Annotated in this window: 55 protein-coding genes, 2 tRNA genes and 4 pseudogenes (2 of these 61 only partly in view); 29 read left to right on the top strand and 32 right to left on the bottom strand. The window is 74.9% G+C overall.

Annotation, left to right across the window (positions count from 1 at the left end):
- The 3 genes and pseudogenes from glp to JKP75_RS02415 all read right to left on the bottom strand — a co-directional run.
- On the bottom strand, positions 1-392 hold the 5' portion of the coding sequence (gene glp / locus JKP75_RS20200) for a gephyrin-like molybdotransferase Glp (RefSeq protein ID WP_309229448.1). It extends 352 nt beyond the left edge of the window; the window shows 392 of its 744 coding nt (coding positions 1-392); the start codon lies at positions 390-392; the stop codon falls past the left edge of the window.
- 61 nt (positions 393-453) lie between these two features.
- A pseudogene (locus JKP75_RS20195) lies at positions 454-1,056 on the bottom strand (molybdopterin molybdenumtransferase); the annotation flags it as partial.
- Between the two features lie 130 nt (positions 1,057-1,186).
- Complete coding sequence (locus JKP75_RS02415) at positions 1,187-2,119, bottom strand: UTP--glucose-1-phosphate uridylyltransferase (protein ID WP_200492735.1); 933 nt, start codon at positions 2,117-2,119, stop codon at positions 1,187-1,189.
- Between the two features lie 27 nt (positions 2,120-2,146).
- Here JKP75_RS02415 and JKP75_RS02410 point away from each other — a divergent pair, with 27 nt between their 5' ends.
- Positions 2,147-2,758 carry a 5-formyltetrahydrofolate cyclo-ligase gene (locus JKP75_RS02410; protein WP_200489337.1) on the top strand — a complete coding sequence of 204 codons (612 nt, stop codon included), beginning with the start codon at positions 2,147-2,149 and terminating at the stop codon, positions 2,756-2,758.
- Complete coding sequence (locus tag JKP75_RS02405) at positions 2,755-4,293, top strand: carboxyl transferase domain-containing protein (RefSeq protein WP_200489338.1); 1,539 nt, start codon at positions 2,755-2,757, stop codon at positions 4,291-4,293. Before JKP75_RS02410 ends, JKP75_RS02405 begins: the two co-directional genes overlap by 4 nt.
- Positions 4,294-4,452: 159 nt before the next feature.
- Here JKP75_RS02405 and JKP75_RS02400 read toward each other — a convergent pair whose 3' ends face one another.
- Together JKP75_RS02400 and JKP75_RS02395 are read right to left on the bottom strand one after the other, a co-directional pair.
- Entirely contained in the window at positions 4,453-4,737 is a 285-nt protein-coding gene (locus tag JKP75_RS02400; protein ID WP_200489339.1) for a hypothetical protein, read from the bottom strand.
- 121 nt (positions 4,738-4,858) lie between these two features.
- Positions 4,859-5,548 (bottom strand): TIGR04222 domain-containing membrane protein, encoded by a 690-nt coding sequence (locus JKP75_RS02395; RefSeq protein ID WP_200492734.1) that lies wholly within the window; start codon positions 5,546-5,548, stop codon positions 4,859-4,861.
- A 275-nt stretch (positions 5,549-5,823) separates the two neighbouring features.
- On the opposite strand from JKP75_RS02395, the gene JKP75_RS02390 reads away from it, so the two are divergent.
- From JKP75_RS02390 to mscL, 4 genes are all read left to right on the top strand, one after another.
- Entirely contained in the window at positions 5,824-6,486 is a 663-nt protein-coding gene (locus tag JKP75_RS02390; RefSeq protein ID WP_200489341.1) for a TIGR04222 domain-containing membrane protein, read from the top strand.
- Positions 6,487-6,970: 484 nt separating this feature from the next.
- On the top strand, positions 6,971-7,273 hold the full coding sequence (locus JKP75_RS02385) for an FmdB family zinc ribbon protein (protein WP_200489342.1): 303 nt from the start codon (positions 6,971-6,973) through the stop codon (positions 7,271-7,273).
- Between the two features lie 85 nt (positions 7,274-7,358).
- A complete protein-coding gene (gene cpaB, locus JKP75_RS02380) occupies positions 7,359-7,976 on the top strand; it encodes a Flp pilus assembly protein CpaB (RefSeq protein WP_200489343.1) in 618 nt (205 codons plus the stop codon).
- A 42-nt stretch (positions 7,977-8,018) separates the two neighbouring features.
- On the top strand, positions 8,019-8,456 hold the full coding sequence (gene mscL, locus JKP75_RS02375) for a large conductance mechanosensitive channel protein MscL (protein ID WP_242472747.1): 438 nt from the start codon (positions 8,019-8,021) through the stop codon (positions 8,454-8,456).
- Positions 8,457-8,458: 2 nt separating this feature from the next.
- Here the strand turns inward: mscL and JKP75_RS20190 are convergent, their stop codons facing one another.
- Positions 8,459-8,860, bottom strand: a complete 402-nt coding sequence (locus JKP75_RS20190) for a YbaK/EbsC family protein (protein WP_242472956.1) — start codon at positions 8,858-8,860, stop codon at positions 8,459-8,461.
- A gap of 35 nt (positions 8,861-8,895) precedes the next feature.
- Between JKP75_RS20190 and JKP75_RS20185 the strand changes: the two genes are divergently transcribed.
- From JKP75_RS20185 to JKP75_RS02360, 3 genes are read left to right on the top strand one after another with little or no spacing between them, the layout of a single operon-like run.
- Positions 8,896-9,168 (top strand): hypothetical protein, encoded by a 273-nt coding sequence (locus JKP75_RS20185; RefSeq protein WP_242472746.1) that lies wholly within the window; start codon positions 8,896-8,898, stop codon positions 9,166-9,168.
- Between the two features lie 59 nt (positions 9,169-9,227).
- The gene (locus tag JKP75_RS02365; protein ID WP_200491225.1) at positions 9,228-9,584 is read left to right on the top strand and encodes a VOC family protein; all 357 of its coding nucleotides are present in this window, start codon (positions 9,228-9,230) and stop codon (positions 9,582-9,584) included.
- Positions 9,581-9,982: a PaaI family thioesterase gene (locus JKP75_RS02360; protein WP_309229447.1), complete on the top strand. Its 402-nt coding sequence runs from the start codon at positions 9,581-9,583 to the stop codon at positions 9,980-9,982. The genes JKP75_RS02365 and JKP75_RS02360 overlap by 4 nt, the downstream gene beginning before the upstream one ends.
- Here JKP75_RS02360 and JKP75_RS02355 read toward each other — a convergent pair.
- From JKP75_RS02355 to JKP75_RS02325, 7 genes are all read right to left on the bottom strand, one after another.
- The gene (locus tag JKP75_RS02355) at positions 9,979-10,929 is read right to left on the bottom strand and encodes an MSMEG_6728 family protein (protein WP_242472744.1); all 951 of its coding nucleotides are present in this window, start codon (positions 10,927-10,929) and stop codon (positions 9,979-9,981) included. The two genes, JKP75_RS02360 and JKP75_RS02355, sit on opposite strands and share 4 nt — an antisense overlap.
- A complete protein-coding gene (locus JKP75_RS02350) occupies positions 10,926-11,231 on the bottom strand; it encodes a biopolymer transporter Tol (protein WP_200489345.1) in 306 nt (101 codons plus the stop codon). Before JKP75_RS02350 ends, JKP75_RS02355 begins: the two co-directional genes overlap by 4 nt.
- Complete coding sequence (locus tag JKP75_RS02345; protein ID WP_200489346.1) at positions 11,228-12,076, bottom strand: NAD-dependent protein deacetylase; 849 nt, start codon at positions 12,074-12,076, stop codon at positions 11,228-11,230. The genes JKP75_RS02350 and JKP75_RS02345 overlap by 4 nt, the downstream gene beginning before the upstream one ends.
- 38 nt (positions 12,077-12,114) lie before the next feature.
- Positions 12,115-12,540 carry an SRPBCC family protein gene (locus JKP75_RS02340; protein WP_242472952.1) on the bottom strand — a complete coding sequence of 142 codons (426 nt, stop codon included), beginning with the start codon at positions 12,538-12,540 and terminating at the stop codon, positions 12,115-12,117.
- Between the two features lie 55 nt (positions 12,541-12,595).
- Positions 12,596-13,615, bottom strand: coding sequence for a hemolysin family protein (locus tag JKP75_RS02335; RefSeq protein WP_200489348.1), 1,020 nt, complete (start codon positions 13,613-13,615; stop codon positions 12,596-12,598).
- Positions 13,612-15,015 carry a hemolysin family protein gene (locus JKP75_RS02330; protein WP_200489349.1) on the bottom strand — a complete coding sequence of 468 codons (1,404 nt, stop codon included), beginning with the start codon at positions 15,013-15,015 and terminating at the stop codon, positions 13,612-13,614. The genes JKP75_RS02335 and JKP75_RS02330 overlap by 4 nt, the downstream gene beginning before the upstream one ends.
- A 348-nt stretch (positions 15,016-15,363) precedes the next feature.
- The gene (locus JKP75_RS02325; RefSeq protein ID WP_200489350.1) at positions 15,364-15,639 is read right to left on the bottom strand and encodes a hypothetical protein; all 276 of its coding nucleotides are present in this window, start codon (positions 15,637-15,639) and stop codon (positions 15,364-15,366) included.
- 188 nt (positions 15,640-15,827) lie between these two features.
- Here JKP75_RS02325 and JKP75_RS02320 point away from each other — a divergent pair, with 188 nt between their 5' ends.
- Positions 15,828-16,799 carry a helix-turn-helix transcriptional regulator gene (locus tag JKP75_RS02320; protein ID WP_200489351.1) on the top strand — a complete coding sequence of 324 codons (972 nt, stop codon included), beginning with the start codon at positions 15,828-15,830 and terminating at the stop codon, positions 16,797-16,799.
- Between the two features lie 14 nt (positions 16,800-16,813).
- Here the strand turns inward: JKP75_RS02320 and JKP75_RS02315 are convergent, their stop codons facing one another.
- Both JKP75_RS02315 and JKP75_RS02310 read right to left on the bottom strand, forming a co-directional pair.
- Positions 16,814-17,989 carry a serine hydrolase gene (locus JKP75_RS02315; RefSeq protein WP_200489352.1) on the bottom strand — a complete coding sequence of 392 codons (1,176 nt, stop codon included), beginning with the start codon at positions 17,987-17,989 and terminating at the stop codon, positions 16,814-16,816.
- A gap of 28 nt (positions 17,990-18,017) precedes the next feature.
- Positions 18,018-18,079: transfer RNA gene (locus tag JKP75_RS02310), tRNA-Arg, on the bottom strand.
- Between the two features lie 156 nt (positions 18,080-18,235).
- Between JKP75_RS02310 and JKP75_RS02305 the strand changes: the two genes are divergently transcribed.
- Both JKP75_RS02305 and JKP75_RS02300 read left to right on the top strand, forming a co-directional pair.
- Positions 18,236-18,634, top strand: a complete 399-nt coding sequence (locus JKP75_RS02305; RefSeq protein ID WP_200489353.1) for a hypothetical protein — start codon at positions 18,236-18,238, stop codon at positions 18,632-18,634.
- 1,576 nt (positions 18,635-20,210) lie between these two features.
- Positions 20,211-21,379, top strand: a protein-coding gene (locus JKP75_RS02300; protein ID WP_200492732.1) for an IS3 family transposase whose coding sequence is annotated in 2 segments (ribosomal slippage) — positions 20,211-20,508 and positions 20,508-21,379 — 1,170 coding nt in all. Because the reading frame shifts where the segments join, the coding sequence is not laid out codon by codon here.
- Between the two features lie 708 nt (positions 21,380-22,087).
- On the opposite strand, the gene JKP75_RS02295 is transcribed toward JKP75_RS02300, so the two are convergent.
- Positions 22,088-22,163, bottom strand: a tRNA-Arg gene (locus tag JKP75_RS02295).
- Positions 22,164-22,342: 179 nt separating this feature from the next.
- On the opposite strand from JKP75_RS02295, the gene JKP75_RS02290 reads away from it, so the two are divergent.
- Genes JKP75_RS02290 through JKP75_RS02280 form a run of 3 tightly spaced genes read left to right on the top strand, consistent with a single transcriptional unit; the run spans position 22,343 to position 24,415 of the window.
- Positions 22,343-22,663 carry a GNAT family N-acetyltransferase gene (locus JKP75_RS02290; RefSeq protein ID WP_200489354.1) on the top strand — a complete coding sequence of 107 codons (321 nt, stop codon included), beginning with the start codon at positions 22,343-22,345 and terminating at the stop codon, positions 22,661-22,663.
- 34 nt (positions 22,664-22,697) lie between these two features.
- Complete coding sequence (locus tag JKP75_RS02285) at positions 22,698-23,507, top strand: Fpg/Nei family DNA glycosylase (protein ID WP_200489355.1); 810 nt, start codon at positions 22,698-22,700, stop codon at positions 23,505-23,507.
- Between the two features lie 53 nt (positions 23,508-23,560).
- Positions 23,561-24,415: a hypothetical protein gene (locus JKP75_RS02280; RefSeq protein WP_200489356.1), complete on the top strand. Its 855-nt coding sequence runs from the start codon at positions 23,561-23,563 to the stop codon at positions 24,413-24,415.
- Positions 24,416-24,439: 24 nt separating this feature from the next.
- On the opposite strand, the gene JKP75_RS02275 is transcribed toward JKP75_RS02280, so the two are convergent.
- The gene (locus JKP75_RS02275; protein ID WP_200489357.1) at positions 24,440-24,748 is read right to left on the bottom strand and encodes a putative quinol monooxygenase; all 309 of its coding nucleotides are present in this window, start codon (positions 24,746-24,748) and stop codon (positions 24,440-24,442) included.
- A gap of 85 nt (positions 24,749-24,833) precedes the next feature.
- Between JKP75_RS02275 and JKP75_RS02270 the strand changes: the two genes are divergently transcribed.
- Complete coding sequence (locus JKP75_RS02270) at positions 24,834-26,234, top strand: FAD-dependent oxidoreductase (RefSeq protein WP_200489358.1); 1,401 nt, start codon at positions 24,834-24,836, stop codon at positions 26,232-26,234.
- Between the two features lie 15 nt (positions 26,235-26,249).
- Here JKP75_RS02270 and JKP75_RS02265 read toward each other — a convergent pair whose 3' ends face one another.
- The 5 genes from JKP75_RS02265 to JKP75_RS02245 form a co-directional block, all read right to left on the bottom strand.
- Positions 26,250-27,290, bottom strand: a complete 1,041-nt coding sequence (locus tag JKP75_RS02265) for an inositol monophosphatase family protein (protein WP_200489359.1) — start codon at positions 27,288-27,290, stop codon at positions 26,250-26,252.
- A 61-nt stretch (positions 27,291-27,351) separates the two neighbouring features.
- Positions 27,352-28,212 carry a tetratricopeptide repeat protein gene (locus JKP75_RS02260; RefSeq protein ID WP_200489360.1) on the bottom strand — a complete coding sequence of 287 codons (861 nt, stop codon included), beginning with the start codon at positions 28,210-28,212 and terminating at the stop codon, positions 27,352-27,354.
- An 84-nt stretch (positions 28,213-28,296) separates the two neighbouring features.
- Positions 28,297-29,277 (bottom strand): TIGR03557 family F420-dependent LLM class oxidoreductase, encoded by a 981-nt coding sequence (locus JKP75_RS02255; protein ID WP_200489361.1) that lies wholly within the window; start codon positions 29,275-29,277, stop codon positions 28,297-28,299.
- A gap of 38 nt (positions 29,278-29,315) precedes the next feature.
- Positions 29,316-30,500, bottom strand: a complete 1,185-nt coding sequence (locus JKP75_RS02250; RefSeq protein ID WP_200489362.1) for an ABC transporter permease — start codon at positions 30,498-30,500, stop codon at positions 29,316-29,318.
- Entirely contained in the window at positions 30,497-31,411 is a 915-nt protein-coding gene (locus tag JKP75_RS02245; protein ID WP_200489363.1) for an ABC transporter ATP-binding protein, read from the bottom strand. Before JKP75_RS02245 ends, JKP75_RS02250 begins: the two co-directional genes overlap by 4 nt.
- Positions 31,412-31,535: 124 nt before the next feature.
- On the opposite strand from JKP75_RS02245, the gene JKP75_RS02240 reads away from it, so the two are divergent.
- Positions 31,536-32,225: a UdgX family uracil-DNA binding protein gene (locus tag JKP75_RS02240; RefSeq protein WP_200492731.1), complete on the top strand. Its 690-nt coding sequence runs from the start codon at positions 31,536-31,538 to the stop codon at positions 32,223-32,225.
- Positions 32,226-32,406: 181 nt separating this feature from the next.
- Here JKP75_RS02240 and JKP75_RS02235 read toward each other — a convergent pair whose 3' ends face one another.
- The 3 genes and pseudogenes from JKP75_RS02235 to pdxH form a co-directional block, all read right to left on the bottom strand.
- A complete protein-coding gene (locus tag JKP75_RS02235; RefSeq protein WP_309229446.1) occupies positions 32,407-33,381 on the bottom strand; it encodes an MFS transporter in 975 nt (324 codons plus the stop codon).
- Between the two features lie 76 nt (positions 33,382-33,457).
- Positions 33,458-33,574: pseudogene (locus JKP75_RS22380) on the bottom strand (hypothetical protein); the annotation flags it as partial.
- 139 nt (positions 33,575-33,713) lie between these two features.
- Complete coding sequence (gene pdxH, locus JKP75_RS02230) at positions 33,714-34,361, bottom strand: pyridoxamine 5'-phosphate oxidase (protein ID WP_200489365.1); 648 nt, start codon at positions 34,359-34,361, stop codon at positions 33,714-33,716.
- Positions 34,362-34,529: 168 nt separating this feature from the next.
- Between pdxH and JKP75_RS20180 the strand changes: the two are divergent.
- The 4 genes and pseudogenes from JKP75_RS20180 to JKP75_RS02215 all read left to right on the top strand — a co-directional run.
- Positions 34,530-34,640: pseudogene (locus JKP75_RS20180) on the top strand (hypothetical protein); the annotation flags it as partial.
- 280 nt (positions 34,641-34,920) lie between these two features.
- Positions 34,921-35,661 carry a citrate synthase 2 gene (locus tag JKP75_RS02225; RefSeq protein WP_309229445.1) on the top strand — a complete coding sequence of 247 codons (741 nt, stop codon included), beginning with the start codon at positions 34,921-34,923 and terminating at the stop codon, positions 35,659-35,661.
- A gap of 97 nt (positions 35,662-35,758) precedes the next feature.
- Positions 35,759-36,871: a phosphoserine transaminase gene (gene serC / locus JKP75_RS02220; RefSeq protein WP_200489367.1), complete on the top strand. Its 1,113-nt coding sequence runs from the start codon at positions 35,759-35,761 to the stop codon at positions 36,869-36,871.
- A gap of 3 nt (positions 36,872-36,874) precedes the next feature.
- A complete protein-coding gene (locus JKP75_RS02215) occupies positions 36,875-39,535 on the top strand; it encodes an ATP-binding protein (protein ID WP_309229444.1) in 2,661 nt (886 codons plus the stop codon).
- Positions 39,536-39,541: 6 nt separating this feature from the next.
- Here JKP75_RS02215 and JKP75_RS02210 read toward each other — a convergent pair whose 3' ends face one another.
- Together JKP75_RS02210 and JKP75_RS02205 are read right to left on the bottom strand one after the other, a co-directional pair.
- Complete coding sequence (locus JKP75_RS02210) at positions 39,542-40,993, bottom strand: circularly permuted type 2 ATP-grasp protein (RefSeq protein ID WP_200492730.1); 1,452 nt, start codon at positions 40,991-40,993, stop codon at positions 39,542-39,544.
- The gene (locus JKP75_RS02205) at positions 40,990-42,855 is read right to left on the bottom strand and encodes a prolyl oligopeptidase family serine peptidase (RefSeq protein ID WP_200492729.1); all 1,866 of its coding nucleotides are present in this window, start codon (positions 42,853-42,855) and stop codon (positions 40,990-40,992) included. Before JKP75_RS02205 ends, JKP75_RS02210 begins: the two co-directional genes overlap by 4 nt.
- A gap of 252 nt (positions 42,856-43,107) precedes the next feature.
- On the opposite strand from JKP75_RS02205, the gene sepH reads away from it, so the two are divergent.
- The 4 genes from sepH to JKP75_RS02185 are packed head-to-tail and all read left to right on the top strand — an operon-like array spanning position 43,108 to position 48,152.
- Positions 43,108-43,995, top strand: a complete 888-nt coding sequence (gene sepH / locus JKP75_RS02200) for a septation protein SepH (protein ID WP_200489369.1) — start codon at positions 43,108-43,110, stop codon at positions 43,993-43,995.
- A 60-nt stretch (positions 43,996-44,055) separates the two neighbouring features.
- On the top strand, positions 44,056-45,831 hold the full coding sequence (locus tag JKP75_RS02195) for an ABC transporter ATP-binding protein (RefSeq protein WP_200489370.1): 1,776 nt from the start codon (positions 44,056-44,058) through the stop codon (positions 45,829-45,831).
- Positions 45,828-47,639 carry an ABC transporter ATP-binding protein gene (locus JKP75_RS02190; RefSeq protein WP_200492728.1) on the top strand — a complete coding sequence of 604 codons (1,812 nt, stop codon included), beginning with the start codon at positions 45,828-45,830 and terminating at the stop codon, positions 47,637-47,639. Before JKP75_RS02195 ends, JKP75_RS02190 begins: the two co-directional genes overlap by 4 nt.
- A gap of 36 nt (positions 47,640-47,675) precedes the next feature.
- Complete coding sequence (locus tag JKP75_RS02185; RefSeq protein ID WP_200492727.1) at positions 47,676-48,152, top strand: general stress protein; 477 nt, start codon at positions 47,676-47,678, stop codon at positions 48,150-48,152.
- Here JKP75_RS02185 and JKP75_RS02180 read toward each other — a convergent pair.
- Positions 48,136-48,951: an RNA methyltransferase gene (locus JKP75_RS02180; RefSeq protein ID WP_200489372.1), complete on the bottom strand. Its 816-nt coding sequence runs from the start codon at positions 48,949-48,951 to the stop codon at positions 48,136-48,138. The genes JKP75_RS02185 and JKP75_RS02180 overlap by 17 nt on opposite strands.
- An 82-nt stretch (positions 48,952-49,033) precedes the next feature.
- Between JKP75_RS02180 and JKP75_RS02175 the strand changes: the two genes are divergently transcribed.
- The 3 genes from JKP75_RS02175 (at position 49,034) to JKP75_RS02165 (ending at position 51,126) form a co-directional block, all read left to right on the top strand.
- Positions 49,034-49,753 carry an ABC transporter ATP-binding protein gene (locus JKP75_RS02175; protein ID WP_200489373.1) on the top strand — a complete coding sequence of 240 codons (720 nt, stop codon included), beginning with the start codon at positions 49,034-49,036 and terminating at the stop codon, positions 49,751-49,753.
- Between the two features lie 168 nt (positions 49,754-49,921).
- Positions 49,922-50,494, top strand: coding sequence for an ABC transporter permease (locus JKP75_RS02170; protein WP_242472742.1), 573 nt, complete (start codon positions 49,922-49,924; stop codon positions 50,492-50,494).
- 80 nt (positions 50,495-50,574) lie between these two features.
- Complete coding sequence (locus tag JKP75_RS02165; RefSeq protein ID WP_200489374.1) at positions 50,575-51,126, top strand: TetR family transcriptional regulator; 552 nt, start codon at positions 50,575-50,577, stop codon at positions 51,124-51,126.
- Position 51,127: 1 nt separating this feature from the next.
- On the opposite strand, the gene JKP75_RS02160 is transcribed toward JKP75_RS02165, so the two are convergent.
- Entirely contained in the window at positions 51,128-51,964 is an 837-nt protein-coding gene (locus tag JKP75_RS02160; RefSeq protein ID WP_200492726.1) for a thioesterase family protein, read from the bottom strand.
- Between the two features lie 27 nt (positions 51,965-51,991).
- Between JKP75_RS02160 and JKP75_RS24285 the strand changes: the two are divergent.
- Positions 51,992-52,961 (top strand): annotated as a pseudogene (locus tag JKP75_RS24285) (aldo/keto reductase).
- Here the strand turns inward: JKP75_RS24285 and thpR are convergent.
- The 3 genes in view from thpR to JKP75_RS02140 are tightly spaced (at most 49 nt apart) and all read right to left on the bottom strand, a layout consistent with a single transcriptional unit that may run on beyond the window.
- Positions 52,928-53,479: an RNA 2',3'-cyclic phosphodiesterase gene (thpR, locus tag JKP75_RS02150; protein WP_309229443.1), complete on the bottom strand. Its 552-nt coding sequence runs from the start codon at positions 53,477-53,479 to the stop codon at positions 52,928-52,930. The pseudogene JKP75_RS24285 and the gene thpR overlap by 34 nt on opposite strands.
- A 20-nt stretch (positions 53,480-53,499) precedes the next feature.
- Positions 53,500-53,886 (bottom strand): hypothetical protein, encoded by a 387-nt coding sequence (locus tag JKP75_RS02145; protein ID WP_200491433.1) that lies wholly within the window; start codon positions 53,884-53,886, stop codon positions 53,500-53,502.
- A gap of 49 nt (positions 53,887-53,935) precedes the next feature.
- Positions 53,936-54,778, bottom strand: the 3' portion of a protein-coding gene (locus tag JKP75_RS02140) for an MFS transporter (protein WP_242472740.1). The gene runs 504 nt beyond the window's last position; the window shows 843 of its 1,347 coding nt (coding positions 505-1,347); its start codon lies beyond the right edge, outside the window — the gene reads right to left on this strand; it ends in the stop codon at positions 53,936-53,938.

The raw sequence follows: 54,778 nt of genomic DNA, 5'->3' as shown, positions 1-54,778 counted from the left end.
CGGTCGCGGCCCAGCCGGCCGAAGCCCTGCACCGGGCCGGGGTGCATCGTCACCTGGCGGAACTGCATCTCGCCCAGCTCGGCGAGCACCTCCTGGACGACGTCGAACGCGCCCGGTCCGAACGTCCCGGCGATGAGCACCAGGTCGCTGCGCAGCAGCTGGCTCTCCAGCACCTCGGTCAGCCGGCGCCGGTCGGCGGGCAGGATCCCGGAGCGGTAGGCCTCGGCGCCGGCGTCGCGGGCGGCCGCGGCGAGGGCGTAGCTGTTGACGTCGACGACCTGGCCCGGGGCCGGCGCCGTCCCGATGTCCACGAGCTCCGGCCCGGCGCACAGGACGGCGATGCGCGGCCGCGGCCGGACGAGCACGCGCTCGCGGCCGACGGCGGCGAGCACGGCTGATCTGGGCGGGGCCGATCGGCGTCCCGACCTGGACGGCGGGGTCGCCCGGGGCGACGTCGTCCCCCGTGCGGCGCACGTAGCCCCCCACCGGCGGGCCCGCGAGCACCTCGACGCGCACCGCGCCCTGGTCGGTCCACACCGCGGGGACGACGACGTCGGCACCGGTGGGCAGCATCGCGCCGGCGGTGACCCGGTAGGCCAGGCCCGGCCCGATGGTGGCGGGGACGCCCGCGCCGGCGACGCTCTCCCCCACGACCGCGAGCGGGACCGGCGCCGACAGGCGGGCGCCGGCGACGTCCTCGGCCCGGACGGCGTAGCCGTCGAGCGCGGCCTGGTCGAAGGCCGGGAGCGCCCGCTGGCTGATGACCTCCTCCGCGCAGAGCAGGCCCTGCGCGTCGAGCACCGCGAGCTCGATGGGGTCGGGTTGGGGGACGCTGGCCAGGATCTCGTCGAGGTGCCGCTCGACGGTGCAGATCACCGACAGCGGGACGGACTCGGCCGGCGGCAGCGGGATCGGGCCCTCGACGACGGCGCGCGGCGTCGGCAGCGGGGGCAGGTCGCCCGCCGGCGGGCGCACGGGACCGTCGACGAACTGGGTGTCCCGGTAGCCCTGGGACGCGTCGCCCGTGCCCTCGGCGCCGTCGATCCTGCCGGTCATCCCCACCCTCACCACCCGTTCCGCCGTGCCGTCCGCCGTTCGGCGGCACCGGCTCCGCGCGGCACCGCGGGCCCCGATCGGGGGCCGGCGCGGAACCCCGCCGTCCGATGGTGCCCCCTGGGAGCCCCGGTCAGGCCGGCGACGCGCCCTCGGCGGGCAGCTCGCCGACGAACTCGCGCAGCCAGGAGCGCAGCGCGGGGCCCAGGTCGTCGCGCTCGGCGGCGAGGCGGACGACCGCCTTGAGGTAGTCCAGCTTGTCGCCGGTGTCGTACCGGCGGCCGCTGAACACGACGCCGTGGACCGGCTCGCCGCGGGCCACGAGGGTGGCCAGCGCGTCGGTCAGCTGGATCTCCCCGCCGCGGCCGGGCTCGGTCTCGCGGAGCACGGCGAAGACCTCGGGGGCCAGCACGTAGCGGCCGATGATCGCCAGGCTGCTCGGCGCCTCCTCGACCGGCGGCTTCTCGACCAGCCCGGTGACGGCGACGACCTCGTCCCCGTCGAGGGCCGGCTGCGAGCCGGGCTCGACGGCGACCGCGCCGTACTTGTCGATGTTCTCCATGCCGACGTCGAGCAGCGCGATGACCGAGCCGCCGTGCTCGGCCTGCACCGCGAGCATCTGCTCGAGCAGGTGGTCGCGCTCGTCGATGAGGTCGTCGCCGAGCAGGACCGCGAACGGCTCGTCGCCGACGAACGCCGCCGCCTGCAGGACGGCGTGCCCGAGGCCGCGGGCCTCGCCCTGCCGCACGAAGTGCACCTGCGCGACGTCGGTGGAGGAGCGGACGGCGTCCAGCCGGGCCGCGTCGCCCTTCTTCTCCAGCGCCGTCTCCAGCTCGGGGGTGCTGTCGAAGAAGTCCTCGATGGCGCCCTTGTTGCGGCCGGTCACCATGAGCACCTCGGGCAGGCCCGCGCGGGCGGCCTCCTCGACGATGTACTGCAGCGCCGGGCGGTCGACGACCGGCAGGAGCTCCTTTGGCACCGCCTTGGTGGCGGGGAGGAAGCGCGTGCCCATCCCCGCGACGGGGATGACGGCCTTGCGTGCAGGTCGGGCGCCCGGGCTGGTCATGGCGGGCAGCCTAGCTAGCCTGCCGGGATGCCTCCTGCCGACGACGTGGTGCCGGCCAAGGCCGCGCTGCGGGCCCGGCTGCTCGCCGCGCGCCGGGCCCGGCCTGCGGCCGAGCGCGAGCGGGCGGCGACCGCCGTGGCGGCCGCGCTGCGGACGGGGCTCGCGACGGCGCGCACGGTCGCGGCGCACGTGCCGGAGGCGGTCGAGCCCGGGCACGGGCGGCTGCCGGGCGAGCTCGCCGGAGCCGGCACCCGGGTGCTGCTGCCCGTGGTCCGGGGCCGCGAGCTGGCGTGGGCCGAGCACGACGGCCGGCTGGCCCCGGGCCGGTTCGGGCTGCTCGAGCCGGTCGGCCCGCGGCTGGGTCCGGAGGCGATCGGGTCCGCGGACGCCGTCGTCGTCCCCGCGCTGGCGGTGTCCCGCAGCGGGGTGCGGCTGGGCCGCGGCGGCGGCTACTACGACCGCGCGCTGGCGCACGCCCGGCCGGACGCCGTCCTCGTCGCCGTCGTGTTCGACGGCGAACTCCTCGACGACCTGCCCGCCGAGCCGCACGACCGCAGGGTCACCGCCGTGGTCACCCCCACGGGCGGGTGGGAGATCATCAGCCGCCCGCACCTCCCCCGTCGAACGGAGCCCACGTGACCACGCCCGACGGGAAGCCCGTGCGGCTGGACGCCCGCGCCCTGCGCGACCTGGTGCTCGACCCGGGGTCGTGGGAGTCCTGGGACTCCCCCATCCCGGTGCGCGAGGTCGACGAGGGCTACGCCCGCGACCTGCGCCGCGCCGCGGAGAAGACGCGGCAGGACGAGTCGATCATCACCGGCGAGGGGCGGCTGCGCGGACGGCGGGTCGCCGTCGTCGCCGGGGAGTTCGGCTTCCTGGCGGGCTCGATCGGGGTGGCCGCCGCCGACCGGCTGATCGCCGCGGTGGAGCGGGCGACCGCCGAGGGGCTGCCGCTGCTGGCCGCGCCGGTGTCCGGGGGCACCCGGATGCAGGAGGGCACGGTCGCCTTCCTGCAGATGATCGGCATCACCGCGGCCATCGCGCGGCACAAGCAGGCCGGGCTCCCCTACCTGGTCTACCTGCGCAACCCCACCTTCGGCGGCGTGCTGGCGTCGTGGGGCTCGCTGGGGCACGTGACGATCGCCGAGCCGGGCGCCTCGATCGGCTTCCTGGGCCCGCGCGTGTACGAGTCGCTCTACGGCGAGCGCTTCCCCGAGGGCGTGCAGACGGCGGAGAACATGGCCGAGCACGGGCTCATCGACGCCGTCGTCCCGCACGACGAGATCGCCGAGGTCGCCGACCGGGCGCTGCGGGTGCTCGCCGCGCGGCAGACCTGGCACGTCGACGTCGCCTCGGCCGACCGGCCGGGTCCGGACGACGGCGCGGACGGCGACGACCCCGAGGACGGCCGCACCGCGTGGGACGTGGTGACGGCGTCCCGCCGCACCGACCGGCCGGGTGTGCGCCGGCTGCTGCGCACCGCGGCCACCGACATCGTGGGGCTCTCGGGCACCGGGGCCGGCGAGAAGGACCCCGGCCTGCTGCTCGCGCTGGCCCGTTTCGGCGGGGCGCCGTGCGTCGTCCTCGGCCAGGACCGGCGGGGCCAGTCGACGGCGGCGCCGCTGGGGCCGGCGGCGCTGCGCGAAGCGCGCCGCGGCATGCACCTGGCGCAGGAGCTGCGACTGCCGCTGGTGACGCTCATCGACACCCCCGGCGCCGCGCTGTCGCGCGAGGCCGAGGAGGGCGGGCTGGCCGGCGAGATCGCGCGCTGCCTGCAGGACCTGGTGATGCTCCAGGCGCCGACGCTGGCGGTGCTGCTGGGCCAGGGCACCGGCGGTGGCGCGCTGGCGCTGGTGCCGGCCGACCGGGTGCTCGCGGCCGCCAACGGCTGGCTGGGCCCGCTGCCGCCGGAAGGCGCCTCGGCGATCGTGCACCGCGACACCGACCACGCCGGCGAGATGGCGCAGGCGCAGGGGGTCCGGGCCACCGACCTGTGGCGCGCGGGGATCGTGGACCGCGTCGTCCCGGAGCGGCCGGACGCCGCCGACGAGCCGACCGAGTTCTGCCTGCGCCTGGGCCGCGTGCTCGGCGAGGAGCTGGCCGGCCTGCTCGGCCGGGACGACACCGAGCGCTTCCGCACCCGGCTGCACCGCTACCGCCACCTCGGCAGCTGAAGCCGCGCCACGATCAGGTGACCTGATCATCGCGCTTCCTCCCTCACGGTCGGCGGTGAGGGAGGACGCTGCGCGGTGAGGGAGGATGCCGCTGCACCCACCCGCGGCCGCCCACGGCGGCGTGCTCCCGGCGCACCCACCCGGCGATAGGCCGAACGGTCAGGGCCGGGGGTTCACCCGCGTCCAGCCGCGGTCGTCGCGGCGGCCGCCGAGCCCGGCGCGGCACCGGCGGCACACCACCTGGACCTCCTCGGCGTGCCGACCGCTCTCCGGCTGGACGTCGGCCCAGCTGACGTGGGAGAACCGCCGGAGACCCGACCGGTGCAGCGACAGGCCGCAGACGGTCTCGTTGCGGCCGCGCTCCCAGCCGTGCACCTCGCCGGCCGGATACCGGATGCCGTCGTCCGGATCGACCCACGTACCCGTCGCCGCCACCGCTGCCATGCCAGGCCCTTACCCGTCCCGTGGCCGGGCGACCACCCTCGGCAGGAGGCGCTCGGACACCGGGCTGCGCCGGGTGGTGCTCACCCGCAGTCGTCGTGGGCGCGGCGGACCATCCCGTGGGTCAGCCCCGGCCGTCGACGTCGCCTCTGGAACCCGCGCCGCCGCCCGACGGGCCAGCGCCACGGTCCACCGCGAGACCGCCGGCGGCTGCGGGGTCGCCGTCCATGTAGAGCTCCCCGGTCATCACGGAACTCAGCCGGTGGGGCTGGCTGGGGTGGACCGACCGAGGGTTCCGGCGCTCGCTACGGGGCGGGAGGACCACCGGGGCGCGGTCGAAGATCTCGGCGCGCAGGCGGTCGTCGGACATCGCATCCCGCCCGTGCAAGGCCACCTGGACGGCGCTGCCTCCGTCGCTCTCCGGCCGCTCCGCGAACTGCCGCAGGGCACGCCGGCCGGCCGCAGTCGTGTGCGCGTGCGTCTTTCCCACGAGCCGGGCCGGGATGGCGCGGCGCACCAGCCCGTCCCGGGTGAGGTGGCGGAACTCCTCATCCATCCGACGGTCGTGCAGGAACCGGGAGGTGATCACGTCCACCGACCGGTGCCCCCGGCTGCCGATCGCGTCCAGCACCGCCGCCTCGACGGGATGCCCGGACGACGTCGCCTCGGCGTGGAACTCGCCGGACGGGTCGACGCGGACCAGACCGGACTCGACCAACGCAACGACCGCGGTGTCCACCAGCCTCGGCAGGCCACCGGCCAGTACCGCCACGTCGTACACGTCGAGGGGGCGTGTGCTCTCGGGAGTCGTCATGGTCGCCGCCCTTCAGGGTCGCGGAGAACCGGTCGTCGCACGTGCATCGTCCCGCTGCACTCCCGGAGTGCACAGGGACCTAGGGAACCCCCCTCCCCGGGCTCGCGGTCACCCTCACGAAGGGTGCGGACGTGACCCTCGCCGGCGGGGTGTTGCGGCCTCCACAACACCCTGGGCGGTCCCTTCGGCCCTGTGCTCCGGTCATCTCCGGAGGAACCCTGGACCACCCGCGCAGGACCCGCGGTTCCCACGGCCCCGAGAGGTGGCGGGTGATCATGGCGCTCCCCGGCGACGGCCAACCACTCGACGTGTACGACGCGGCGGTTCTCGCCGGCGGGGTTCCTCGGCTGGTGGACACCGCGCTCGTGGCCCTGGTGGAGGCCGGACACGTCCGCGTCGAACCCTCCGGGGAGTTCCGCGCCGAGGCGACGTCGTCCGGGCACCCCGTCGAGGCCGCCGTGCTGGACGCGGTCGCCGGCCGGGGACACAGCTCGGTGGACCAGATCCACGGGCGGCTCGTTCGCGAGCAGAAGCTGGCGCCGGAGTTGCAGCGGCTCACCGCGGCCGGGCTCGTCCGCCGCGCCACCCTGTCCCGGCTCGTCCGGCACACGAGCGCGTACACCCCCACGGCGGCGGGACGACGCGCCCTGCGATCGTTCGCCGAACACACGCAGGACGCCGGCAGCAACGCCGCCCAGGTCGCGCTCCACGGGAGGGAGACGATGCCCGACCGCCGGCTGCACGACGAGATCTTCGTCCGCGCTGCGGCGGTCCCCGTGCCGCGCCGTGACCGCCAGAATTCGCGAGCGGTCGACCCCGGCAGCCTGGGTCAGGAGGACTACCGCACCCGGATGAGCTCACCTCGCGGCGGGCGCGAGCACTACGGCTATGGCGGCGCAGGAGGCCCCCAGGGTGGCTTCTCCGGCGGCGACGGGTGATGCCCGGTCAGCAGCGCACCTGCAACCCCCTCGCGGAGGGCCGGCGACTCGTCGATCGGCGGAGGGCCCCCGTACCCGCGCACGGGTTCGCGCCAGGACACGCGGGCCGACTGCGCTGTGGCGCCGGTGTCTCCACTCCCGTGACGTCGTGGCCGCACCGCACCGGCAGGTGAAGACAGGAGCCTGAGCTGCGACTTCTGCCGCGACGAAGATGCCGCGACAGCTCCCGACGGCCTGCTCGGCGGCCGCGTCACCGAGCGCCGCGCTGTTCCGCCAGCCGTACCACGCCGGTCGTGGCGGCTGGGCGTCTCGATTCCACGGCGACGTCGTGGGTGGCGAGTCGGGAGTGGGCGGCCGCGTGGCGCAAGGCCCACGCTCGCCGACCGTCGTGGACGGGTGGCCGCGTCATGGCGCATCATTGGCAGTCGCCGGGTAGGAGTGCCAGCCCGGTCCCCACCTCCGCTCGACCAGGGAGCCCACGCACGTGCCCACCTACCAGTACGCCTGCACCAACCCCGAGGGAAAGCACGAGTTCGAGGTCGTCCAGTCGTTCACCGACGCCGCGGTCGCCGAGTGCCCGCAGTGCGGTGCCCCGGTGCGCAAGGTCTACGGCTCGGTCGGCGTCGTGTTCAAGGGCTCCGGCTTCTACCGGACCGATAGCCGCAGCTCGTCGTCGGCCACGGAGACCGCCTCGACGTCGAGCAGCTCGTCCTCGGACAGCAAGCCGGCCGCCGCGGCGAGCGGGCCCGCCGCGACCTCGGGCAGCGCGGCCAAGGCCGCCGACTGACCCCGGCCCGTCCACAGCGGGCGGGCCCGTCCACAACTGCTCCGACCCGGGCCCACCGCGCCCCGGGCGGCGGCAGGCTCGGCGCATGCCGCGCTTCCGCCGTCCCCGCTCCCCCGCCGCACTCGCCCGCCGGGTCGCCGCCCTCCTGCTGACCGCGACCGCGCTGGTCCTCGCGCTGCGCCCGGGCCCACCGGCCGGCGCGGCCGCCCCGGAGCCGGTGCCCGTCGTCGTGGCCGCCCGGTCGCTCGACGCCGGGCGCGCGCTGGGCCCCGGCGACCTGGCCCTGAGCCGCTATGCCGTCGGCACCGCGCCGGGTGGTGTGGTCGCCGACCCCGCCCTGCTGGTCGGCCGCGTGCTCGCCGGCCCCGTGCGGGCGGGTGAACCGCTGACCGATACCCGCCTGGTCGGCCCCGGCCTCACCGCGCTGCTGACGAGCGGTCAGGTGGCCGCGCCGGTCCGGCTCGCCGACCTCTCCGTGGCCGCGCTGGTGCGCACCGGGGACCGGGTCGACGTGCTGGCCACCGCGCCGGGTGCAGCCGAGGCCGAGGTGCTGGCGGCCGGCGTGCGCGTGCTGGCCGCCGGGGGCTCCGGCGAGGACCGGGCTACCGGCCTGCTGCTGGTGGCGGTCGACCCGCCCACCGCGGCGCGACTCGCCGCGGCGTCGACCAGCGACACGCTGACGGTCAGCCTGCCTCCCCCGTGAGTCCGCTCGCCAGCAGCCCCCTCGCGCGGTTGTATGTCGCCCATGATCAAGGGATTCAAGGACTTCCTGCTGCGCGGCAACGTCGTCGACCTCGCCGTCGCGGTCGTGATCGGCGCCGCCTTCACCGCCGTCGTCGGCCAGTTCACCGCCTCGTTCCTCGAGCCGCTGATCGCCCTCGTCGGCGGCGGCGGGCTCGACGGTGGCACGTTCACGGTCAACGGGCAGGTCTTCGACTGGGCGGCCTTCGTCAACGCGGTCATCACGTTCGTGCTGACCGCGGCGGTCGTCTACTTCGTCGTCGTGGTGCCGATGAAGAAGATCATCGAGCGGCGCAAGCGCGGCGAGGAGGCCGGTCCTGCCGAGCCGACGCAGGTCGAGCTGCTGGTGGAGATCCGCGACCTGCTCCGCGCGCAGCAGGGCCAGGGCCCGGGCCGCGACCCGTCCGGCCCCGGGACAACGGTGCTGCCCGGGCAGCTCTGACGTCAGTCGCTGCCCCAGTGCGGCGGCCGGTCCTCCAGGTAGCGGCGGTCGCTCTCGGAGAGCTCGGCCGGCCGCTCCCCCCACCCCACGTCGCTGTCGTCCGGTGCCCGCCGCACCGGCGCGGCGGGCACCGGGGCGGGAGCGGCCGGCTCCTCCGGCAACGGCTGGCCGAGCCCCTCGAGCACCTCCGCCGAGGCCAGCGCGGCGAGCACCGCTCCCGGCACGGCGAGCTTGCTGCCCCGGGTGCCGGACCCGATGACGACGAGGTCGGCCGCGGCCACGGCGGCATCCACCAGCACCGGCCACGACGACGGCAGCCCGACCGGGGTGATGCCCCCGTAGGCCATGCCGCTCTCCGCGACCGCGACGTCCTGCGGGGCGAACGACGCCTTGCGTGCGCCCAGGTGCCGGCGGACCAGCCCGTTGACGTCGGCTCCGCGTGGTCGCCAGCACCAGGCAGGCGGCCAGCGAGGTCTGCCCGGCGCGGCGGGCGGCCACCACCACGCAGTTGGCCGAGGCCTCCGCCGGCACCGCGTACGCCTCGGTGAAGGCGGCGGTGTCGGCGAGCTCGTCGTCGATCTCGGCCACCCAGGCCGGCCCGGTGAGCTGCGCGAGCGCGTCGGCCACCGGCGCGCCCAGCAGCTCGGGGTGCTCGGCGGCGGGCAGCCAGGTCAGGGAGCCCAGGACGGGCGGGGTGGGAGCCACCCCCTGATCCTGCGCCCGGGACGCCCGGCGCTGCCCGCGGGGGTGATCCGGGCCAGGATGGCTCCCATGATCGGCCAGCTGCACTCCGTCGTGATCGACGCGCCCGACGCGCACGCCCTCGCCGGCTTCTACGCCGAGCTGCTCGGGATGGAGGTGAAGGGAGCCCCCGGGGACGACTGGGTCGTGGTCACCGGCGCCGGCTACCGCATCGCCTTCCAGCAGGCCCCCGACCTCCGGCCGCCGGACTGGCCGGACCCCGAGCGGCCCCAGCAGTTCCACCTCGACATCCGCGTCGCCGACATCGGCGAGGCCGAGCCTGCGGTGCTGGCGCTCGGCGCGCGCCGGCTGCCCGGCGAGGGCGGCGACTTCCGCGTCTACGCCGACCCGGTCGGCCACCCCTTCTGCCTGGTGTGGGACGCGTGACCGGGGACCGCCCGGCGCCCGCCTTCGTCGGCGCCATGGGCTTCACCACCGCCGAGGTCACCGGTACACGGGTCACCGGCAGCGCCGACCTCGGGCCCGAGCACCACACCCCGTGGGGCGTCGTCCACGGCGGCGTCTACTGCGCGATCGTCGAGACCGCCGCCAGCGTGGGCGCCAGCCGGGCGGTGCAGGAGCACGGCCAGTTCTCGGTGGGCGTCAACAACAGCACCGACTTCATCCGGTCCATGACCGCCGGCCGGGTCGACGTCGTCGCCGAGCCGGTCCAGCAGGGCCGCACCCAGCAGCTGTGGCAGGTCGCGCTCACCCGCGCCGAGGACGGCAAGCTCGTCGCCCAGGGCCGGGTACGCCTGCAGAACGTGCCCCTGCCGGGCAGCTAGGCGAGCGCAGCAGGGTCCAGCACGACGGAGAACAGCGCGCGCGGGTCCTGCAACGTCGCCGGCGGCCGGGCGGCCGACCGCGGGACCACCCGGTCCCAGCGGGCCGCCCGGCGGTGCGGCAGCAGCTCGCGTCCCTGGAACAGGTAGTCCCCGACGACCTCGCCGAGCAGCAGCCCGGCGCCGTGCTCGATCGGCAGCCCCACCGGATCGCCCGGGCGCAGCTCGTCGAGGAAGGTCGACAGCTGGCGCAGGTCCTTGGCCGGGCGCCGGCCGGAGATCTCCTTGGAGAGGTCGCGTAGCTCGGCCGGGCCGAGCCCGGTGGCATCCACGTCGATGCCCGACTGGGTGCCCAGCCCGATCACGCCGGCGGCCAGGCAGGCGCCGAGCTCGTTGTGCGCCCGCGGCCGGACCACCCACACCCGCACGCCCTCGGGCGCCGGGGCCGGCGGCACCTCGTCGGCGCCCGGCCACACGTAGGGCAGGTCGTCGGGGTCCCCCGGGAACCGGGGCCGGTAGAACTCCGGGTCCTTCGCCAGCAGGTTCGAGCGGTGCGACAGGTGCAGCTCCTCGTCGCCCACCCACGAGGGCAGCAGCCCGGCCGCCTGCGCCTCCGCCTGCGTCATGGCCGCGGCGTCGGGGGCGAACTCCGAGATCAGCGCCTCGGTGGTGTCGGCGAACCCGCGTTCGCGCCACACCCGGACCATCGCCAGGGAGTAGACGACCAGCCCCGCGGTGTGCCCGCGCCACATGGTGACCACCGGGTGGTTGGCCCACCCGTAGTCCGGCAGCTCGAGGGCGCGCAGCACCTGCAGGCACTCGACCCGCTGCTTGCCGAGCCGGGGGTTGTCGAGGAGGCGGGCGGACTCGGTGAAGTCGGCGACCGGGACGAAGGTCTGCATCAGCAGCGCTTCCTGCCCGCTCCCCAGCCCGGTCAATCGCCCGGTCAACCGCCCAGCGAGCGCAGCGCGTCCTCCCAGCGGGCCCGCCGCTCGTCGTCGGACTGGTCCCACCAGGCGGTGCCGCGCTCCCCCAGGCCGGTCTTGGCCAGCTGGACCGTCGCCCGGGCGGCGGCCACGGCCGCGTCGTCCCCGGCCTTCGTCGCCGCCCGCACCCCGGAGCGCCCCACCCCGAGGTGGTGCAGCAGCCGCTCGCGGACGTCGTCGGGCAGCGCCGGGTCCGCCGTCCGCCACCGCCGCCCGTCGACCACGACGTACCGGCCGTCGTCGGTGCGCTCGACCTCGCGGCTCATCCGGCCAGCCGGGCGGCCAGCGCCGGGAGCACCTCGCCGAGCGGGGCGTCCACCCGCAGGTCGGCCTTCGCGTCGCCGCGCGTGGGGCCGACGTTCACGATCGCCACGGGCACCCCGATCTTGGCCGCGTGCAGCACGAACCGGTAGCCGCTCATCACGGTCAACGACGAGCCCAGCACCAGCAGGCAGCCGGCGCCGTCGACGAGGGAGAAGCAGGAGTCCACCCGGTCGCGGGGGACCGTCTCGCCGAAGAAGACGACGTCGGGCTTGAGCAGGTCGGCCCCGCAGGCCAGGCACTCGACCATGACGAAGTCGTCGAGCACCTCGTCGGGCAGCTCGGCGTCGCCGTCGGGGTTGATCTCCTCGGCGCGCGGGCCGAAGCCGGGGTTGGCCGCCCGCAGCCGCTCGTCGAGCGCCGCCCGGCCGGCCACGTCCCCGCAGCCGAGGCAGACCGTCCGGTCCAGCCCGCCGTGCAGCTCGATGACGTCGGTGGCGCCGCCGGCCTGGTGCAGTCCGTCGACGTTCTGGGTGATCAGCCCGCCGAGCAGGCCGGCCGCCTGCAGCCGGCCCACCGCCCGGTGCCCGTCGTTGGGCCGGGCCGCGCGCATCTGCCGCCAGCCCACGAAGCTGCGCGCCCAGTACCGGTGCCGGCCGCGCGGGTCGCGGGTGAAGGTCTGGTAGGTCATCGGGGTGTGCCGGCGCAGGCTGCCGGTGGCGCCCCGGTAGTCGGGGATGCCCGAGTCGGTGGACAGGCCGGCTCCGGAGAGGACGACGACGTCGCCGTCGGCCAGCAGGTCGGCCAGGGCGTCGAGTGCGGCGCCGACGGCGGGCGGGGCGAGGGTCACCGGCCCATGGTCCCCGCCGAGCGGCGTCCGCGCCCGGATCAGCCGGCGGCGAGCTCGGCGTCCAGCCGCGCGATGAGGTCGGAGTACACGCGGGCCAGGCCCTTGGGCGCGAAGGTCCGCTCGAAGAACCCGCCGATGCCGCCGGCGCCGTTCCAGGTGGTGCGCACCCGCACGGTGGTCACGCCGGTGTCCGCGGCGAGCACCGTCCAGGTCGTGACCATGGAGGAGTTCCGGTCGGTCTCCACCAGGGTGCCGGGGGCCGGCTCGGTGACGTCGAGCAGCTGGTCGCGCACGCGCTTGGAGGTGGCGGCGAACGTTCCAGTGCACCGTCGTCCCGACCCCGTGCCCGCCGGCCTCGACCCGGTACTCGCTGAACTGCACGGGCAGGATCCGCGGCCGCACCGTCTCGTAGTCGGCGAGCGCGCGGACCACCAGCTCGGCGGGCGCGGACACGATTCCTCCAGCGGTGGCGACGACCTGGCTCATGCCGCCATCCTCCCGTGCGCCGCGATCCGGCGATCAGGCGGTCACCGCCTCCCGCGGCGGGAACAGCCGGCGCAGCACGTCGGCCAGCGTGACGACGCCGACGACCGACCCGCCTTCGACGACGACGGCGAGGTGGTTGCGGGTCTCGCGCATGGCCTTGAGCGCGGCGTGCACGGTGGTGCCGGCGTCCAGCCGGAACACCGGCCGGGCGAACTCCGCCACCGGCGCGTCGTCGGCCGCGGCGAGGGTGTCGCGGACGTGCACGACGCCGACGATCCGGTCGCCGCTGCGGGTCAGGATGCGCAGGTGCCCGGTGCGCCGGGTGGCCGCGCGGAGCTCGCCGGCGGTGGCGCCGGCGGGCACGGCCGCCAGCGGCACGGTCGGGTCGACGAGCTCGCGCACGGTCAGCTGCTCGAGCTCGAGGACGCCGGCGATCTGCTCGGAGAAGCTGGCGTCCAGCGCGCCGACGTTCGCCGAGTGCTCCACCAGGTGCCGCAGCGCGTCGGGGCTGTGGCCGACGGCCAGCTCGTCGACGGCGTCGACGCCCACGAGGCGCAGCAGCCGGTTCGCGGCGACGTTGAGCAGGCGCAGCACCGGGCGGAACACGGCCATGAAGGCGCGCATCGGCACCGCGAGCAGCGTGGCCGACCGCTCGGGGTGGGCGATCGCCCACGACTTCGGCGCCATCTCCCCCACCACGAGGTGGATGAAGGTGACGATCAGCAGGGCGAGGACGAAGGCGACGACGTCGGCCGCGACCAGGGGCAGGCCCCAGCTCGTGAACAGCGGCGTCAGCCAGTGGTGCACCGCGGGCTTGCTGATCGCACCGAGCGCCAGCGTGGCGGCGGTGATGCCGAGCTGCGAGCCGGCCAGCAGCAGGGTCAGCTCGGCGGAGTTGCGCAGCGCGGCCCGGGCGGCGCGGCTGGTGGGCGCGGCCTCCTCGAGGCGGTGCCGCTTGGCGGCCAGCGCGGCGAACTCGACGGCCACGAAGAACGCGCTCAGCGCCACGATGACGACCGTCGCGGCGACGACGACCCACGGGTTGTCGCTCATCGGGAGGTCTCCTCGGTGTCCGTGGCGTCGTCGTCGGCACCGGCGGCGGTGCGGTCGGGCAGCTCGAGGCGCACCCGTGAGGGCACGTGCCGTTCCACCTCGAGCACCTCGATGCTGAGCAGCCGCGGCTCGGGCTCGTCGGCGTGCACCAGGTCGCCGGGGTCCGGCGGCAGCTCGACGGTCAGCCGGGTGCCCGGCTCCGGCAGGGTGCCGGCCGCGGCGATGACCAGGCCGGCGATCGTCTCGTAGTCCCCCTGCGGCAGGTCGACGGCCAGCGCCCGCTCGACCTCGTCGACGTGCACGTCGCCGGGCATCTCCCAGACGCCGTCGCCCTCGACCGGCACGTACTCGGGGTGCTCCTCGTCGTGCTCGTCGGTGATCTCGCCGACCAGCTCCTCGGCGAGGTCCTCGAGCGTGATGACGCCGGCGAAGCCGCCGTACTCGTCGATGACGCAGGCCATCTGCTCGCCCGCGTCGGTGAGCTGGCGCAGCGCGTCGGGCAGCGAGGTGAAGGTGGAGACGACCAGGCAGGGGCGGGCCATGGCGGTGACCGGCGCGTCGTCGTCCGCCGTCGTCGTCAGCAGGTCGGCGAGGTGGACGACGGCGACCACGTCACCGGTCGCGGGGTCCAGCACCGGGTAGCGCGAGTGGCCCTGGGCCATGAGCTCGCGCAGCTGGCCGACCGTGTCGGCCGGGGTCACGGTGCCGACCCGGGGGCGCGGGATCATCGCGTGCTCGACGTGCTGGTTCGGGAAGTCGAGGATCCGGTCGAGCATCATCGACAGCTCCGCCGGCAGGTTCCCGCTCTCCCGTGACTCCTCGAGGATGTGCTCGAGGTCGCGGGCGGTGGCGGCGTGCTCGACGTCGTGGACCGGCTCGATCCGCAGCGCCTTGAGCAGCAGGTTCGAGGCCTGGTCGAAGACGCGGATCAGCCAGCCGAGCAGCGTCAGGTAGACCACGGTGGACCGCGCCAGCCACAGCGCGACCGGCTCGGGCCGGGCGATCGCGAGGTTCTTCGGGAAGAGCTCGCCGAAGAGCATCTGCACCAGGGTGGAGAAGAGCAGGGCCAGCACGGCGCCGATGCCGACGCTCACCCCGGAGGGGACGTCGACCCCGCCGAGCAGCCCGCCGATCGACTCGCCGATCAGCGGCTCGGCCACGTACCCGACCAGCAGGCCGGTGACGGTGATGCCCAGCTGGGCGCCGGAGAGCATGAACGAGGTGCGGCGGGTGACCGTCAGGGCCCGCGCCGCCGCGGGGTCACCGGCCTCGGCGCGGGCGGCCAGCGTCGAGCGGTCGATCGCCATGTAGGCGAACTCCTGCGCCACGAAGTAGCCCGTGACCGCGGTGATGCCGAGCACCACCAGCACGCCGAGCAGGAGGGAGAGGAGATCTGTCACCGGCCACGCACCCCCTCAGCGGGGCAGGGAGTCGTGGCCTGGGGACTGTGACTTGTACTCATGTCTCTCTTCGACGAGGGCGCGGGCGCCGGCGGGCGCTCGCGGGGGTCAACGGGCGGATGGGCCGCCGCGTTCCGGCTCCGCGGGATCAGTGCGCGGGATCTCCGCCGCCGTGCAACCGGTGGACGACGGCGTGCCCCTCGCCCCGAGCGATCAGCCGGCGGTCGACCGGCACGGTGACGACGTCGTCGACCAGCTCCACGACGGCGATCGCGACGGTATCGGCGGCCGGCGCCACCCGGACGGCGGCGCGCAGGGGCAGCCCGGCCCGGGCCGCGGCATGGTCCCTCAGCGAGTCAGCGCGTGGCAGATCCAGCAGCGCGGCCACTCGTCACCGGTGTCGTCCGGCCAGCGCCAGTCCGCCGGGTCGAGCAGCACGACCGGCGCCATGCACACCGCCCGGCCGACGAGGAAGCCCGCGCTGTCGACCGCGTGCAGCCGACCGGTCGGCATCTCCACCGGCTCGCCGGACCACGACCGGACGCCGATGCCGTCGGCGCCCACGATCCACCTCGGCCGACCGGTCTCCGGTCGGTTCGCGCCCTCGTCGTGACCGGTCGTCACCTCCGCACCTCCGGTGCTCCATGACCCCACGCCCGGAGGGCCGGCAGCAAGAATCGGGCGGGCGGACCGCGGCCCGCGGCTCACCCGCCGCGCATCCCGGACCACCGGGCCGGGTAGCAGCAGGGAACCGGCCCGGACGGGTCAGGGGCACCACGGCCCGGTCGCATCGCGTGGCGAGGGGAGGGCGCATGTCCGGCGAGGACGCGGTCCAGCGGTTCGAGTTCGCCACCGGCGACGTGCTCCGCGCGCACGAGGCCATCCGGGACACGTTCGCCGGCCACCGGCTGTTGATCCGGGGGAGCCAGGAGGACTTCCGCTACCGGCAGACGACGGCGACGGCCGGCGACCTCTCGGTCGACTCGCTGCTGCACACCACGTGCGTGCGCGAGGAGGTCGACCCGATCGACGCCGTGTGGGTCGGGCTGGTCGCCGGCGGCCGGTTCCAGGTCGGCCACGCCCGGGAGCAGGTCAGCGGCACGGCCGGTGAGGTCCTGCTGTTCCCGCAGGGCGTGGACTTCACCTGCGAGTGGCGGCTGATGGACCTGCGGGTCGTCCGGCTGCCTGCCGCCCAGGTCGCCCGCCGGGCCGCTGAGGTCGCCGGGGTCGATCCGCGGGACTTCCGGTTCCACGGGCTGACCCCGATCTCCCCCGCCCTCGGCCGGTACTGCGCGAACACCATCGGCTACGTGCGCTCGCTCTTCGCGGGCGACGACGCGACGATCGCCGAGCCGCTGGTCCGGGCCGCGGCGCTCGACTCCGTCGCGGCGGCCGTGCTGGCCACGTTCCCGTACAGCGCGACGGACGACGAGGCGGCTCGGTCGGTCGATCACGGCACACCGGCCTCGGTGCGACGCGCCCTCGAGCTCATCGAGGCCCGGGCCCACGAGCCGCTCACCCTGCACGCCATCGCCGAGGGCGCCCGCGTCGGCCCGCGCGCGCTGCAGGAGGCGTTCCGCCGGCACCGCGACACGACGCCGATGGCCCACCTCCGCGAGACCAGGCTGGACCGGGCGCACCGGGAGCTGCTGGCCGCCGACCCCACCGGGGGCACCACCGTGGCCTCGGTCGCCGCCCGCTGGGGGTTCGGCCATCGCGGCCGGTTCGCCGAGGAGTACCGACGTCGCTTCGGGCGCAACCCGCAGCAGACCCTGCTGTCCTGAGCTGCGCGGGCCCGCTACCGGGCGGCGGTGACCGCCGCCTCGACGGGGTCGTACAGCTGAGCGGCCAGGGTCACACCGAGCTGGGCGTCGGCCTCGAGCACGAGGAAGGCGCCGAAGCCGCCGTCGAGGTCGAGCCACGGGACCGCCCCGTACGCCCCGGGGTCGTTGATCCGGTTGCTCCCGTCGCGGTCGACCCACCAGCCGAGGCCGTACCCCGTACCGGTCAGGGTCGTGCCGCCGAAGACCTCGCCGATGCGGTCGGTGTGCATGCGCTCGACCGACTCGGGCTCCAGGACCTGGGTGTCCCCGCAGCGGCCGCCGCGCAGCTGCATGAGCAGCAGCTCGGCGTAGTCGACGGGGTCGATGTAGAGGCCGCCCTCCATGCTCGGGTTCTCGGTCGGCGCCAGCACGCCCGGGTCGCCCCCGAACTCGGCCGGGTAGCCGGACAGGCCCTCGCCGATCTGGGTCCAGTGGTTGTTGTAGCCCAGGGAGTCGACGCCGCACGGCTCGACGTAGGTCTCCTCCAGCAGCTCCGCCCAGGTCCTGCCCGAGACGGTCTCGGCCACCGCGCCGGCGATCTGCCACTGCACGCCGCCGTAGCGCCACTCGGTGTCCGGCGGCGCGATGTCGGCGTCGTCGGCGGGGGTGGTCCAGGCGCCGGTCCCGCACTGCTCGAGCTCGCCCGCCGGCAGGAACTGGCAGACGTAGGGCCCGTACGCCGGGCTCGGCAGCAGCCCCACGAATCCGGAGCTGCTCGAGAGCAGCTGGGCGACGGTGACGCCGGGGTTCTGCCCGGCCGCCCAGTCGACGTACTCGGCGATCGGCTGGTCGAGGTCCAGCAGGTCCTGGTCGGCGAGGCGCACCAGCACCCCGGCGGTGACCATCTTCGACGCCGACGCGACCAGCGACACCCGGTCGGCGTCGAACTCGCCGACGTACTCCTCGCCGACGATCCCGTCGTCCTCCTGGACGACGACCAGGCCCGCGCCGTTCAGGTCGTGCTCGGCGACGAACGCCTCGAGCACCGGCCGGACGGCGGAGATGTCGTACTCGCGCTCGGCTGCCCCGGACGCGGTGGAGGCCTCGGCGGCGTCGGCGGAGTCGTCGGACGAGCAGCCGGTCGCGGTGAGCGTCGCCAGCAGGGCGAGCACCCCGGCCGTGGACCGGAGGCGGGCGCGGGAGGAGGTCACGCGGCGACAATGCCGCAGATCGGAGTGCCCCCGGCAGGATTCGAACCTGCGACACACGGTTTAGGAAACCGATGCTCTATCCCCTGAGCAAGTGCTCGCGCATCGACACCGTCTTGACCAGTAAGGACGCGATCGCGACCTAAACCGACGTTCGCTGCGGCCCTCGACGTCCGATCCTTATCGCATGCGAGTTGCACGACCGGCTCACGCCTCAAGCGGCGCAGACGGCGACCCGACAACCCCGACATGACTGAGAGCGCAGACGCGACAGACGTCCACCCCTACACGACCGTGGAGCGACGAGCGGCTCGCCTGAAGGACGAGGCGGAAGCGTGGGCGGCAGGAGACGCAGCCTTCATCGCGCTCGCTGGTGGTCCCATCCGAGCGAACCGCATCTACCGCCGCACCCAGCGGGGGCTCTCGTCCCCGGTAACGATGCACGGCGTCCTGATCGAGCCGGTGCAAAACGGACTTTGGCGCGTGAGCCGGACGGGCCGCCACCCACTGCTCTTGCGGGCCGTTGAGTACCACTTGGTTGGCAAGCGCCGGCTACTCGTCGTTGAGAACGAGTTGTCCGCCCTCCCACCTAAGACCGTTGCGGCCGATCCCCTGTTTTGGATGGATCAGGCCATCGACTTGGAGTGAACGGCCACGGGCGGGGCGCTCCTGTCACAGTCTGCGCCATCAGTGCTCTTGTCACCGGTGTGTGCGATTGCGACCCGACGGACACGGGCGGTCGATAGATCGCGAAGTTGTCAGACATGTCCTATAGACAGCACTCATCACCGCTGAGAAGGAGATGAATGGCAGTCGACGACCGGCCTCTGGGTGGACCCGAGTCAGTTCCTGAAACTGCACTTGAGCGGGCGTACTGGTACCTCGCGGGCCAGCGCAAGCATCTCCCGTGTAGGCCCCGGTCCGCCTGCGGACAGTGCATCCAGTCCCTTGATCTCATGCAAGCCATCTGGGAAGAGTTGTGGCCATGGGACACGGCTGACGAAGTGGAACGCGAGGCTCGACTGCTGGTGGAGTTCTTTTATCTCCAGGGGGCCTTGGGGCTCGACATCCACGTTCCAGGTCCCCTTTTCGACGTTTCCCTGGTCCCGTAGCCCGGTTGGGATGCGAACTCCGCACCGGGGACGCTCCGCCCTCGCTGGTCGACTCAAGTCGATGTTCCCGGCGGCTCCTTGGTCGTTCCTCCCGCGTCCCGCCGGGAACATCGAACTTTCGAAGACCACTCTTTAGACCCCGGTATTGCCCCTGATGCCATCAAGGGCAGTCGACCCTGACGGCATCAGGGGTAGATCGAGGCGTCGCATGTCGGTCGTCGGAGTCCCGTCACAAAAATCTTGCCGAGAGGAAACTGCAGGTGAGCGCAAATCACAGGGGCTACGCGGTTCCGGTCCGCCGAGACAGGGACGGCAGCCCGATCGTGCTGTGCTACTGGGATTCGCAGGCAGGCACGGGTCCCGCCGAGTATTGGGCGATCTGGTGCAGCACCTGTGCCGAGGTCGTATCCCCTCCCTTGGAGGGTTCGTTGGGTCTCGTGGACCTCGACGGCGCGCCCGAGTCGCAGGCGAACATCGTCCTGAGGGACGAGGAGCGCATGAGCGTCGCCCACGCCATCGCGATGGGTCAGCATTCCCACCGGAACACGGAATACGCGGCGCCAACCACGTCCGGTGGACCTACGTCCTCCCGAGTCGCCACAGAGGATCGTCGAACAGGCGAAGCATCCGACGACCTGATCGCCCTCGCTGCGAGGGGGTGACTCGGCCCTGCGCCTCACACAGCGAGGCGCTGAAGATGCAACCCACCGCATCGCGGACTCCGCCCCGGAAGTTGAACAGACCTCGCCAGCGGCGGTCGGGTCCCCCAAGATCATCACCGCCTGGACGACGGGGCAAACGACCTCCTTCTGCGTGTGTAACGCCTTCCCGCCTCGGTGAACGCCCAACCGAGGGCCTTGCGATGTCTCCGACGGGCATGGCTATCATCGCTGCGTGTCGATGAAAGCGGAGTCTGCCGCAATCACTGTGGACGCAACGGTTAACGAGCCGGCCGCGCTCTCGGCGGCGGCATGCATGTTCCGCAGCCTGGGCGATCCGGCTCGCCTAGCGATCTTGCGCCACCTCGCACTTGGCGAGCACAAAGGGGACTGCCCAGGGTTCGGTTGACTCCTTGCCTGTGAGGTTTCGGCCTCGCTGGAAGGATCAGCACCGTGCCCAAGCCGTTCCCCAAGGAGTTCCGGCGTGACGTGATCGCGGTGGCCCGGCAGGGCGACCAGTCGATCGCACAGGTTGCCAAGAGCTTCGGGATCTCCGAGTCCTGCCTGCAACGCTGGCTGAAGATCGCCGACCGCGACGACGGCCTGGCCGCCAAGACCTCGCCGCCGGCCGGCTCGAGCACCGGCAGCGACCTGGAAGCCGAGAACCGGGAGCTGCGCAAGCGGGCCAAGCAGCTGGAGCAGGAGAACGAGATTCTGCGCCGGGCGACCGCGTACTTCGCCCGCGACGTCCTCCCAAAATGATGTACCCGCTGGTCCAAGACCTCGCCGCCGACAAGATCCCTGTCGCGGTGACCTGCCGGGTGCTCGGCTTCTCCAAGCAGGCCTTCTACAAGTGGCAGGCCAACCCGGTCAGTCAGCGCGACTGGGACGACGCGCACCTGATCAACGCCGCGATCGACATCCACCACGACGATCCGGAGTTCGGCTACCGGTTCATCGCCGACGAACTCGCCGACAAGGGGCTGCGGGCCTCCCGCAACCGGGTCAACCGGCTCTGCACCTCGCAGCGGCTGTGGTCGGTGCACTCCCGCAAGCGCGGCCTGAACCGCAAGCCCGGACCGCCGGTGCACGACGACCTGGTGCGCCGGGACTTCACCGCCGAGCGCCCCAACCAGCTGTGGCTGACCGACATCACCGAACACCCCACCGCCGAGGGCAAGCTCTACCTCTGCGCGATCAAGGACGCCAGCTCCAAGCGGATCGTCGGCTACTCCATCGACGCCCGGATGACCTCCGAGCTGGCGGTCAACGCGCTCCGTAATGCCATTGCCCTGCGCGGCCCGGTCGGCGCGATCATGCACTCGGACCGCGGCAGCCAGTTCCGTTCCCACGCCTACGTCCGGGCTCTGCGCGAGGCCCAGTTGCGCGGCTCGATGGGCCGAGTCGGAGCGTGTGCTGACAACGCCGCCATGGAGTCCTTCTTCAGCCTGCTGCAGAAGAACGTCCTCAACCGACAACGCTGGACCACCCGCGAGGAACTACGACTGGCGATCGTGGTCTGGATCGAGAAGACCTACCACCGCCGCCGGCGCCAAGACGCCCTCGGCCGCATGACCCCTATCGAGTTCGAGACACTGACCCAGACCGCTCACGCGGCCTGACCGCCCCTACCGAGACGAGTCAACTGAAGTCTGGGCAGTCCCCCCCGCGCCACCTGGACCTCGATGCGGGCGGCCTAAGGGTTGAGCGTGCTGCGGAGGAGGTTCGAGGGCGACTCGGCTGGAAGCCCCCAAAGGACCACGAAGTCCGTGTGGTCCGGCTGCCCCGCGCGCTCGTCTCCGACTTGATCACGCATCGGAGAAACATGGAAGCCGCAGGCAGCCCACTGCTCTGGCCGGGCCCGCGCACGCATGGGGTGGACATCCCTCGTCGTCAAGGATGGATGCACAGGGCGTGGGCGCCAGCAGCCGACGCGGCGGGCCTCGGCCCAGATCCCGCAGGGGACGTGGCGTCGAGGAGATCGCTGCGAAGGTCCGACCTTCGCCCGACGTGCGCGTCGCTGATGCACGCCGCAGGCGCCACCCTGGCCGAGATCCAGCGCCAACTCGGGCACGCTCCGGGAAGTGACGTGACGCTGCGCGTCTATACGGAGGTCGCTGAGGCGGCGGAACAGGCCCAAGGTGGATGGGCTCATGCCCGCGACCTCACCGGAACGCTCGTAGACCGCTTGGACGTGCTCTACCGCGAGGGTGTCCGCCGAGACCTCCAACAGATGGGTCGTCTTCCGTTGGATCGCACGCTAGTTGCACGGGTTCCGGCGCGGCCAACCCGCGTCAGGGAGCCCCTGCCCACCTGACCTGCGTTCTTTCTGGTGCCCCCGGCAGGATTCGAACCTGCGACACACGGTTTAGGAAACCGATGCTCTATCCCCTGAGCTACGGGGGCCTCGCGCGACGGAGCTGCGCGACACCGACGGCGCAGAGGCTATCGGGGTGGCGCGGGGAACCCCCGGGCGACCCGACTCGTCGTATCGGGGAGAGACGAACCGGTTCCCAGGCGTTACGGTTCTGGGTCACACGTCGAGCTCCGGCAACGGCGCCGGGGATGACGGAAGGTGGATCGCAATGGAGACCTCGGTGGTCGACGTCCCCGAGCGGGGACGCTTCGAGATCCGGCAGGGCGAGCGTGTCGTCGGCCTGGCCAGCTACCACGTCGACAACGGCCAGATGACCCTCCCGCACACCGAGGTCGACCCGTCCGTGGGCGGTCAGGGCATCGGCACCAAGCTGGTGGACGGCGTCCTCACCGCGGCGCGCGAGCGCGGCCTGACGGTGCTGCCGTACTGCTCCTTCGTGCGGCGGCACATCCTCCAGCACCCCGAGTTCCTCGACCTCGTCGCCGTCGACGACCGGCCGCACTTCGGCCTGGAGACCGCCGACCGCTGAGCGGGTACCCCGCGGGGGCACCTACGCTGCGCGGATGCCCGAGGGCCACACCCTGTACCGCCTGGCGCGGGAGCAGTCCACGCTGTTCGCCGGCCGGCCGGTCCACGTCACCAGCCCGCAGGGCCGCTTCGAGGCCGGGGCGGCGCTGCTCGACGGCCGCGTCCTCGACGAGGTCTTCTCCTACGGCAAGCACCTGTTCGCCCGCTTCGGCGAGGACCACCTGCACGTGCACCTGGGCCTGTACGGCAGCTACCTGACCGGCCCGGGCACCCCGCCGCCGGCGAAGGGCGCGCTGCGCATGCGGTGGGTGGCCGAGGGCCCCGACGGCGCGGGGGTGTGGACCGACCTGCGTGGCCCGACGGCCTGCGAGGTGCTGCAGACCGACGAGGTCGGCACGATCCTCGACCGGCTCGGCCCCGACCCGCTGCGCCCCCGTGCGGACGGCGGACGTGCGCACCGGCGGATCGCCGGCAGCCGCACCGCGATCGGCGCGCTGCTCATGGACCAGTCCGTGCTCGCCGGCGTCGGCAACGTCTACCGGGCCGAGCTGCTCTTCCGGCACCGGGTCTCCCCGTTCCGCCCGGGCCGCGCGGTCGACGAGGCGCTGTGGGCGCAGATGTGGGCCGACCTGGTCACCCTGCTGCGGTCCGGCGTCCGGATGGGACGCATCGTCACCACCCGCCCCGAGGACCGGTCCCGCCGCAGCGGCGCCGTCCGCCGCGAGGACGCGCACTACGTCTACCGGCGCACCGGCCTGCCCTGCCGGATCTGCGACACCGAGGTGCGGACCGAGGTCATGGTCGGCCGGAACCTCTACTGGTGCCCCACCTGCCAGGCCGTCTGAGCCCGCTCCTCGCGGCGCCCTGCGGAGCCGCCTCCCCCGGTACGGTCGCGGGTGTGGGCATCGGGGGCACGCGTCGTGGACGGCTGCGGTCCGCCGCCGTCGTGGCGCCGGCCGCCGTCGCGACCCTGCTGGCCGGGCCCTCCCCCGCGGGCGCGGCGCCCGCCGAGTACGACCGCCCGGTGAGCCCGGTCGGCGTCGACATCTCGCACCCGCAGTGCGACGCCGAGCTGCCCGACGACCGGGCGTTCGCCGTCGTCGGCGTCAACGGCGGCTCCGCCACCCGCGAGAACCCGTGCCTGGAGGAGCAGCTCGCCTGGGCCTGGGAGTCCAACGGCTCGGTGGACGAGCAGCCGGTCGCGCAGCTCTACCTGAACACCGCCAACCCCGGCCAGGTCATGGGCCTGGTCACCACCTGGCCCACGACCGGCGCAACCCCCTACGGGGACTGCGCCGGCGAGAACTCGCCCGCCTGCTCGTGGCGGTACGGCTGGGAGCGCGCCCGCGAGAGCGTGTCGGAGGTGTTCCAGCCCGCCGCCCGCGAGGCCGGCGTCGACAGCCTGCCGTCGAGCTACATCTGGTGGCTGGACGTCGAGACGGAGAACACCTGGCAGGTCGGCTCCGACGTCGCGCGCGCCCGCAACCGGGCCACGCTCGAGGGCATGGTCGCCTACCTGGACTTCCGCGGCGCGCGGACCGGGCTGTACTCCACCGCCCAGCAGTGGTCGGAGATCGTCGGCACGGTGCCGGCCGACAGCGCGCTGGTCGGCCTGCCCAGCTGGCTGGCCGGCTCGGTGAGCCTCGCCGAGGCCGTGGCCGAGTGCGACCAGCCGCCGCTGGTGCCCGACGGCGAGGTCGCCCTCGCGCAGTACGTCCCCGACGACCTCGACCGCAACCACTCCTGCGGCTGAGGTCGCCGGGCCCGCAGCGTCAGGTCAGACGGCGCCCTTGCCGGCGTCGCCGGCCGGCACGGGGGTGAGCCGGCGGACGTCGGGAGCGGCGGCCATCTTCCCGGCCAGGGCGGCGCCCAGGGTGGCCAGCGGCTCGGCCTTGCCGTGCGCCTTCATGGCGTCGGCGTCGGCCCACTTCTCCACCATGACGAACGCGCCGTCGGCCTCGTGGAGGGAGTAGAGCTCGCAGCCGGGCTCCTCGTGCACCTTCGGGATGGCGGCCAGCAGGGCCTCCCGGACGGCGTCCACCGCATCGGGCTTGGGGGTCAGGGTGGCGACGACGACGATGGACATGGAGGGGCCTCCTCGAGCGACGGTGATCGGGAAACCGGGCGCGCGCTCTGGTGGAAGCGCCCCCGGCCGGGTCAGGATGCCAGTCATGGTCGCCGAGGGTTCCGCCGCTCCCCCGTCCGAGCGCCACCCCCTCCGGGTGGCCATCATCGGCGCCGGGCCGGCGGGCATCTTCGCCGCCGACGCGCTGACGAGGCAGGACGATGTCCAGGTGTCGGTCGACCTCATCGACCGGCTGCCCACCCCGTTCGGCCTGGTCCGGCACGGGATCGCACCCGACCACCCCAAGATGCGCGCCATCCGCGAGACCCTGCACCGCAGCCTCGACCAGCCGCTGGTCCGCTTCGTCGGCAACGTCGACGTCGGCGTGGACGTGTCGCTGGAGGAGCTCCGCGAGCACGTCGACGCCGTCGTCTACACCTACGGCGCGGCGCTGGACCGTCGCCTGGGCATCGAGGGCGAGGACCTCCCCGGCAGCCTGGCCGCCACCGACGTCGTCGCCTGGTACTGCGGGCACCCCGACGCCGACCGGGAGCGGATCGAGTCGGCGCTGACCCACGCCCGGTCGGTCGTGGTCGTGGGCGTCGGCAACGTGGCCCTCGACGTGGCCCGGGTGCTGGCCCGCGCCCCCGAGGAGCTCGAGCCGACCGACATGCCGCAGCACGTCCTCGACGCGCTGGCCGCCGCCCCGGTGGAGCGGGTGACCATCCTCGGGCGCCGCGGCCCCGCGCAGGCCAGCTTCACCACCCAGGAGCTGCGCGAGCTCGACGAGATGACCGCCGCGACCGTCCTGGTGGACCCGGCCGACCTCGAGCTGGACGCGGCGAGCGAGGAGCGCGCCGCCGCCGACCGCGTGGTCGGCCGCAACCTCGGGGTGCTCCGCGGGTGGGCCGACCATGTCCTCGACGCCGACCGCATCCCGCTGCGGCTGAGCTTCTTCCGGCGGCCGGTCCGGCTCGTCGGCGAGGGCCGGGTCACCGGCATCGAGGTCGAGCGCACCGCCGTCGACGGCGACGGCCGGGCCGTGGGCACCGGCGAGACCGAGGTGCTGCCGGCCGACCTCGTCGTCCGCTCGGTCGGCTACCGCGGCACCCCGCTGCCCGGCCTGCCGGTCGACGAGAGCAGCGGCACGGTGCCGCACGACGGCGTCGGCCGGGTGCTCCGCGACGGGCAGCCGTCGGCCGGCGAGTACGTGGCCGGGTGGATCAAGCGCGGGCCCAGCGGCGTCGTCGGCACCAACAAGCACGACGCCCGCGAGACGGTCGACGCCCTGCTCGCCGACGCCGCGGACGGCACGCTGGCCGTCCGGGGCCCGGTCGACGACCTGGTGACGACGCTGCGCGCCCGCGGCGCCGAGCCGGTCCTGCTGGAGGACTGGCGGGCCATCGACGCCGCCGAGGTCGCGCTGGGCGCCACCCGCGGCCGGGCGCGGACGACGATGCACGAGCGGGAGGCGCTGCTCGCCGCGATCCGGGCCGCCACCCGCTGAGGCGGGCGGCCCGGGTCAGCCGAGCGCGGCGAGCAGCGACCGCGCGCCCTGCTCGTCGGCCGCAGCCACGAACCGGATGCGCGCCCCGGTGCCCGGGCGCAGCACCACCGGGCCGCCGGTGTCGGTGAGCGCGGACCCGCCGGCGGCGAGCAGGACGGCGAGCCCGGCGGCGATGTCGTGCACGTAGGTGCCCTGGCGGTCGACGTCGTGCCAGGCGGCGGCCGCGCCGTCGGCGACCAGGCACAGGTCGATCGCCGTGCAGCCGGTGATCCGCAGCCGCCCGGCCGCGCCGTGCACGCCGACGGACCCGCCGCCCGGCGCGTCGCGCACGACGACGGTGCTGCCGGCCCGTGTGCGGATCACGGTCCCGTCCCGCTCGGCCCCCCGCCCGTCGATCGCCGACCAGCGGCGGCCCGAGGAGAGGTCGGCGACCAGGCCGGCGACCGGCCGCCCGTCCTTCACCAGCGCCGCGGAGAACGCCCACGGCGGCAGCCCGGCGCGGAAGTTGCGGGCCCCGTCCAGCGGGTCGATGACGATCCACGGCATGCCCTCGGGCACCGCCTGGTCGCGGCTCAGGGCGCCCAGCACCGGCACCCCGAGCGCGCCGAGCACCGAGACGGCGGTGTCGTGCGCGGCGGCGTCGGCGTCCTCGTCTCGGGTGAGCGCGGTGGCCGTCTCGACCCGGGTGGCGGCCAGCGCGGCCAGATGGGCGAACCGGACGGCCAGGGGTGCGTCGACCGGCGGGGCCGGCACCGGCACGCAGCGGTCGCTGGCCAGGTGCCGCACGCGGTCGCAGCCCCAGGCCGCGGCGACGGCGAGGACGTCGGGGTGGTCCAGGGGCACGCCGGCCCGGCGCACCACCACGGCGTCGGCGGTCGCGTCGGGCGACCAGCGGCGGCGCAGCAGCACGACCTGCCCCTCGGCGCCGATGAGCACCCGGGCGCCCGGCTCGACGAGCGCGGGCGCGAGCGCCGGAACCGGCAGCCCGAGCGCCGTCCCGACCGCTTCCAGGTCGGTCCGGGTCGCCGTCCGCAGCGCGTGTGTGGCGTCGGTCACGCGATCAGTATCCGGACCGGGTGGAACCGGTCCGTACCGGGATGGGTGCGGGTGCTGCGGATCAGCCCAGTTCGAGGCCGCGCAGCGTCTGCGCGGCCAGCTGGTCCCCGGCCTCGGCGCCGAGCCGGAACTGCTCGACCGCGCCGTCGAAGTCGCCGCGGTCGGCCAGCAGCACCGCGAGGTTCTGGTGGCAGTAGACGTCGCCGGCGGCGATGCCGGCGCGGAACGCCTCCTCGGCGGCCTCGTCGTCGCCGAGGTCCTCGCGGTACAGGTTGCCCAGCGGCAGCCAGGCCACCTGCTCGCCGAGCTTCGCGCCGCGCTCGAGCACCGAGCGCGCCTCGGCGCCCCGACCGCTCTCCCGCAGCAGGTGCGCCAGGTCGGTGCGCGCGGCCGGGAAGTGGTCGGCCCCGACCCGCAGGTCGGCCTCCAGCGCCGGGTCCAGCGTGGCGCAGAACCGCCAGCACGCGACGACGGCGGCGGCCTCGGCGTCCCCGGCGGCGGCGATCTCCTCGGCGACGGCCAGCGCCTGCTGACGTTCCCCCTGCTCGCGCAGCAGGAACGCCAGCTGCAGCCCGCCCTCGAGGTCCCCGGCGTCGACGGCGCCGCGGTAGGCCCGCATCGCACCGGCGAGGTCGCCGAGGTCCTCGAGCACCAGGCCGAGGTTCCGCCAGGCGTCGGCCTCACCGGCGGAGAGCGCGACCTCGTAGGCGTCGACCGCCTCGGCCCACCGGCCCTGCGCGGCCAGGGAGTTGCCCAGGTTGAAGGAGGCGACCGTGTCCCCGGCGTCCGCGGCCCGGCGGAAGCACGCCTCGGCCTCGGCGTGCCGCCCGGCGTCGGCCAGGTCGCAGCCGAGGTCGATGAGCGCGTCGACGTCCCCGGAGGCCTGCAGCCGCCGGAGGCGCCTGTCGAGGTCCTCGGTCATGCCGCCGATGATTCCGGCGACTCCCCTGCTCGCGCGCCGCCCGCAGGGGTGACCTCACCCCAACGGGAGGGACGGCCGGCCCGGTCAGCCCCCGAACGCCTCCCGCCAGGCCGGCAGCAGGGTGCTGCGGGTCCACTCCAGGTAGGGCTCCTGCTGGTCGCCGCCGATCTGCACCAGCGCCAGGTGGGTGAAGCCGGCCTCGGCGTACTCCTTCGCGGCCTCGATCACCGCCTCGACGTCGTCCCCGCACGGGATGCTGTCGGCGACGTCCTCCTCGCGGACGAACTGGGCGGCCGCGTCGAAAGCGCTGGGCCCGGGCAGCTCGGCGTTGACCTTCCAGCCGAAGCCGAACCAGCGGAACAGCGTGTGCGCCCGGGTGACCGCCGCGGCCTTGTCGGTGCCGTAGCTGATCGGCATCTGCGCGATCCGCGGCTTGCCGGCGCCGCCGGCGGCGTCGAAGGCCTCGATCAGCTCGGCCTTCGGCTCGGTCGCGATGAGCGCGTCGGCCAGCTGACCGGCGATCGTCGAGGCCTGCTTCCCGCCCGACGCCACCCCGATCGGCACCCGCTTCTCGGGCAGGTCCCAGAGCTTGGCCGACTCGACGTCGAAGTGCTCGCCGCGGAAGTTGGTGTAGCCCTCGCCGTCGAAGAGCTCGCGGATGATGTGCAGGCCCTCCTCCAGCATCTCCTGGCGGACGTCGGCCGGCGGCCAGCCGGCGCCGACGACGTGCTCGTTGAGGTTCTCGCCGGCGCCCAGGCCCAGCGTGAACCGGCCGTCGGACAGGATCTGCAGGGTCGCGGCCTTCTGCGCCACGACGGCCGGGTGGTAGCGGAACGACGGGCAGGTCACGTACGTCATGAGCGGGATGCGGCTGGTGGCCTGCGCGGCGGCGCCGAGCACCGTCCAGGCGTGCGGCGAGTGGCCCATCTCGTCCAGCCACGGGAAGTAGTGGTCGCTGCTCACCGAGAAGTCGAAGCCGACCTCCTCGGCGCCCACCACGTGGCGGACCAGGTCCTTCGGTCCGGCCTGCTCGGTCATCATCGTGTAGCCCAGCTGCATCGCCATGACGCCCGGCTACCCGGGCGCCACGGCGACGAACCGGCTCACACGCGCTCGGCGGCCAGGGCCTCGCGCATCTTCAGCTTCCCGCCGGTGCGCAGCAGCGCTCCGGCGTAGATCCGGCCGCCCAGCCGGACGACCAGCCCGATCGCCACGACCATGAGGACGACGGCCAGCCCCAGCTCCCACAGCGGCACGTCGCCCGCCGCCTGCCGGACCGGCATGACCAGCGGCGAGAGGCCGGGCACCAGCGAGGTGATCCGCGCCAGCGCGCCGTCCGGGTCCCCCGCCGCCTGGATGCCGATGACGAAGGCGACGATGAGCACCGCCGACGTCGGCATGAGCACGGTGGCGAGGTCCTCCTGGCGGCTGACCAGCGACGCGGCCACCGCGAAGACGGCCGCGTACCAGGCGTAGCCCAGCAGGAACCAGGCGATGACGATCCCGACCGTGCCGATCAGGTCGCCGGGGACCTCGACGACGTCGAAGGCCAGCGCCGCCCCGACGGCGACAGCGCCGATGAGCACCATCTGCCCGAGCGCCAGGACGCCGAGGCCGATGATCTTGCCGGCCAGCAGCTGCCACGGGCGCATGGTGGCCAGCAGCAGCTCCACCACCCGGCTGGCCTTCTCCTCCACCACGCCCTGCGCGATGAACTGGCCGAAGAGGATGAGCAGGCTGTAGAGGATCACCACGCCGAAGATCGCGGCGATGACGCGCTGCTGATCGGCCGCGGCGTCGGCGTCGGTGGCCGTCACGGTCACCTCGGGCACGGCGAGCTCGGCCACGCCGGCCTCGGCGAGCTGCTCGGCGATCGCCAGCTGCGCCACGGCGCCGTTCACGATCGCCTCGAGCGTGCCGTCGGCGGAGTCGAGGACGAGCAGCTCCGGGTCGCTCCCGGCCAGCAGCGCGGCGTCGACGTCCTCGTCGTCGACCGCCGTCCGGGCCGCCGCCTCGTCGTCGAGGTCCACGACGGCCACCTCGACCTCGAGCGCCTCGCCCTGCGCCTCGAGCGCGGCGGTCAGCGCGGCGTCACCCCCGACCAGGCCGACCCGCCGCTCCTCGTCGCCGGAGCCGACCAGGACCTGGAACACCATCACGCCGACGATCAGCACCAGGATGACGACGGAGCTGATGATGAAGCTCTTGTCGCGGATGCGGGTGGCCACCTCGCGGGCGGCGACCAGCCGGACGAGGCCGGCGGAGGACGGGTCGCGGGTCTCGGTCACGCGGCCACCTCCTCGGCGGCGGGCGCCGCCACGGCACCGCGGAACAGCTCGACCAGGGTGGGCTGCTGCCAGGCGAAGTGCTCCACCCGGCCGGTGCGCAGCGCGGCCGCGAGGACGGACTGGTCGTCGGTGCCGGCGTCCAGCTCCAGCAGCGCGTCGCCGGCCCGGTCCGACACCACCCGGACGCCGGGCAGCGCCCCGGCCCAGGACGACGCCGGGTCGGGGGTCACGACCCGGAGCAGCCGGCCGGCCTCGCGGCGGCGCAGCTCCTCGACGGTGCCGGTGGCGACCATCCGACCGCGGGCGAGGATGCCGACGGAGTCGCACAGGCGCTCCACCAGGTCGAGCTGATGGCTGGAGAACACGACCGGGACGCCGGCGCGAGCCTGGTCCAGCAGCGCCTCGGCGAGCGAGTCGACGCCGATCGGGTCGAGCCCGGAGAACGGCTCGTCGAGGATCAGCACCTCCGGCCGGCTGACCAGCGCGGCGGCGAGCTGGACGCGCTGCTGGTTGCCCAGGGACAGCTTCTCCACCGCGTCCCCGCGGCGGGCGCCCAGACCGAGCCGCTCGAGCCACTCGTCGGAGGCCTTCGCGGCAGCGGCGGCCCCGAGGCCGTGCAGCTTGCCGAAGTAGGCGACCTGCTCCCCGACCTTCATCTTCGGGTAGAGCCCGCGTTCCTCGGGCATGTAACCCACCCGGCGGCGGGTGGCCTGGTCCAGCGGCCGGCCCTGCCAGCGCACCTCGCCTGCGTCGGCGCGGACGAGACCCATCGCGATCCGCATCGTGGTCGTCTTCCCGGCCCCGTTGGAGCCGCAGAAGCCGAACATCGAGCCGGGGGCGACGCCGAAGCCGACACCCTCCAGGACCCGGACGTCGCCGAAGCTCTTGTGGAGCCCGTCGAACTCGAGCACCTGTCCTCCTGCCGTCGTGGATGGCTGCTGCCGAACCGTATCGGCCGCCCCTGACCGGACGGCATCGTCCGCAATCTCGCCGGCTCCCCTCGCGCGCCGCCCCGACCTGCGGTGTCATCGGTGCATGGCCGAGCCGAACGGGACCGCGCAGCCCCCCACCGGGGTCGGCCTCGACGGCCTGGCATCCGCCGCGGCCGGCTGCCGGGCGTGCGAGCTGTGGGAGCCCGCGACGCAGACGGTGTTCGGCTCCGGGCCGCCGACGGCGCGGATCGTGCTCGTCGGCGAGCAGCCCGGCGACCACGAGGACCGCACCGGCGAGCCGTTCGTCGGCCCCGCCGGGAAGCTGCTGGACCGCGCGCTGGTCGACGCCGGCATCGAGCGCGACGACGCCTACGTCACGAACGCCGTGAAGCACTTCCGGTTCACGCAGAAGGGCAAGCGGCGGATCCACCAGAGCCCGGGTGCCGAGCACCTGCGGGCCTGCGCGCCGTGGTGGCACGCGGAGCTCGCCGTCCTCCGGCCCGAGGTGGTGGTGGCCCTCGGTGCGACGGCGGCCAAGGCGCTGATCGCGCCGTCCTTCCGGATCACCGCCGACCGCGGCCGGCTGCTGCCCTTCGAGCTGCCCGGCCTGCCCCCGCCGCCGGTCACCGACGAGGCGGACGACGACGAGCCGGACGAGGCCGCGCCGGCGCAGACCTGGGTGCTCGCGACGGCGCACCCCTCGGCGGTCCTGCGCACGCCGGACGACGCCCGCGCCGCCGCCTTCGACGCCCTGGTCGCCGACCTGCGGGTCGTCGCCGGCGCCCTCGCCTGACGCGCCTCGCTGCCGCCAACTGCGGGGAACCTGGCCCTCCGCGACGCCCCCCGGGCCCGACTTCCCCGCAGTTGGGGCCGTCCGCCTGGCGCGCCGCCGCCTGACGCGAGGGCGGGCTTTGCGGGGTCCGGCGACGCCTGCGAAGCCCCGCAACCCCGCCCTCGACGCAGCAGCCGCCGGCTCAGACCGCCGAGCGGGACGCCCGGAAGAGCCAGAACGAGGGCACGAGCAGCGCGACCAGCGCCATGGCGACCACGACGACGACGCCGCCGGACACCATCGCCACGCTCACCGACGCCGCGCTGGCCAGCGCCCCGGCGCGCAGGTCGCCCAGCCGCGGCCCCCCGGCGACGACGACGATGAACACGCCCTGCATCCGGCCGCGCATCTCCTCGGGCGCGGCCAGCTGCAGCATCGACGAGCGGAGCACCGCGCTCACCATGTCCCCGGCGCCGGCCACGGCCAGGCAGAGCACCGCCAGCCACAGCGAGTGCGCCCAGCCGAACCCCACGATCGCCACACCCCAGACCGCGATGGCCGCGAGCACGACGGCGCCCTGCCGGTCGACCCGGGAGACCCAGCCCGAGGTCAGCCCCATGAGCAGGGCACCGATCGAGACGCCGGCGAACAGCCACCCCAGCGCGTTCGGGGAGTCGGTGAACCGGGTCTCCGACAGCTCGGGGAACACCGCCTGGGGCCAGGCGAAGCACATCGCGACGATGTCGACGACGAACGTCATGAGCAGCACCGGCTGGGTGCGCAGGAAGACGAAGCCCTCCCCCACGCCCCGGATCGCCGCCCCGAGCCGCAGCGGTCCGGCGTTCCGCCCGGGCGGCAGCGAGGGCAGCCCGCGCAGCAGCAGCGCGGCGACCAGGAACCCCAGCGCGTCGATCGCGTAGGCGAGGAACAGCTCACCCATCCCGATGAGCACCCCGGCCAGCAGCGGGCCGACGATCACGCCGGCCTGGCGCACCGTCATGGACAGCGCGTTGGCCGCCGGCACGCCCGCGGCACCGACGATCGCCGGGATCGCGGCGCTGCGCGTCGGCTGGTTGACCGCCGCGAACCCGGAGACGCAGGCGGTCAGCACCCACAGCACGACCAGGTTGCCCTCGCCCGGGAGCAGGGCCTGCACCGCCAGCAGCGCGCTGGTCACCGCGGCCCCCCGCGGAGGTGATGAGCATGAGCGTGCGGCGGTCCATCGAGTCGGCGATGGCGCCGCCGAGCAGGCCGAAGACGATCAGCGGGACCAGCGCGACGATCGACGTCACGCCGACCATGAGCGAGTCGCCGGTCAGCGCGTAGACCTGGAACGGGACGGCGACCAGCGTCATCTGCTGGCCGAGCATCGTCGCGGCCACACCCCAGAACAGCCGCCGGTAGGCGGGGTTGCGCAGCGGCGTGGTGTCGATCGCCCAGGAACGCCGCCGGGGAGCCTGCTGGACCTCCTCGTGCGGCTCGCTCACGGCGTCATCAGTGCGCTGCCGCTCACGGGGCGAGCCGCTGGACGATCCAGCCCCCGCCCTCCTCGTCGTCGCGCACGAAGCGCAGGCGGTCGTGCAGCCGGTCGGCGCCGCCCTGCCAGAACTCCACGACCTCGGGGAGCACCCGGTACCCGCCCCAGGCGGCCGGCCGCGGCACCTTCCCCTCGGGCGTCTGCTCGTCCAGCCGGCGCACCCGCTCCTCCAGCTCCTGCCGCGACTCGACGACGGTGGACTGCACCGACGCCGCCGCGGCCAGCTGCGAGCCGCGAGGCCGCGGGTCCCACAGCGCGTCGGAGGCGGTGTCCCCGATCCGCTCCACGGCGCCGGTGATGCGCACCTGCCGCTGCAGCGCGTGCCACGGGAAGACCAGCGCCGCCCGGGGGTTCGCCGCCAGCTGCGCGCCCTTTGCCGAGGCGTAGCTGGTGCCGAACACGATCCCGACCTCGTCGTAGCCCTTCATCAGCACGATGCGGGCGTCGGGGGCGCCGTCGGCGTCGGCGGTGGCGACCACGACGGCGTTGGGCTCGGGGATCTCCGCGGCCACGGTGTCGGCGAACCAGCGGTCGAACTGCTCCACCCAGGTGGCGGCGAGGTCGGCCTCACCGAGCCGGCCGAGGGTGTAGTCGTTGCGCATGCGGGAGAGGTCGGGCACCCCGCCATGCTGACACCGCACGGGCCGGTCGGCTCGGAGGAGCTCTCCGCAGCTCAGGGCGGGGCCCCCACTTGCGCCGGGGGCGTCCCGACGGCCTAGTGTCGACAGGCAATCCCGTGCCCCGCGCGACCCGCGGGTCAGGGTCCCGCGCGCAGAGGAGCAGCCGAGATGGCCGACGACTTCGTACCCGGCCTGGAAGGCGTCATCGCCTTCGAGACGGAGATCGCTGAACCCGACAAGGACGGCGGCGCGCTGCGCTACCGGGGCGTCGACATCGAGGACCTCGTCGGCAAGGTCACCTTCGGCAACGTCTGGGCCCTGCTGGTCGACGGCAAGTTCGGCCCGGGCCTCCCCCCGGCGGAGCCGTTCCCGATCCCGGTGCACACCGGTGACGTGCGCGTCGACGTGCAGGCCGCGCTGGCGATGCTCACCCCGATCTGGGGCTACCGCCCACTGCTGGACATCACCCACGAGGAGGCGCGCGAGGAGCTCGCCCGGGCCGCCGTCATGGCGCTGTCCTACGTGGCCCCAGTCCGCCCGCGGCATCGGCACCCCCGCCGTGCCGCAGAAGCGCATCGACGAGGCCTCGACCATCGTCGAGCGGTTCATGATCCGCTGGCGCGGCGAGCCCGACCCCCGCCACGTCGCCGCCGTCGACGCCTACTGGACGTCGGCCGCCGAGCACGGCATGAACGCCTCCACCTTCACCGCCCGCGTCATCGCCTCCACCGGCGCCGACGTCGCCGCCTCGCTGTCCGGTGCGATCGGCGCGATGTCCGGCCCGCTGCACGGCGGCGCCCCCTCCCGCGTCCTGCACATGCTCGACGAGGTCGAGCGGACCGGCGACGCCGAGAAGTACGTGAAGGACCTGCTCGACCGCAAGGAGCGCCTGATGGGCTTCGGGCACCGGGTCTACCGCGCCGAGGACCCCCGCGCCCGCGTGCTCCGCCGCACCTCCGAGGAGCTCGGCGCCCCGCGCTTCGAGGCCGCCCTCGCCCTGGAGAAGGCCGCGCTCAAGGAGCTGCGCGAGCGGCGCCCCGACCGGCCGGTCGAGACCAACGTCGAGTTCTGGGCGGCCATCGTCCTGGACTTCGCCGAGGTCCCCAGCCACATGTTCACCTCGATGTTCACCTGCGCCCGCACTGCCGGCTGGTGCGCGCACATCCTCGAGCAGAAGCAGACCGGCCGCCTCGTGCGCCCGTCGGCCCGCTACGTCGGCCCCGACCCGCGCAAGCCCGCCGACGTCGAGGGCTGGGACACCATCCAGACCAAGACCACCACGCAGGTCGCGCCCGCCTGAGCAGTCCGTCCGCCCGTCGACGGCCCGGTCCCGCGCCCCTGCGGTGCCGGGCCGTCGACGTTCGCACCACCCCGAGAAACCGAGAGGCACGCCCCGGATGAGCATCCAGATCCCCGCCGAGCTCCTGCCCTCCGACGGCCGCTTCGGCTGCGGCCCGTCGAAGGTGCGCCCCGAGGCGCTGCAGGCCCTGGCCTCCGAGGGCGCCGCCGTCATGGGCACCTCGCACCGCCAGGCCCCGGTGAAGAACCTGGTCGGCTCGGTCCGCGAGGGGCTGCGCACCCTGTTCGACCTGCCGGACGGCTACGAGGTCGTGCTCGGCAACGGAGGGACGACGGCGTTCTGGGACGCCGCGCTGTTCGGTCTCATCCGCGACCGCGCCGCCTTCGGCACCTTCGGCGAGTTCTCCGCCAAGTTCGCCTCCGGCGCGAAGGAGGCCCCCTTCCTCGGTGACCCGGTGATCGCGAAGGCCGAGCCCGGCACCCTGGCCCTGCCCACCGCGCAGGACGGGATCGACGCCTACGGCTGGGCGCACAACGAGACCTCCACCGGCGTCATGGCGCCCGTCGAGCGGCCGGCCGGCACCGACGACGCGCTCGTGCTCATCGACGCCACCTCCGGCGCCGGCGGGCTCCCGGTCGACGTCTCGCAGACCGACGTCTACTACTTCGCACCGCAGAAGTCCTTCGCCGCCGACGGCGGGCTGTGGGTCGCGCTCATGTCCGCCGACGCCCTGGCCCGGGTCGCCGAGATCAAGGCCTCGGGGCGCTGGATCCCCGGCTTCCTCGACCTGTCGATCGCGGTGGACAACTCCACCAAGGACCAGACCTACAACACCCCCGCCCTCGCGACGCTGTTCCTCCTGGACAACCAGATCCAGTGGCTGCTCTCCCTCGGCGGGCTCTCCGGCGCAGTCGACCGCACCCGCGAGTCGTCGAGCCGGCTGTACTCGTGGGCGGAGAAGTCGCCGTACGCGACGCCGTTCGTGAGCAACCCCGACGAGCGGTCCTACGTCGTCGGCACCGTCGACTTCGCCGACTCGGTCGACGCCGCCGCCCTGGCCACGACGCTGCGTGCCAACGGCATTGTGGACGTCGAGCCCTACCGCAAGCTCGGCCGCAACCAGCTGCGCGTCGGCATGTTCCCCGCCGTCGACCCCGACGACGTGACCGCGCTGACCGCCTGCATCGACCACGTGGTCGAGCGCCTCTAACGCGTGATCCCAGGACCCGACGGCGCCGCCGCGCCGGACCGGCTGTTCGCAGCCGGCGGCGAGGCGGGCCGCATCATGGCTGCCCTCGACTGGGCGGCGACCCCGGTCGGACCGGTGGAGAGCTGGCCGGCCAGCCTGCGCTTCGCGGTGCGCACCGTGCTGGTCTCCCGGTTCCCCATGGTCCTCACCTGGGGGCCGGAGTTCACCCAGTTCTACAACGACGCCTACGCGCCCTTCATCGGGGCGAAGCACCCGGCGATCGGCGCGGACATCCGCGCCACGCTGGCCGAGGGGTGGGACGCGCTCGGCCCGCCGATCGAGCACGCGATGACCACGCTCGAGGCCTCCTGGCTGCCGGGGCTGTTGCTGCTCCTCGAGCGCGCCGGCTACCGCGAGGAGACCTACTTCACCGTCTCCCACGCCCCGGCCTTCGACGACGACGGCCTGGTCGCGGGCATGCACGCGGTCTGCACCGAGGTGACCGGGGAGGTCCTCGGCTCGCGCCGCCAGGCGTTGCTGCACGAGCTGGCCACCGTGGGCGGCCGGCTCGGCGCGGAGCGGGACGTCGTCAGCGCCATGTGCGCCACCCTCGGGGACGACCCGCTCGACGTGCCGGTCGCCGCCGTCTACCTCTCCACATCCGGTGGCACCGGGTTCGACCGGGTCGCCGCGGTCGGCTGCGACGCCGGGCTGCTGCCCGCGACGGCGGTCACCGAGGCCGACCTGGCGGGGGTCGTCGAGGCGCTGGGCGTCGCGGGCGGACCGTGGGGCGACCGCGTGACCGACGCCGTCGTCCTCCCCCTCTCGGCAGGCCGGGACGGCGAACCCCTGGGCCTCCTGCTCGCCGGGCGGAGCCCCAACCTCGCCCTCGACGAGGAGTACCGGAGCTTCCACGAGCTGGTGGCCGCCCAGTTCGCCGGCGCCGTCGTCAACAACCGGGCGTTCGAGACCGAGCGGCGGCGGGCCGAGTCGCTCGCCGAGCTCGACCGCGCCAAGACGACCTTCTTCTCCGACGTGAGCCATGAGCTGCGGACGCCGCTCACCCTGCTGCTGGGCCCGATCGGCGACGTCCTGGCCGACTCCCGGGAACCGCTGCCCGCCGCCGCCCGGGAGGAGCTCGAGCTCGCGCTGCGCAACGGCCAGCGCCTCCAGCGGCTGGTCAACGACCTGCTCGACTTCGCCGGCATCGAGGCCGGCCGGGCGACCCCGGTGCGCGTGCCGACCGACGTCGCCACCTTCACCGCCGAGCTCGCCGGGATCTTCCGCGCCGCGGCCGAGCGGGCCGGGCTGCGGCTGTCCGTCGACTGCCCGCCGCCGGCCCGGACGGCGCACGTCGACCCGCGCATGTGGGAGAAGATCGTCGTCAACCTGCTGGCGAACGCGGTCAAGTACACGTTCGTCGGCGGCATCGACGTCGTGCTCCGCTCGGACGACGCCGGCTTCTCGCTCACCGTCCGCGACACCGGGGTGGGCATCGTCGCCGAGGAGCTGCCGCACCTGTTCGAGCGCTTCCACCGCGTCCCCGGGGCCGTCGCCCGCACCCGGGAGGGCACCGGCATCGGGCTGGCCCTGGTGCAGGAGCTGGCCGCCTTGCACGGCGGCACGGTCGCGGTGACGAGCGAGCCGGGCCGCGGCAGCGCCTTCACCGTGACCCTGCCCTACGGCACCGCCGACGGCGCCGACACCGACGGACCGGCCCGCCCCTCCGACGCCGCGCGCGGCGAGGCGGCGAGCTGGGCGGCCGACACCTCCCGGCCGGGCGGGCCGGCGGCCGCGCCCGCGGGGGCGGCCGAGCTGCTGGTCGTCGACGACAACGCCGACATGCGCGGCTACCTGGCCCGGTTGCTGGGCGCGCACTGGTCGGTCCGCACCACGGCCAACGGCGAGGAGGCGCTCCAGGCGGTCGCCGAGCGGCAGCCCGACCTCGTGCTCACCGACGTGATGATGCCGCGGGTGGACGGCTTCGAGCTGCTGCGCGCCCTGCGCGCGAACCCCGCCACCCAGCACATCCCGGTGGTCATGCTGACCGCGCGCGCCGGGCAGGAGGCGTCGGTCGAGGGCCTGGAGGCCGGCGCCGACGACTACCTCGCCAAGCCGTTCCGCGCCGACGAGCTGATCGCCCGGGTACGGGTCGCGCTGGAGCGGAGCACCTGCCGGACGGCGCCGATCCGGCTCGGCGCGATCGCCGAGGCCGCCGGGCTCGCACCGGCTCCCGCCCCGCCGGTGCCGGCGCCCCTCCCCCGGCCCGCGCCGCCCGCGACCCCGCCGGCCGCGGCCGACCGCGAGCCGGTCCGGCTGCTGGCCAGCTGGCGGCTGCCGTCGGAGCCGACCTCGGTGGTGGTGCTGCGCCGCGCGCTGCGCGGGGCGCTGGACGCCGCCGGCGTCGACCCGGACCGGGCCTACGACCTGCTGCTGGCGGCCGGCGAGGCCGTGACGAACGCGATCGAGCACGCCCAGGAGCCGACCGAGCCGTTCGTCGAGGTCGCCGTCGCCACCCGCGGGGAGCGGCTGGAGATCACCGTGCGCGACTTCGGGCAGTGGCGGGAGCGGGTGCCGAGCATGGACCGCGGCCGCGGCTCCACCCTGATGAGCTCCTTCGCCGACGTCACCGCGACCCCCAGCCCCGCCGGGACGACCGTCGTCATCAGCAGCCCGAGGGCCTGACCGCCGTCAGGGCAGCAGCCAGGTGTCCTTGCTCCCGGCGACCGGACCGCCGGAGGCGACCCGCGTCCAGGGCGCGGGGAGGGCGCGGACGCCGTCGCCGCAGACGACCGAGAACACCCGCAGCCTTGCCGAGCGCGGGCGGAACGTGCCGTCGACGAACGCCGGCACGGTCGCCTCCGCCAGGGGCTCCCGCGCGACGAACCGGTGCGGCGTCGCGGCGACCTCGGCGGTGAGGCGGTCCAGCTCGGCGGCGCTGCACGTGCGACCGTCCACGGCCGCGTGGCCGCCGTAGCCGGCGACCTCCTCGACGACGAGCTCGGCCAGCCGGCCGCGGACCTCGGCCAGCGAGGCCGGGTCGGCGAGCACCCAGGTGCGCGGCGAGGGCAGCAGCGGCTGCTCGCCCAGGTAGAAGCCGATCATCGCCGGCACCCACGCGAAGGTGGCGGCGTCGTCGGCGACGCCGTTGCCGGGCACGTTGGCCAGCCCGAGCAGTCCGGCCCGCACGGCCTCGGTGAGCTGCACGTCCAGTGGCGAGCCGACCGGGGTGCGGTAGGCGCCGAGGGTGCCCTCGTCGAAGCGCCGGTACAGCACGTCGACGGGCCGGCGCTCGCCGTCGACGGCCACCTCGAGACCGCCGTCCGGGCGCGGCCACAGGTCACCGGCGGTGACCACCGGCACGCCCAGCGCCGCGGCGAGCACGGCGTGCTCGAAGCGGGAGCTGTCACCCTCCCCCGCGCTGAGGACGGCGACCTCCGGGACACCGGCGCAGGCCGGGGGCGCCGCCTCGGCGAGCGCCGCGCGGAGCAGGTCCACCGCCGCCTCGAGCGGGGCCGGCGCGGCCGCCGCGAACAGCCCCGGGAGGGCCGCGCGCAGGGCCAGCCGGTCCTCGAGGGCGAAACCCAGGCCGGCGGGGGTGCGGAGGTCGTCCGCGGTCACCGCCCAGCCGCCGTCGGCGGTGCGCACGAGGTCGGCGGCGGCGACGGTGGCGCGCGGCTGCCCGCGCCACGCCTGCCCGATGGCCGCGGGGTCGCGGGCCGGGTTGTGCTCGACCGCCCACTCGGGGAGCACGCCGGCGCGGACGATCTCGGGCGCCCGGTCCACGTCCCCGCGGCGGCGACCGGCCGCGCGGTAGACGTCGGCGAGGAAGGCCCCCAGGGCGCGGTGCCGCTGCTCGACACCGGCCGCCACCGACCGCCACTGGTCGGCGGGGAGCACCCGGGGCAGCGGGTCGAGGACCACCGGGTGCCGCTCGTGCCGCCCGTCGGTCCAGCTGCCCAGCGCCACCCCCCGGGCGGCACGCAGCTCGGCCAGCGCCCGCGCGGCCCCGGCGATCCCCTCGGTGCCCAGGCCGGCCACGACCGGCTCCAGCGCCGCGTACTCCGGACGCAGCCGGCCCTCGGCGGTCACCGCCTCGTCGGCGGTGGGCGCGGGGTAACCGGCGAGCAGGCCGCCGCTCACAGCAGCCGGTCGAACCAGGCGGTGACGGCACCGCTCAGCTCGACCAGGTGGTCGCGGCCCACCACGGTGTGGCCCTCGCCCGGCAGCAGGAGCAGCTCGCACGGCGCACCGCGGGCGGTGAGCGCGGCGTGCGCCTGCACCGACTCGGCGACCGGCACGTTCGTGTCGCGGTCACCGTGCGCCAGCAGGACCGGCGCGGTGACCCGGTCCAGGGCCGCCATCGGCGAGATCGTCGCCAGCATCCCGGCGTCGGCGACGGGGTCGCCGTACTCGGTGACGGAGGCGGCGGCCATCCACGGTTCGGTGCCGGCGAAGAAGGTCCGCAGGTCGCTCATGCCGGCCAGCGTGGCACCGGCGGCGAACAACCCCGGCCACCGGGTCAGCGCGACCAGGGTCAGGTAGCCGCCGTAGGACCAGCCGTGCGCCCCGATCCGGCCGGGTGCGGCGATGCCGGCGGTGACCAGTTCGTCGACCGTCGTCCGCACGTCCTCGAACGAGGCCTCGCGGGCGCCGAGGTCGTCGGCGGTCGTGAACGCCCGCCCGAACCCGCCCGAGCCGCGCACGTTGGGCGCGTACACCGTCAGGCCCGCCGCGACCAGGCACTGCACCAGCGGGTCGAACGCCGGCCGGTGCTGGCCCTCGGGGCCGCCGTGGAAGCTGACCACCGTGCGGTTGGGCTCGTGCGCACCGCGGGGCGTGTACAGCCAGCCGGACAGCGGCATGCCGTCCGGGGCGACGTGGTCCAGTCGCTCGGGCAGCACCGTCCGCGCACTGCGCGGACGGCGGGCCGAACCGGGCAGGGGGACGGCGGGGCACCGTCCGTCCAGCTTCATCCGCCACAGCGCCCGCGGGGTCGTCGGGCCGGTGAGCTCGGCGACCACGGTGCTGCCGTCGGCGGCCAGCGACCAGCCGGGCAGCACGGCGTCGGGCAGCGGGACGGTGCGCACGAGGGCGCCGTCGGCGAGGTCGTGCAGCCACAGCTCGGTGCGGCCGCCGGCGTTCCATACGGCCAGGACGGTGCCGTCGGCGCGCAGCGCGTAGCCGTCGAGGTCGGCGTCGGCCCGCCGCAGCACGACGCGCCCCTTCCCGACCGGCCCGTCGGGGCCCAGCGGCACCTCGACCAGGCCGGCCCGGTCGGCCAGCAGCGGTCCCGGCAGCGAGGCACGCAGGTGCACCGACCGGCCGTCGGCGGAGAACCGCCCGTCCTCGGAGGCGACGCCGCCCGGGGCGTCCGGGCGCAGCACGGGGCGCTGCACCCCGGTGACGACGTCGACGGCGACGACGTGCCGGTGCCCGCGCGGGCCGCGGCGGGCCAGCAGCGTGCGGCCGTCGGCGGACAGCGCGCAGGCGGAGAGGAACCCGCCGCGGGCGAGCGTCTCGGTGCTGCCGCCGGCCGTGTCGACGACGACGACGTCGGCGTCCGGACCGGTGCCGGGCGCGATCGAGCAGACGTAGCGGCCGGGGCCGGCCCAGAAGCCGGCGAAGACGGTGGCCCGGGGGTCCTGCCCCGCCACCAGCCGGGCGCCGCTGCCGTCGGGCCGCACGACGTGCAGCTCGGCGCAGAGGGAGCCGCCCGGGCTGACCAGGTAGGCCAGCTCTCCGCCGTCGGGCGACCACGCGACCGACACCACCTCCTGGTCCGGCAGCGACAGCACCCGCGGCGGCTCGGCGCCGGCGAGGTCGGTGACCTCCAGCCGCGGGATCCCGGAGCGGTCGGTGACGTAGGCGACCTGCCGGCCGTCGGGCGACAGCGCGGGGCACCAGGCGCCGACGGCGCCGGCGATGAGCGCGATCTCGGCGCGCAGGGCGCCGTCGAGCCCTGCGGGCGGGGTGGTCACCACGTCGGTGGCAGGGCCGGGCATCGCACCTCCTCGGCACTCTCCGTGCGCGTCCCCATGCGGAACGCGAGCGGCAGGATCGCACGTCAGGGCGCGTTCCCCCACTGTGCCGAGCGCAGGTTTCCGGAACGTGTCGTCGGGATCAGGACTGCTGTCCCGTGCGTCCCGTGACGCGCCGCGCCGCGGCACCTGCGGCGCGGCGCGGCCGCGCGCGGATAGCCTCGGGTCCGGTCTCTCTCCGGAGCCCAGCCGCTCATGCCTTGCAGGAGGTCGCCCGTGCGCACGCTGCGCCTCGTGGGGCTCTCCGACGACGGCTCGAGCCTGGTGCTGGTCGCCGACACCGAGGACGGCGAGGAGCGCTTCGCCGTGCCGGTGGACGACCGCCTCCGCGCCGCCGCCCGCGGGGACTCCCGCCGGCTCACCCAGATCGACGTCGACCTCGGCACCGAGCTGCCGCCGCGGGTGATCCAGTCCCGCATCCGCGCCGGCGAGACGCCCGAGCAGGTCGCGGCCGCCACCGGCGCGCGGGTCGAGCGGATCATGCGTTTCGCCCACCCCGTGCTCCAGGAGCGCGAGCGGGTGGCCGAGCAGGCGCGCGAGGCGCGGGTCCGGCTCAGCGAGAGCACCCCGGGCAGCACGCTGCAGCAGTTCATGGCCGAGCGACTGCGGCTGATCGACACCGACGTCGACGCCGTCACCTGGGACGCCTACCGCAGCGACACCGGTGCCTGGGTGGTCACCGGCGAGTGGCGGGCCGGCGAGAAGTCCGGGACCGCGCGGTGGACGTTCGACCTGCCCTCCCGCACGGTCGCCCCCCTCGACGCCGGGACGACCGACTTCGCCGAGGGCACCCGCCTGGTGCGCGTCGTCCCCGACGTCCCGGCCGGTCCCCCGCCGGCCCCGGCGCAGCCGGCCCGGCCGGTCGCCGTCGTGCGCGAGGAGCAGCCCTCCGCGCCGGTGGACGACGACGCCCACGTGCGCGACGTGCACCCGGCCAGCGGCTCCCCCGACGACGCCCGCGCGGTGGACTCCTTCCTCGACGAGATCGCCGACCACGACACCGTCGTCCTCGGCCGCCCCGGCGAGGACCTCGACTCCGACGACCCCCGCGCCCGCATCCCGGCGTGGGAGGACATCGTCTTCGGGGTCCGCCGCAACCGCTGAGCGCCGGCGTCCGGTAAGTCGGTCGCTCCTGTCGGAGGTCGGGCCTAGCCTCGATCCCCCATGGACGCCGCCCCCGCACCCGACGACCACGGCCGGCTCTCCGCCCTCCTGCGGCTGTGGCCCTACGCCCGGCGCTACCGGGGGCTGATGGCGCTGACCTTCGGCGCGGCGCTGCTCGCCACCCTCGCCCAGCTCGCCGTCCCGCTGATCACCGCCGCCGTCGTCGACGGGCCGATCGCCGACGGCGACCGCGCCGCGCTGGTCCCGCTGCTCGGGCTGGCGCTGGTGTTCGGGGTCGCGGAAGCGGGTCTGTTCTTCCTCCGCCGCTGGTCGATGAACCGCAGCTGCCTGCAAATCGAGCGCGACCTGCGCAGCGCCCTGTACGAGCGCCTCCAGCGGCTGCCGGTCTCCTTCCACGACCGCTGGCCCTCGGGCCAGCTGCTGTCGCGGGCCACCAGCGACATGTCCACCGTGCGCCGCTTCGTCGGGTTCGCCGCGGTCTTCCTCGCGGTCAACCTGATCACCTGCGTCGTCGTGGCGGTGCTGCTGCTGGTCACCTACTGGCCGCTGGGCCTGGCGGTGCTCCTCACCACCGTCCCGCTCACCGCGCTCGGCCTGCGGTGGGAGCGGCGCTACAACGTGCAGTCCCGCCGCGTGCAGGACGAGCAGGGCGAGCTGGCCACCGACGTCGAGGAGGCGGTGCAGGGCATCCGGGTGATCAAGTCGCTCGGCCGCCGGGGGCTGGTCTTCGACCGCTACGACGCCAAGGCGCGGCGGCTGCGCCGGCTGGAGCTGGACAAGGTGCGCACCCTGGCGCTGCTGTGGTGCGTCTTCGAGCTGCACCCGCAGCTGAACCTGGCGCTCATCCTGGTCGGCGGCGCGCTCGCGGTGAGCAGCGGCGCCCTGACCGTCGGCGGCCTGGTCGCCTTCGTCGCGCTGTTCACCGTGCTGCTGTGGCCGATCCTGTCGCTGGGCTTCCTGTTCGCCTTCGCCCAGGAGACCGCCAGCGCCTGCGACCGCATCGGCGAGCTGCTCGACGAGCCGCTGACCGTCACCGACCGCCCGGGCGTCGCGCCGCAGCCCGTCGGCGCGCCCGCCCGGCTGGCCTTCGAGGGCGTCGGCTTCGCCCACCCCGGATCCGACCGGCCGGTGCTCGCCGGCGTCGACCTCGTCCTCGAGCCGGGCGAGACCGTGGCGCTGGTCGGGGCGACCGGGTCGGGCAAGACGACGCTGACGTCGCTGGTCGGGAGGCTGCACGACGTCACCGCCGGCCGGGTCACCCTCGACGGGGTCGACGTGCGCGACCTCCCGCTGGCCCAGCTGCGCTCGGTCGTCTCGGTCGCCTTCGAGGAGGCGACGCTGTTCTCCATGAGCGTCCGGGAGAACCTGACCCTCGGCCGCCGGGACGCGACCGACGCCGAGCTCGCCGAGGCGGTGGGGGTGGCGCAGGCCGGTTTCGTGCACGACCTGCCGTGGGGCCTGGACACCCGCATCGGGGAGCAGGGGCTGTCGTTGTCCGGCGGCCAGCGGCAGCGGCTGGCGCTGGCCCGCGCCGTCCTGGGCCGGCCGTCGGTGCTGGTCCTGGACGACCCGCTGTCGGCTCTCGACGTGCACACCGAGGCGCTGGTGGAGGCCGCGCTGCGCGAGGTGCTGGCCGGCACCACCGCGCTGGTGGTGGCGCACCGGCCCTCGACGGTGCTGCTCGCCGACCGGGTCGCCCTGCTCGCCGGCGGCCGGATCGCCGCCGTCGGCACGCACTCGGAGCTGCTGGCCACCGAGCCGGCCTACCGCGACCTGCTGGCGCAGGGCAGCGACCTGGCGGAGGCACGGCCGTGAGCGACCAGAGCTGGCGCGGCGTCGCCACCGAGGACGCCGACGAGCTGCCCCCGGGCGCCGGGGTCTTCCTGCGCGCCCGCTCGCGGCGGCTGCTCGGCGAGCTGCTGCGGCCGCACCGGCGGGCGCTGTGGTGGCTGCTGGTCACCGTCGTCGCCCAGAACGCCGCGTGGCTGGCCGGGCCGCTGCTCGTCGGCGTGGGCATCGACGTCGCCGTGCCCGCCCTGCTCGACGGCGACGCCGGGCCGCTCGTGTGGATCACCGCCGCGATGGTGCTGGCGGCCGCCGCCGACACGCTGCTGCGCTTCGCCTTCCTCACCGGCTCCGGACGGGTGGGCCAGGAGGTGCTGCTGACCCTGCGCCGACGGGTGTTCACCCACGTGCAGGCGCTGCCGCTGTCCTTCCACGAGCGGTACACCTCGGGCCGGACGATCAGCCGGCTGACCAGCGATGTCGAGGCGCTGGCCGAGCTGCTCGACGAGGGCCTGGACGGGCTGGTCACCGCGCTGTTCAGCGTGCTCGGCATCGGCATCGTGCTGGTCGTGCTCGACGTGCCGCTGGGCCTCACCGCCCTGCTCGGCTTCCCGGCGCTGTTCTGGGTGGCCCGCTGGTTCCAGCGCAACTCCACCGCCGCCTACCGGCGCACCCGCGAGACGATCGCCGCGCTCATCGTCCAGTTCACCGAGACCTTCGGCGGCATCCGGGCGGTGCAGGCGTTCGGCCGCGAGCCGCGCAACGACGAGCTGTACGCCGCGCTCAACGACGACAACCGGCAGGCGCACCACCGCGCCTTCTGGTTGATCGCGGTCTTCGTGCCGGCGGTGACGCTGATCGGCAACCTGGTCACCGTCGCCGTCCTCGGCTACGGGGCGCTCCGCGTGATGGACGGCGCCCTGGCGGTCGGGACGCTGGTCTCCTTCCTGCTCTACCTGCGCCGGTTCTTCGACCCGCTGCAGGACATCGCGATGTTCTACAACAGCTACCAGTCGGCCACCGCGGCGCTGGAGAAGCTCTCCGGGGTGCTCGAGGAGCGGCCCACCGTGCCGGAGCCGGTGGACCCGGTGCCGCTGCCCGCCGCGGCCGGCGAGCTGGTCTTCGACGACGTCCGCTTCGGCTACGGCGGCAGCACGGTGCTGCCCGGCCTGGCGCTCACGCTGGAGCCGGGCCGCACGGTCGCGCTGGTCGGCACCACCGGCGCGGGGAAGTCCACGCTCGCCCGGCTGGCCGCCCGGTTCTACGACCCGGTCGAGGGCGAGGTGCGGCTGGACGGCGTCCCCCTGACCCGGCTGGCCGACGCCGACATGCGGCGGGCGGTCGTGATGGTGACCCAGGAGAGCTTCCTGTTCTCCGGTTCGGTCGCCGACAACATCGCCTTCGGCCGGCCCGGCGCCGACCGCGCGCAGATCGAGGCGGCCGCCCGGGCCATCGGCGCGCACTCCTTCATCGCCGCCCTGCCCGACGGCTACGACACCGAGGTGGACAAGCGCGGCGGCCGGCTCTCCGCCGGGCAGCGGCAGCTGGTCAGCTTCGCCCGGGCGTTCCTGGCCGATCCCGCGGTGCTCGTCCTCGACGAGGCGACCAGCTCGCTCGACGTCCCGAGCGAGCGGCTGGTGCAGCACGCCCTGCGCACGCTGCTGGCCGACCGGACGGCGCTGATCATCGCCCACCGGCTCTCGACGGTGGAGATCGCCGACCGCGTGCTGGTCATGGAGGGCGGCCGGATCGTCGAGGACGGCACCCCCGCCGAGCTCGTCGCCGGGCCCGGCCGGTTCGCGGCGCTGCACCGCGCGTGGGCCGACAGCCTGGTCTGAGCGGAACAGCGGGCCGGAGCGGGCCGTTCTCCTGGCATGAGTGCTTCCGTGTCGATGCCGCTGGGCGGCGTCCAGGTCGGTTCCTACGACACCTACGAGCGCGCGCAGGCCGCCGTCGACCACCTCTCGGACGAGAAGTTCCCCGTCGAGAACGTGACGATCATCGGCTCGGACCTGCGCCAGGTCGAGCAGGTGCTCGGCCGGCTCACCACCGGCCGCGCGATCGCGGCGGGTGCGGCCGGCGGCGCGCGCTGGTGGGGCCTGTTCGTCGGGCTGCTGCTCGGCATCTTCTCCGAGGACGGCGCCGGCTGGATCGGTGCGGTGCTCACCGGGCTGCTGGTCGGGGTCGTGTTCGGCGCGCTGTTCGGGTGGATGGGTTACGCCGCCACCCAGGGCAAGCGCGACTTCACCAGCACCAGCCGGATCGTCGCCGGCCGCTACGACGTCATGTGCACCCCGCCGCACGCCGAGCAGGCCCGCGAGATCCTCGCCCGCTTCAGCCTGCGCTTCTGAGGGTCGCGAAGGCGATAGCAGCCGCGGCGGCGACGCCCAGGGAGTCGACGCCGGAGCGCATCGGGATGCGGGCGCGCACCCGGGCGGCCTGCTGCGCCTCGGGGGTGAGCCCCGGCCCCTCCGCGCCGAGCAGCACCGCGGTGCGCGGGTGCGCGCGCGGGTCCACCTCGTCGAGGTCGACGGCGTCCGCGGCCGGGGTGAGGGCCACCGTCAGGTACCCGGCGTCGTGCAGCCGGTCCAGGCCTGCCGGCCAGTCGGGCAGGACGGCGAACGGCAGCGTCAGGACGTGCCCCATCGAGACCCGCACCGAGCGGCGGTAGAGCGGATCGGCGCACCGCGGGTCCAGGAGCAGGCCCTCCACGCCGAGCGCCACGGCCGAGCGGGCGATCGAGCCCAGGTTCTCGTGGTCGTTGAGCCCCTCGAGGACGGCCAGCCGGCGCGGCGCTGCCGGATCCGGACCGGCGAGCAGGTCGCCGAGGTCGGGTGCGGGCAACCGGTCGGCCGCGGCCAGGGCGCCTCGGGTCAGCCGGAAGCCGATGACCTCCGACAGCACCCACTTGTCGGCGACGTAGACCGGCACGCCCTCGGGCACGTCGAACGCCTCGACCCGGCCGGCGACCCCGAACACGGAACGGACCGGGTAGGGCGAGATGAGCAGCCGCTCGATCGCGGCGACGCCCTCCACGATCACCGGCGCGGTGCCCCGCGACGCGCCCGCCGGCCGGTCCCCCGCCTTGAGGTCGCGGAAGTCGGCCACCCGCGGGTCGGCCGGATCGGTGATGACGACGGGTTCGGGCACCGCGTGATCCTGCCCCATTGACGCTCCCGCGATAACTCATCTAGCGTTGAGTTCATCAGCCGTTGAGTTGTCGGGAGCTGCCATGGACGCCGTCGTCGTCCGGGACCTGGTGGTCGACCGCGGCCGCCGCCGCGTGCTGCACGGACTGGGGTTCACCGTTCCGCCGGGCCAGGTGACCGGCCTGCTCGGCCCCAGCGGGAGCGGCAAGACCACGCTCATGCGGGCCGTCGTCGGGGTGCAGGTGGTCCGCTCCGGCGAGGTGACCGTGCTCGGCGAACCGGCCGGCTCCCCCGGCCTGCGCAGCCGGGTCGGCTACGTCACCCAGGCCCCCAGCGTCTACGCCGACCTCACCGTGCGGGAGAACGTCCGCTACTTCGCCGCCCTGCACGGCCGCGGTGCCCGCGAGGCCGACGCGGCGGTCGTCGACGTGGGGCTCGCCGACGCCGCGCACCAGCTCGTCGTGGACCTCTCCGGCGGGCAGCGCGGCCGCGCCTCGCTGGCCTGCGCACTGGTCGGGGACCCCGAGCTGCTGGTGCTCGACGAGCCGACCGTCGGGCTGGACCCGGTGCTGCGCGTCGAGCTGTGGGCCCGCTTCGCCGCGCTGGCCTCTGCCGGGACGACGCTCGTCGTCTCCAGCCACGTCATGGAGGAGGCCGCGCGCTGCGACCGGCTGCTGCTGCTCCGCGGCGGCGACCTGCTCGCCGACACCACGCCCGCGCGGCTGCGGGCCGACGGCCGCTCGCAGGACCTCGAGGAGGCGTTCCTCACCCTGGTCCGCGACTCCGAGCGGGTGGCGTCGTGATCGCCGCGACCGCGGGCCGGGTGCTGCGCCAGCTGCGGCACGACCCGCGGACGATCGCGATGCTGCTGCTCGTGCCCAGCCTGCTGCTGGGCCTGCTCTACCTGCTCTGGGCGGACGTGCCGGCGCCGCCCGGGCAGACCCGGCATCTTCGACCGGGTCGGGCTGACGATGCTCGGCATCTTCCCCTTCGTCGTCATGTTCCTCGTGACCAGCATCGCGATGCTCCGCGAGCGGACCTCGGGCACGCTCGAGCGGCTGCTCACCACGCCGCTGTCCCGGCCGGCCCTGCTGGCGGGTTACGGCGCCGCGTTCGGCCTGGCCGCTGCCGTGCAGGCGCTGCTCACCGTCACCGTGGCGGCGACGGTCTACGACCTGTCGGTGGCCGGACCGCTCGCCCTCGTCGTCCTCATCGCGGTCGTCGGCGCCGTCCTCGGGGTGGCCCTCGGCCTGCTGGCCAGCGCCTTCGCGCGCAGCGAGTTCCAGGCCGTGCAGTTCATGCCGGTGATCGTGCTGCCGCAGTTCTTCCTGTGCGGCCTGCTCGTGCCGCGCGAGCAGATGGACGGGTGGCTGCAGGCGGTCAGCGACGTGCTGCCCCTGACCTACGCCGTCGACGCGCTGCAGGAGGTCGGCCGCTCCCCCGACCCCACCGGCACGATGTGGCTCGACCTCGCCGTCGTGGCCGGCGCGGCGGTGCTCGCACTGGCCCTGGCGGCCGGCACCCTGCGCAGGAGGACCAGCTGAGCGGCGGGAGCACCGGCCGCGCCGGGCGGCCGGGCCGGCGCCCCGGCCGGCGGCCAGGGACCAGCGGAACCCGCGAGGCGGTGCTGGCCGCGGCGCGCACCGCGTTCGCCGAGCGCGGCTTCGACGGCGCGACGATCCGCGGCATCGCCGCCGCCGCGGAGGTGGACCCGGCGCTGGTGCACCACTACTTCGGCAGCAAGGAGCAGCTCTTCCTGGCCGCGGTCGAGGCGCCCGCCGACCCCGCCGACCTGCTGCCCGGCGTGCTGGCCGGCGGGCGGGACCAGCTCGGTGCCGGCGTCGTCCGCACGCTGCTGACCGTCTGGGACGGCCCGATGCAGCCCGCCGGCCTCGCCCTGGTGCGCTCGGCGGTCGCCAGCGAGTGGGGCGCGAAGCTGCTCCGCGAGTTCCTGGTGACCCAGGTGGTCCGCCGGGTCGTGGGCACCCTGGAGGTGCCCCCGCGGGAGGCCGAGGTGCGCGGCGCGCTCGTCGCCGGCCAGCTCATCGGGCTGGTGATGGGGCGCTACGTGCTCCAGCTCGAGCCGCTGGCCACCGCCACCCCCGACGCCCTCGTGGCCGCGATCGGCCCCACCGTGCAGCGCTACCTCACCGGCGAGGTGGCGCTGCCGGCCTGAGTCAGTGGCCGCGGGCGAGGCGGGCGAGCTGCCGGGCCTGGGCGACGAGCTTGCCCTCGGAGTCCCAGATCGTGCAGTCCTCGTCGATCCAGCCGCCGGCGATCTGCACGGCGCGGGTCTCGGCGAGGCACCAGCCCGGCGCCGGCACGCCGCGCACCAGCACCTGGAGCTGCACCGTCGGCGCCCAGCCCTTCTGGCCGATGGAGAAGCCCAGCGGCGGGAGCACGTCGGCGAAGGTCAGCAGCGAGACCGGGTCGGCGGGGCGCTCGTCGACGAAGCGGATCCAGGCGCGCAGCAGCGGCTCGTCGCCGGGCTCCCCGACCGTCCAGCCCGCGGTGGCGGGGTCCAGCCGGGTGTCGATGTGCCGGCTCAGGCCGGGCCGCTTGCTGCGGTCGGGCTGGAGCCGGGCGGAGAGGTCCACGCACTCGTCCGGCGGCGGGATGGACGGCGCCGGCGCGGAGAAGTACTCCGGGGTGTCGTCGGTCAGCGTGGCCGTGGTCGCCTGGACGACGATCGACGGGCCGGCGCCCGAGCCGGAGAGGGTGACCACCGAGTGCGCCAGCGTGCGGCCGGCCGCGCCCGGGGTGACCTCCAGGGTGGCCTCGCCCGCGGGCGTCGGGCGGAGGTAGCTCGCCGCCACCGCCACGGGGTGCGGGTGCGGGCTCTCCTCGATCGCGGCGCGGGCGGCCACCGACAGCAGGTAGCCGCCGTTCAGGATGCCGCCACCGACCTGCCAGGTCTGGTCGAGGTCGGCGACGAGGCCTCCCCCGTCGCCCCGCCGCACGGCGGTGGCGGTGTCGAAGTCGTAGGTCGGCGAGGCGTCGTCAGTGTGCGGCACGCATCACAGACTGCCAGGGTGCTCGTCATGGAGTACGAGCACCTCGGCCGCAGCGGCCTGTCCGTGTCCCGTCTGTGCCTCGGCACGATGAACTTCGGCTCGCGGACTCCGGAGTCCGCATCGCACGAGATCATGGACCGAGCCCTGGCCGAGGGCGTGAACTTCTTCGACACCGCGAACGTCTACGGCGGCGAGGCCGGCAAGGGCCGCACCGAGGAGGTCGTCGGCAGCTGGTTCGCCCAGGGCGGGCAGCGCCGCGAGAAGACCGTCCTGGCCACCAAGGTCTACGGGAGCATGTCCGACTGGCCGAACGACACCTTCCTCTCCGCGCGCAACATCGTGCGGGCGTGCGACGCCTCGCTGCGCCGGCTGCAGACCGACTGGATCGACCTCTACCAGTTCCACCACGCCGACGTCCGCACGCCGGTGGGAGGAGATCTGGCAGGCCTGCGAGACGCTGGTCGCGCAGGGCAAGGTGCTCTACGTCGGCTCCTCCAACCACGCCGCCTGGCAGATCGCCGCGGCCAACGAGGCCGCCGCCCGCCGGCACTTCCAGGGCCTGGTCAGCGAGCAGTCGCACTACAACCTGCTCACCCGGCACGTCGAGCTCGAGGTGCTGCCGGCCGCGGCGCACTACGGCGTCGGCATCATCCCGTGGAGCCCGCTGGCCGGTGGCCTGCTCGCCGGCGTCCTGGAGAAGGCCGAGGAGGGCCGGCGCGCCGACGAGCGCACCCAGAAGCGGGTGGCGAAGCTGCGGCCGCAGCTGGAGCAGTACGAGGCGTTCTGCCGCGAGATCGGCGCCGCACCGGCCGACGTCGGCGTCGCATGGCTGCTGCACCAGGAGGCGGTGACCGCGCCGATCATCGGCCCGCGCACGATGGCGCAGTTCGAGGGCGCGCTCACGGCGCTGGACCTGACGCTCGCCGACGACCAGCTGGCCCGCCTCGACGAGATCTTCCCCGGCTACAAGGCCGCGCCGATGGAGTACGCCTGGTGACGCTCGTAGGTGGGCGCCGGGCCGAGCCGGCTCTCCAGCAGTAGCACCTCGGGAGCCGGCCAGACGGGCCCGCGGTACCCGGCCAGCCGGTCGGGGAGCGCGCCGTCGGCCGGCTGCCGGGGGCGCCACCGGCCCAGGGTGAGGTGCGGCCGGAACGGCCGGTCCTCGACCGGCAGGCCGAGGCCGCGGGCGAGGTCGGCCAGCCGGTCGGCGAGGGCGGTGAGCGGGCCGACGTCCCCGGCCAGCCCGGCCCACGCCACCTGCGGACGGCGGGCGCTGCCGAACCGCCCCGCGCCCGCCAGCCGGAGGTGCAGCGGCGGCGCGGCGGCCACCAGGGGTGCCGCTCCGGCGGCGAGCGCGGGCAGCACGTCGCGGGGCACGGCGCCGAGGAACAGCAGGGTCAGGTGCCAGCGCTCGGGCGGGGTCCAGCGCGGGGCGCCGGGGAGCTCGCGCAGCGGGTCCAGCGCCCGGAGCAGGTGGGTGCGCGCGACCTCGGGCGGGTCGACTGAGAAGAACACCCGGGCCGGATCCGCCCGCGTCAGCCCCGCACCGCCAGCCCGGCCGCCTCGAGCGCCGCCAGCAGCCGGAGCCGCTCGGCCTCGCGCCCGGGCCCGTCGGGCTCGGCGTCCAGGGCGTGCGGGACGCCGAGCATCCCGGCCGCCTCGATCAGCACGTCGTCGCAGGCCGCCTGCAGCGCCCGCCGCCGCGCCATCGGCGCACCCGCGGGAACGAGCGCCAGCCGGCGGAGCAGCCGGCGGACGTCGGCGGCGACCACCTGCACGGGGCGGCGGTCCAGGGGTGGGAGCCGGCGGGCGCGTCGCCGGGCCGAGCGCTCGGCCAGCCACCTCTCGGCGGGGCCGAACCCGACCACGACGGCGCACAGCGCGGCGAACGGGAGTCCCAGGAGGACGAGCGAGCCGGTCATGGCATCTCCGGACCGAATCGGGCGGACGGTGCGCACCGTACCCCCGGGATCAGCCCACCGGGGGCCGGACGGCGCGCTCCCCCACCTGCAGCCGAAGCCACGGCCGCTCGGGCCGTCGCTCCAGCCGCACCGACCGGCCGCGCGCGAGCAGCGCCCCGGCGAGGGCCGCGGCCACGACGACGATCCCGCCGCCGAGCAGCAGCCCCCAGCGCGGGCCGAGGTGCTCGCCGACCACACCGATCAGCGGCGCGCCGATCGGCGTCCCGCCCATGAAGCACATGAAGTACAGCGCCATGACCCGGCCGCGCATCTGCGGGTCGACGCCCAGCTGCACGAAGCTGTTGTTGGCGACGCTGAAGACCAGCGCCGCCGCGCCGGTGGGCACCAGCAGCACCCCGAAGGCCACGTGGCCGGGCATCAGGCCGGTGATGACGGTGAGCACGCCGAAGACCAGCGCCGAGCCGATGAGGAACCGCACCCGCGGCCGGCGGCTGCGCCTGGTGGACAGCAGCGCGCCGCTGAGCGAGCCGACGGCGAAGACCGTGGCGAGCAGGCCGAACGCCTCGGCGCCCAGGCCGAACTCCGCGCGGGCCATCAGGGCGATGGTGATCTGGTAGTTGAACCCGAAGGTACCGACGACGAAGGCCAGCGCCATCGCCAGCACGAGGTCGCGGTGCGCCCAGGCGTAGGCCGCCCCGGCGCGCAGCTGCCCCTTTCCCCGCGCCACGGGGGCGCTGGGTCTCAGCTGATCGGCGCGCATGGAGCCCAGCGCGAGGATGGTGAAGCCGAAGCTGGCCGCGTTGATGAAGAAGGCCGGTGCGGTGTTCCCCGACGCCGCGCCGATGAGCACGCCGGCCACCGACGGGCCGACCAGCCGGGCACCGTTGAAGAT

The sequence above is a fragment of the Blastococcus sp. TML/M2B genome (assembly GCF_016612865.1).
Taxonomy (GTDB): domain Bacteria; phylum Actinomycetota; class Actinomycetes; order Mycobacteriales; family Geodermatophilaceae; genus Blastococcus.
This window is presented reverse-complemented; position numbering and strand designations above follow the sequence as displayed.

What these genes read in the sequence shown, in the direction of transcription:
- JKP75_RS02290 (WP_200489354.1), top strand. Translation starts at nt 22,343, where the DNA reads ATGGAGACCTCGGTGGTCGACGTCCCCGAGCGGGGACGCTTCGAGATC.
- JKP75_RS02305 (WP_200489353.1), top strand. Translation starts at nt 18,236, where the DNA reads ATGACTGAGAGCGCAGACGCGACAGACGTCCACCCCTACACGACCGTG.
- JKP75_RS02145 (WP_200491433.1), bottom strand. Translation starts at nt 53,886, where the DNA reads ATGACCGGCTCGCTCGTCCTCCTGGGACTCCCGTTCGCCGCGCTGTGC.
- JKP75_RS02365 (WP_200491225.1), top strand. Translation starts at nt 9,228, where the DNA reads ATGATCGGCCAGCTGCACTCCGTCGTGATCGACGCGCCCGACGCGCAC.
- JKP75_RS02335 (WP_200489348.1), bottom strand. Translation starts at nt 13,615, where the DNA reads ATGAGCGACAACCCGTGGGTCGTCGTCGCCGCGACGGTCGTCATCGTG.
- JKP75_RS02205 (WP_200492729.1), bottom strand. Translation starts at nt 42,855, where the DNA reads ATGCCCGGCCCTGCCACCGACGTGGTGACCACCCCGCCCGCAGGGCTC.
- JKP75_RS02260 (WP_200489360.1), bottom strand. Translation starts at nt 28,212, where the DNA reads ATGACCGAGGACCTCGACAGGCGCCTCCGGCGGCTGCAGGCCTCCGGG.
- JKP75_RS02195 (WP_200489370.1), top strand. Translation starts at nt 44,056, where the DNA reads ATGGACGCCGCCCCCGCACCCGACGACCACGGCCGGCTCTCCGCCCTC.
- JKP75_RS02170 (WP_242472742.1), top strand. Translation starts at nt 49,922, where the DNA reads ATGCTCGGCATCTTCCCCTTCGTCGTCATGTTCCTCGTGACCAGCATC.
- JKP75_RS02270 (WP_200489358.1), top strand. Translation starts at nt 24,834, where the DNA reads ATGGTCGCCGAGGGTTCCGCCGCTCCCCCGTCCGAGCGCCACCCCCTC.
- JKP75_RS02275 (WP_200489357.1), bottom strand. Translation starts at nt 24,748, where the DNA reads ATGTCCATCGTCGTCGTCGCCACCCTGACCCCCAAGCCCGATGCGGTG.
- JKP75_RS02390 (WP_200489341.1), top strand. Translation starts at nt 5,824, where the DNA reads ATGGCGCTCCCCGGCGACGGCCAACCACTCGACGTGTACGACGCGGCG.
- mscL (WP_242472747.1), top strand. Translation starts at nt 8,019, where the DNA reads ATGATCAAGGGATTCAAGGACTTCCTGCTGCGCGGCAACGTCGTCGAC.
- JKP75_RS02350 (WP_200489345.1), bottom strand. Translation starts at nt 11,231, where the DNA reads ATGAGCCGCGAGGTCGAGCGCACCGACGACGGCCGGTACGTCGTGGTC.
- JKP75_RS02395 (WP_200492734.1), bottom strand. Translation starts at nt 5,548, where the DNA reads ATGACGACTCCCGAGAGCACACGCCCCCTCGACGTGTACGACGTGGCG.
- JKP75_RS02240 (WP_200492731.1), top strand. Translation starts at nt 31,536, where the DNA reads ATGGCCGAGCCGAACGGGACCGCGCAGCCCCCCACCGGGGTCGGCCTC.
- JKP75_RS02255 (WP_200489361.1), bottom strand. Translation starts at nt 29,277, where the DNA reads ATGGCGATGCAGCTGGGCTACACGATGATGACCGAGCAGGCCGGACCG.
- JKP75_RS02415 (WP_200492735.1), bottom strand. Translation starts at nt 2,119, where the DNA reads ATGACCAGCCCGGGCGCCCGACCTGCACGCAAGGCCGTCATCCCCGTC.
- serC (WP_200489367.1), top strand. Translation starts at nt 35,759, where the DNA reads ATGAGCATCCAGATCCCCGCCGAGCTCCTGCCCTCCGACGGCCGCTTC.
- JKP75_RS02185 (WP_200492727.1), top strand. Translation starts at nt 47,676, where the DNA reads ATGAGTGCTTCCGTGTCGATGCCGCTGGGCGGCGTCCAGGTCGGTTCC.
- JKP75_RS02320 (WP_200489351.1), top strand. Translation starts at nt 15,828, where the DNA reads ATGTCCGGCGAGGACGCGGTCCAGCGGTTCGAGTTCGCCACCGGCGAC.
- JKP75_RS02285 (WP_200489355.1), top strand. Translation starts at nt 22,698, where the DNA reads ATGCCCGAGGGCCACACCCTGTACCGCCTGGCGCGGGAGCAGTCCACG.
- cpaB (WP_200489343.1), top strand. Translation starts at nt 7,359, where the DNA reads ATGCCGCGCTTCCGCCGTCCCCGCTCCCCCGCCGCACTCGCCCGCCGG.
- JKP75_RS02175 (WP_200489373.1), top strand. Translation starts at nt 49,034, where the DNA reads ATGGACGCCGTCGTCGTCCGGGACCTGGTGGTCGACCGCGGCCGCCGC.
- JKP75_RS02400 (WP_200489339.1), bottom strand. Translation starts at nt 4,737, where the DNA reads ATGGCAGCGGTGGCGGCGACGGGTACGTGGGTCGATCCGGACGACGGC.
- JKP75_RS02410 (WP_200489337.1), top strand. Translation starts at nt 2,147, where the DNA reads ATGCCTCCTGCCGACGACGTGGTGCCGGCCAAGGCCGCGCTGCGGGCC.